General features: G+C 50.3%; 45 protein-coding genes and 1 pseudogene. 29 read left to right on the top strand and 17 right to left on the bottom strand.

Annotated elements, in window-relative coordinates; genetic code table 11:
* On the bottom strand, nt 1-684 hold a 684-nt coding region (locus tag H6F94_RS03645; protein WP_199320190.1), incomplete at its 3' end, for a tetratricopeptide repeat protein.
* A gap of 227 nt (nt 685-911) precedes the next feature.
* On the opposite strand from H6F94_RS03645, the gene mutS reads away from it, so the two are divergent.
* Nucleotides 912-3,536 (top strand): DNA mismatch repair protein MutS, encoded by a 2,625-nt coding sequence (gene mutS / locus H6F94_RS03640; protein ID WP_190800882.1) that lies wholly within the window; start codon nt 912-914, stop codon nt 3,534-3,536.
* A gap of 365 nt (nt 3,537-3,901) precedes the next feature.
* Here mutS and H6F94_RS03635 read toward each other — a convergent pair whose 3' ends face one another.
* Complete coding sequence (locus tag H6F94_RS03635) at nt 3,902-4,351, bottom strand: DUF2267 domain-containing protein (RefSeq protein WP_199320189.1); 450 nt, start codon at nt 4,349-4,351, stop codon at nt 3,902-3,904.
* Nucleotides 4,352-4,825: 474 nt separating this feature from the next.
* On the opposite strand from H6F94_RS03635, the gene H6F94_RS03630 reads away from it, so the two are divergent.
* A complete protein-coding gene (locus H6F94_RS03630; RefSeq protein WP_190800881.1) occupies nt 4,826-5,383 on the top strand; it encodes a phosphate-starvation-inducible PsiE family protein in 558 nt (185 codons plus the stop codon).
* 229 nt (nt 5,384-5,612) lie between these two features.
* Here the strand turns inward: H6F94_RS03630 and H6F94_RS03625 are convergent, their stop codons facing one another.
* From H6F94_RS03625 to H6F94_RS03610, 4 genes are all read right to left on the bottom strand, one after another.
* Nucleotides 5,613-5,975 (bottom strand): hypothetical protein, encoded by a 363-nt coding sequence (locus H6F94_RS03625; RefSeq protein ID WP_190800880.1) that lies wholly within the window; start codon nt 5,973-5,975, stop codon nt 5,613-5,615.
* Between the two features lie 701 nt (nt 5,976-6,676).
* A complete protein-coding gene (locus H6F94_RS03620) occupies nt 6,677-7,507 on the bottom strand; it encodes an oxidoreductase (protein WP_190800879.1) in 831 nt (276 codons plus the stop codon).
* Between the two features lie 215 nt (nt 7,508-7,722).
* Nucleotides 7,723-8,046, bottom strand: coding sequence for a cupin domain-containing protein (locus H6F94_RS03615; protein WP_199320188.1), 324 nt, complete (start codon nt 8,044-8,046; stop codon nt 7,723-7,725).
* A 172-nt stretch (nt 8,047-8,218) separates the two neighbouring features.
* A complete protein-coding gene (locus H6F94_RS03610; RefSeq protein ID WP_190800878.1) occupies nt 8,219-9,697 on the bottom strand; it encodes an FAD-binding oxidoreductase in 1,479 nt (492 codons plus the stop codon).
* 295 nt (nt 9,698-9,992) lie between these two features.
* On the opposite strand from H6F94_RS03610, the gene H6F94_RS03605 reads away from it, so the two are divergent.
* Nucleotides 9,993-10,949 (top strand): AraC family transcriptional regulator, encoded by a 957-nt coding sequence (locus H6F94_RS03605; RefSeq protein WP_242040972.1) that lies wholly within the window; start codon nt 9,993-9,995, stop codon nt 10,947-10,949.
* 802 nt (nt 10,950-11,751) lie between these two features.
* On the opposite strand, the gene H6F94_RS32060 is transcribed toward H6F94_RS03605, so the two are convergent.
* The 6 genes from H6F94_RS32060 to H6F94_RS03585 form a co-directional block, all read right to left on the bottom strand.
* Complete coding sequence (locus tag H6F94_RS32060) at nt 11,752-12,282, bottom strand: extracellular solute-binding protein (RefSeq protein ID WP_277877974.1); 531 nt, start codon at nt 12,280-12,282, stop codon at nt 11,752-11,754.
* Entirely contained in the window at nt 12,210-12,398 is a 189-nt protein-coding gene (locus tag H6F94_RS32810; RefSeq protein WP_313949217.1) for a substrate-binding domain-containing protein, read from the bottom strand. Before H6F94_RS32810 ends, H6F94_RS32060 begins: the two co-directional genes overlap by 73 nt.
* Nucleotides 12,399-12,406: 8 nt before the next feature.
* Entirely contained in the window at nt 12,407-12,604 is a 198-nt protein-coding gene (locus H6F94_RS32055) for a hypothetical protein (RefSeq protein WP_242040977.1), read from the bottom strand.
* Between the two features lie 397 nt (nt 12,605-13,001).
* On the bottom strand, nt 13,002-13,211 hold the full coding sequence (locus H6F94_RS03595; RefSeq protein WP_190800877.1) for a hypothetical protein: 210 nt from the start codon (nt 13,209-13,211) through the stop codon (nt 13,002-13,004).
* Between the two features lie 18 nt (nt 13,212-13,229).
* Nucleotides 13,230-14,039, bottom strand: coding sequence for a phosphate ABC transporter ATP-binding protein PstB (gene pstB, locus H6F94_RS03590; protein WP_190800876.1), 810 nt, complete (start codon nt 14,037-14,039; stop codon nt 13,230-13,232).
* A gap of 132 nt (nt 14,040-14,171) precedes the next feature.
* The gene (locus H6F94_RS03585) at nt 14,172-14,636 is read right to left on the bottom strand and encodes a PstA family ABC transporter permease (protein ID WP_199320187.1); all 465 of its coding nucleotides are present in this window, start codon (nt 14,634-14,636) and stop codon (nt 14,172-14,174) included.
* A 335-nt stretch (nt 14,637-14,971) separates the two neighbouring features.
* On the opposite strand from H6F94_RS03585, the gene H6F94_RS33435 reads away from it, so the two are divergent.
* The 3 genes from H6F94_RS33435 to H6F94_RS03570 all read left to right on the top strand — a co-directional run bounded on the left by H6F94_RS33435 (nt 14,972) and on the right by H6F94_RS03570 (nt 16,878).
* Nucleotides 14,972-15,223, top strand: coding sequence for a GNAT family N-acetyltransferase (locus H6F94_RS33435; protein WP_396426413.1), 252 nt, complete (start codon nt 14,972-14,974; stop codon nt 15,221-15,223).
* 734 nt (nt 15,224-15,957) lie between these two features.
* Entirely contained in the window at nt 15,958-16,386 is a 429-nt protein-coding gene (locus H6F94_RS03575) for a VOC family protein (RefSeq protein ID WP_190800875.1), read from the top strand.
* A 48-nt stretch (nt 16,387-16,434) separates the two neighbouring features.
* Entirely contained in the window at nt 16,435-16,878 is a 444-nt protein-coding gene (locus H6F94_RS03570; protein WP_190800874.1) for a VOC family protein, read from the top strand.
* A 461-nt stretch (nt 16,879-17,339) separates the two neighbouring features.
* Here H6F94_RS03570 and H6F94_RS32805 read toward each other — a convergent pair whose 3' ends face one another.
* The gene (locus H6F94_RS32805; RefSeq protein WP_277877972.1) at nt 17,340-17,468 is read right to left on the bottom strand and encodes a hypothetical protein; all 129 of its coding nucleotides are present in this window, start codon (nt 17,466-17,468) and stop codon (nt 17,340-17,342) included.
* Between the two features lie 8 nt (nt 17,469-17,476).
* Here H6F94_RS32805 and H6F94_RS33430 point away from each other — a divergent pair.
* The 8 genes and pseudogenes from H6F94_RS33430 (at nt 17,477) to H6F94_RS03525 (ending at nt 26,470) form a co-directional block, all read left to right on the top strand.
* Nucleotides 17,477-17,796: pseudogene (locus tag H6F94_RS33430) on the top strand (DUF1697 domain-containing protein).
* Between the two features lie 154 nt (nt 17,797-17,950).
* Nucleotides 17,951-18,712 (top strand): GNAT family N-acetyltransferase, encoded by a 762-nt coding sequence (locus H6F94_RS03555; RefSeq protein ID WP_190800872.1) that lies wholly within the window; start codon nt 17,951-17,953, stop codon nt 18,710-18,712.
* A 328-nt stretch (nt 18,713-19,040) separates the two neighbouring features.
* A complete protein-coding gene (locus tag H6F94_RS03550) occupies nt 19,041-19,238 on the top strand; it encodes a hypothetical protein (protein ID WP_190800871.1) in 198 nt (65 codons plus the stop codon).
* A 316-nt stretch (nt 19,239-19,554) separates the two neighbouring features.
* Entirely contained in the window at nt 19,555-20,088 is a 534-nt protein-coding gene (locus H6F94_RS03545; RefSeq protein ID WP_190800870.1) for a GNAT family N-acetyltransferase, read from the top strand.
* Nucleotides 20,089-20,246: 158 nt separating this feature from the next.
* Entirely contained in the window at nt 20,247-20,624 is a 378-nt protein-coding gene (locus H6F94_RS03540) for a VOC family protein (protein ID WP_190800869.1), read from the top strand.
* Between the two features lie 27 nt (nt 20,625-20,651).
* Nucleotides 20,652-23,264 (top strand): rifamycin-inactivating phosphotransferase, encoded by a 2,613-nt coding sequence (gene rph, locus H6F94_RS03535; protein WP_190800868.1) that lies wholly within the window; start codon nt 20,652-20,654, stop codon nt 23,262-23,264.
* Nucleotides 23,265-23,859: 595 nt separating this feature from the next.
* Nucleotides 23,860-25,869, top strand: coding sequence for a M43 family zinc metalloprotease (locus tag H6F94_RS03530; RefSeq protein WP_199320185.1), 2,010 nt, complete (start codon nt 23,860-23,862; stop codon nt 25,867-25,869).
* A 106-nt stretch (nt 25,870-25,975) separates the two neighbouring features.
* Nucleotides 25,976-26,470, top strand: a complete 495-nt coding sequence (locus H6F94_RS03525) for a hypothetical protein (protein ID WP_190800867.1) — start codon at nt 25,976-25,978, stop codon at nt 26,468-26,470.
* Nucleotides 26,471-26,659: 189 nt separating this feature from the next.
* Here the strand turns inward: H6F94_RS03525 and H6F94_RS03520 are convergent, their stop codons facing one another.
* From H6F94_RS03520 to H6F94_RS32050, 3 genes are all read right to left on the bottom strand, one after another.
* Nucleotides 26,660-26,971 (bottom strand): hypothetical protein, encoded by a 312-nt coding sequence (locus tag H6F94_RS03520; protein WP_190800866.1) that lies wholly within the window; start codon nt 26,969-26,971, stop codon nt 26,660-26,662.
* Nucleotides 26,972-27,353: 382 nt separating this feature from the next.
* Nucleotides 27,354-27,725: a hypothetical protein gene (locus H6F94_RS03515; RefSeq protein WP_190800865.1), complete on the bottom strand. Its 372-nt coding sequence runs from the start codon at nt 27,723-27,725 to the stop codon at nt 27,354-27,356.
* 470 nt (nt 27,726-28,195) lie between these two features.
* Complete coding sequence (locus tag H6F94_RS32050; RefSeq protein WP_313949216.1) at nt 28,196-28,405, bottom strand: site-specific integrase; 210 nt, start codon at nt 28,403-28,405, stop codon at nt 28,196-28,198.
* 353 nt (nt 28,406-28,758) lie between these two features.
* Between H6F94_RS32050 and H6F94_RS03505 the strand changes: the two genes are divergently transcribed.
* The 7 genes from H6F94_RS03505 (at nt 28,759) to H6F94_RS03475 (ending at nt 34,528) form a co-directional block, all read left to right on the top strand.
* On the top strand, nt 28,759-29,280 hold the full coding sequence (locus H6F94_RS03505; RefSeq protein ID WP_190800864.1) for a nucleotidyltransferase domain-containing protein: 522 nt from the start codon (nt 28,759-28,761) through the stop codon (nt 29,278-29,280).
* 221 nt (nt 29,281-29,501) lie between these two features.
* The gene (locus H6F94_RS03500; protein ID WP_190800863.1) at nt 29,502-29,858 is read left to right on the top strand and encodes an antibiotic biosynthesis monooxygenase family protein; all 357 of its coding nucleotides are present in this window, start codon (nt 29,502-29,504) and stop codon (nt 29,856-29,858) included.
* 212 nt (nt 29,859-30,070) lie between these two features.
* The gene (locus H6F94_RS03495) at nt 30,071-31,534 is read left to right on the top strand and encodes a serine hydrolase domain-containing protein (protein ID WP_190800862.1); all 1,464 of its coding nucleotides are present in this window, start codon (nt 30,071-30,073) and stop codon (nt 31,532-31,534) included.
* Nucleotides 31,535-31,688: 154 nt separating this feature from the next.
* The gene (locus H6F94_RS03490) at nt 31,689-32,606 is read left to right on the top strand and encodes a macrolide 2'-phosphotransferase (protein WP_190800861.1); all 918 of its coding nucleotides are present in this window, start codon (nt 31,689-31,691) and stop codon (nt 32,604-32,606) included.
* A gap of 178 nt (nt 32,607-32,784) precedes the next feature.
* The gene (locus H6F94_RS03485; protein WP_190800860.1) at nt 32,785-33,222 is read left to right on the top strand and encodes a GNAT family N-acetyltransferase; all 438 of its coding nucleotides are present in this window, start codon (nt 32,785-32,787) and stop codon (nt 33,220-33,222) included.
* A gap of 314 nt (nt 33,223-33,536) precedes the next feature.
* Complete coding sequence (locus H6F94_RS03480; RefSeq protein WP_199320184.1) at nt 33,537-34,085, top strand: response regulator; 549 nt, start codon at nt 33,537-33,539, stop codon at nt 34,083-34,085.
* A gap of 149 nt (nt 34,086-34,234) precedes the next feature.
* Entirely contained in the window at nt 34,235-34,528 is a 294-nt protein-coding gene (locus tag H6F94_RS03475; RefSeq protein WP_190800859.1) for a GYD domain-containing protein, read from the top strand.
* A gap of 285 nt (nt 34,529-34,813) precedes the next feature.
* On the opposite strand, the gene H6F94_RS32045 is transcribed toward H6F94_RS03475, so the two are convergent.
* A complete protein-coding gene (locus tag H6F94_RS32045) occupies nt 34,814-35,065 on the bottom strand; it encodes a hypothetical protein (RefSeq protein WP_242040971.1) in 252 nt (83 codons plus the stop codon).
* Between H6F94_RS32045 and H6F94_RS33425 the strand changes: the two genes are divergently transcribed.
* The 8 genes from H6F94_RS33425 to H6F94_RS03440 all read left to right on the top strand — a co-directional run bounded on the left by H6F94_RS33425 (nt 34,967) and on the right by H6F94_RS03440 (nt 42,730).
* Nucleotides 34,967-35,194 carry a class I SAM-dependent methyltransferase gene (locus tag H6F94_RS33425; RefSeq protein WP_396426412.1) on the top strand — a complete coding sequence of 76 codons (228 nt, stop codon included), beginning with the start codon at nt 34,967-34,969 and terminating at the stop codon, nt 35,192-35,194. The genes H6F94_RS32045 and H6F94_RS33425 overlap by 99 nt on opposite strands.
* A gap of 178 nt (nt 35,195-35,372) precedes the next feature.
* Nucleotides 35,373-35,516: a hypothetical protein gene (locus H6F94_RS31505; protein WP_199320182.1), complete on the top strand. Its 144-nt coding sequence runs from the start codon at nt 35,373-35,375 to the stop codon at nt 35,514-35,516.
* Nucleotides 35,517-35,645: 129 nt separating this feature from the next.
* Entirely contained in the window at nt 35,646-36,278 is a 633-nt protein-coding gene (locus H6F94_RS03465) for a hypothetical protein (RefSeq protein WP_190800858.1), read from the top strand.
* A gap of 240 nt (nt 36,279-36,518) precedes the next feature.
* Nucleotides 36,519-36,677: a hypothetical protein gene (locus tag H6F94_RS31500; protein ID WP_199320181.1), complete on the top strand. Its 159-nt coding sequence runs from the start codon at nt 36,519-36,521 to the stop codon at nt 36,675-36,677.
* 299 nt (nt 36,678-36,976) lie between these two features.
* The gene (locus H6F94_RS03455) at nt 36,977-37,681 is read left to right on the top strand and encodes a M24 family metallopeptidase (protein WP_190800857.1); all 705 of its coding nucleotides are present in this window, start codon (nt 36,977-36,979) and stop codon (nt 37,679-37,681) included.
* An 85-nt stretch (nt 37,682-37,766) separates the two neighbouring features.
* Nucleotides 37,767-38,807, top strand: a complete 1,041-nt coding sequence (locus tag H6F94_RS03450) for a GlxA family transcriptional regulator (protein WP_199320180.1) — start codon at nt 37,767-37,769, stop codon at nt 38,805-38,807.
* An 823-nt stretch (nt 38,808-39,630) separates the two neighbouring features.
* Entirely contained in the window at nt 39,631-40,413 is a 783-nt protein-coding gene (locus tag H6F94_RS03445) for a class I SAM-dependent methyltransferase (RefSeq protein WP_190800856.1), read from the top strand.
* Nucleotides 40,414-41,098: 685 nt separating this feature from the next.
* Nucleotides 41,099-42,730 (top strand): cyclic peptide export ABC transporter, encoded by a 1,632-nt coding sequence (locus tag H6F94_RS03440; protein ID WP_190800855.1) that lies wholly within the window; start codon nt 41,099-41,101, stop codon nt 42,728-42,730.
* Nucleotides 42,731-43,132: the final 402 nt, after the last annotated feature.

Here is a 43,132-nt window from a genome sequence, read left to right as displayed (position 1 = left end):
CAAGCCAATATTGTTAAGGGTCGTTGCTTCCCCAGAGCGGTCGCCTACTGCTCTCCTTAGTGGCAAAGCTTGGTTGTAGTAGGAGAGGGCTTGCTGCTTGTCGCCGAGAGAGTTGTAGACCAAGCCAATATTGTTGAGGGTCGTTGCTTCCCCAGAGCGGTCGCCTACTGCTCTCCTTAGTGGCAAAGCTTGGTTGTAGTAGGAGAGGGCTTGCTGCTTGTCGCCGAGAGAGTCGTAGACCAAGCCAATATTGTTGAGGGTCGTTGCTTCTCCAGAGCGGTCGCCTACTGCTCTCCTTAGTGGCAAAGCTTGGTTGTAGTAGGAGAGGGCTTGCTGCTTGTCGCCGAGAGAGTCGTAGACCAAGCCAATGCTGTTGAGGGTAGCTGCTTCCCCAGAGCGGTCGCCTACGGCTCGCCACAACAGCAGGGCCTCCTCATATTTGACAATTGCCTGCCGCAAAGCTTCCGCTGTCCCTTGCTGCCGCAGTCGCTGTCCCTCTGCAAACGCTCGTTGGGCGGCAGCGCGTCTCCCGTCTTGTGTCGTTGTTGGCGATTGCTTAAGCCTCGCTACATCCTGACCGTGCACCGCAGTTGTGATTCCCGGCAAAAGCAGAAGACAGGCAGAGAGAAGCAGGCTATGGGAGAGATACCACAAGATTGAGTTCCGACTGATTCTCTGAACCATAGCCATGCCCTCTGGTAAATAACCGCTCTTGGCTATCAGAGTAGAGCAGTGTGTCCGTTGCCTGTACAGACAAACACTTAGAGACGGAGTTTTGGGGAGTTGCGGCGCTTTCAGATAGAACCTCTAACCACCACACAAAACTTGCAAGACTCCCCGCATCAATAGCTCAGCTCCACACTGAGCAAGACTTGCCTCCTAGTGCAGGGACGGTTTGGTAGCCTGTAGAAATGAGCGACTCTACCTCCCCCAGCATCTCCCACGCCCCCCCCTCCAGCGCCCCCAAGAACCACGACTACCGGGCGGTAGAGCGGGCTGACCTCACGCCGATGATGCAGCACTACATCGCCATGAAAGAGCTGCACCCTCAGGCGATCCTGCTCTACCGCATGGGCGACTTCTACGAAACCTTTTTCCAAGACGCGGCTCTCCTCTCCCGTGAACTGGAAATCGTGCTCACCGGGCGGGAGTCGGGCAAGAAGATTGGGCGGGTGCCGATGGCAGGGATTCCGCACCATGCGCTAGACCGCTACTGCACGCAACTGGTAGAGAAGGGCTACGCCGTTGCCATTTGCGACCAGATGGAAGACCCGGCTGCGGCGCAAGGATTGGTGAAACGGGAAGTCACCCGCGTGATCACCCCCGGTACGGTGTTGGAAGAGGGCATGCTCAATGCCCGCAAGAACAACTTCTTGGTGGCAATGGTGCCCTCAGGCAAGCATTGGGGGCTGGCTTATGCCGATGTGTCTACGGGCGAGTTTTACACCACGCAGTTGGAGAGCACCGAGCAGCTCACGCAAGAACTGCTGCGCCTGGGACCGTCTGAAATTCTGTTGCCGGTGGATGAACCGGACCTGGTGGGTTTGCTGCGTCCCGGTGAAGGGGCTGGGCAGTTGCCCGAGGGCTTGCCCCGGCAGTTCTGCTACACCTTGCGCCCTCAACGGCCTTTTGCCCTGACCGAAGCTAGAAGCCGGATTTTAGAAGCCTTTGGTGTGCGCTCATTAGAAGGTTATGGCTGCGAACATTTGCCGCTGGCCGTGCGAGCCAGTGGTGGCTTGCTGGAGTATCTCAGCGATACGCAAAAGAGCACCAAACTGCCGTTGCAGCGGCTCAGCACCTATACCGTCTCGGCCTATCTCAGCCTTGACCCCCAAACCCGCCGCAATCTGGAACTCACCCAGACCGTGCGCGATGGCACCTTCCATGGTTCCTTGCTCTGGGCTCTGGACCGCACCCGCACCTCGATGGGCGGTCGCCTGCTGCGCCGCTGGCTCTTGCAACCGCTGTTAAATGCCGAGGAGATTCGGCAGCGGCAGGCCACGATCCAGGAACTGGTGGATGACGGTCACCTGCGCACTGATTTGCAAACTCTGCTAGACAGCATTTACGACCTGGAGCGTTTGGCGGGTCGGGCCGGATCCGGCACTGCGAATGCGCGTGATCTGATTGCGCTAGCGACCTCTTTAGGCAAACTGCCAGAAGTCACAGCCTGCGTGAGCAAAGCCCATTCGCCCCTGCTCAAACCCTTGCAACAGGTGCCACCGGACCTAGAGCAGTTGGGTCAGAAGCTCAAGCGCACGCTGGTGGCAACGCCGCCGCTCCATCTCACCGAAGGCAACCTGATCCGTGAGGGTGTGGATACGCAGTTGGACTCGCTGCGGGCGGCAGTCGAGGGCGATGTGGAATGGATCAAAAACTTGGAGGAAACCGAGAAAGTTCGCACCGGCATCAACACGCTTAAAGTTGGCTACAACAGCACCTTTGGCTACTACATCAGCATCTCGCGGGCCCGTTCGGCGCAGGCACCTGACGAATACATTCGCAAGCAAACCCTGGTCAATGAAGAGCGCTACATCACGCCAGAACTGAAGGAGCGAGAAACACGCATCCTCACCACCCAGCGCGAACTGCAAACCCTGGAGTACGAGATCTTCAGTAACCTGCGCACTGAGGTGGGCCAGCAGGTGACGGCGATTCGGGAAGTGGCAACGGGCCTGTCTACGGCAGATGTGCTGGCTGGACTGGCGGAACAGGCGGTGTATCGCAGCTACTGCTGCCCTCAAATCAGGGAGGACCGCACCCTGGCCATTGAGGCAGGGCGACACCCGGTAGTTGAGCAGTCGTTGCCTGCAGGCTTCTTCGTGCCTAACTCGGTGCATCTGGGGGTTGAGCACCCGGACCTGATGGTGCTGACCGGTCCCAACATGAGCGGCAAGAGCACGTTTTTGCGTCAGACTGGGCTGATTCAGCTGATGGCGCAAATTGGCAGCTTTGTGCCTGCTGACCAGGCAACTTTGGGCTTGTGCGACCGCATCTTTACTCGGGTTGGCGCCGTTGATGACCTGGCAACGGGGCAATCGACGTTCATGGTCGAGATGAACGAGACAGCGAATATCCTCAACCATGCCACGCCCAGATCGCTGGTGCTGCTGGATGAGATCGGGCGGGGGACGGCGACCTTTGATGGGCTGTCGATTGCCTGGGCGGTAGCTGAACATCTGGCGAGCCAAATCGGCTGTCGCACGGTCTTTGCTACGCACTACCACGAACTCAATGAACTAGCGAGCCTGCTGCCCAATGTGGCCAACTTCCAGGTGACCGTGAAGGAACTGGAGGACGAGATTGTGTTTCTGCATTCGGTGCAACCAGGCGGCGCGGACCGTTCCTATGGCATTGAGGTGGGGCGGCTGGCGGGCTTGCCCGCTTCGGTGATTAATCGTGCCAAGCAAGTGATGGCCCAAATCGATGCCAACAGCACGATTGTGGTGGGCTTGCGCTCCTGCAATGAACGCCCGCGCAAACCGGCTGCTAAGCCTAAGGATCAACTGAGTATTTTTGAAGCTCAACTAGACTAAGGCGAATGGGTTGCCCCCTCCTAACCTCCCCTTGGCAAGGGGAGGTTAGGAGGGGTTTTGATAGATAGCTCTTATTGAGAGAATTGGTATTAGCAGGTTGATAGATCTTGGAAATTTATTGAGAAATTAGCAAAACACTAATTCTGTGCTGACACTGCTAAGTCAAATCGCTTAAGGATAATCATTGAGAATACATACAGCTGCTCTTAGCAGTCAGAAAAGCAACATTTCTGCTATTGCTTTTTGGCTATTAAATAGCAATCTTCTCAATAAAAACTTAAGCTAGACCTTAACTTGGCAATGCCAGCACAGATATTTGCTCTTTTAAGATGCTGTCTTAACCAGATGCGTAATTGGCTGCGCGATTAAGTGCGCACGGCCTCTGGAAATAGTTCTTTGACTTCAGCAGAGAGAATGCCAGTAATATCCTCCATTTCACCGGCTGGAATGTGGTTAGTCATGACTCGAAATACTGCCCGGGCCAACTGTTCGATATCAAGGTCTGGCTCGCTTTTGGGAGAGTAGCTGTGTAGGTGCTCGCGCAGCAGGTTGAGGAATTCCGCTTTGGAGCGAGCGGGGCTGGGGGTGCGCTCAGGTTTCCAACTTTCGTAATAGAATCCCGACAGCAGAATGGGTAGTTCTGCTCCTAAGTTTGCTGCTTCGCCAATCGTCAAACGATCGCGTAAGACATGCAGGGTTGCACGTAGTCCTTGGAAGGCTTTGTGCTTGTCATCCAAGCCCAATTCTTTTGCGACTTCATTAACCCACTGATAAGTCAATTCAGTGGTTCTATCGAACACGTTTAAGCCAGTCATTAATATTGTTACCTTTTGTATCGTGGCACTGATCATGCTAACGAGGTGATAACAGGCTGAAGTCTGTCTAATTACAGAGATCTGTAGCTATGAGGTCAGTCCCTGGAGCTACGCAGTTCATCGGCTCAGTCAGTGAACAGGAAAAACGGCCACAGATCTGGTTTATCTCGATCGACTGAGGCTGTTAGCAATCAAGTGGCTCAAGCGGCAGCGTCTCTCAAGTGCTCAGGCCTTAGGTCAGTTCAGATGAAGTTGAGCTAGGTAGTTCTACCTTGATAGCTAATCACTGTCTTGCAGGAGCTTGGCGTCACTGAGCTAGCGGTGAGTGCGACTCAATACTCGCTTAATAGTGATTTTTGATATAGAGAATTCCTATGAATCGCTTATCTCACTCCAACTAAAAGTGGAGTAGAACCAAATGAAGCGCTTTGTAAATAGCTGCTGAATGCTGATACTCACGGAGAGAATTATTCTATGAGCAGGCAATTAAAAGAGAAAGCAGCCCCTGATCGCAACTGGTTAGGCAGGGTCCAAATTATTGATAGTTTGGAAAATTTTCAGGATCTGATTGTGATTTCTCTCTGTGTTGGTCTATTCAGCACAATGGTGTTGAAATTGTGGGCGGTGTTTGTATCCTTGCTACATCCGGTCAATTTTCAAGCCATTTCTTCAGAGATTCTGTTCATTCTGATTCTGGTAGAGCTATTCCGCCTGCTGATTATCTATTTGCGGGAGCACCGGATCTCAGTGAGTGTGGCTGTGGAAGTTGCGATTGTCTCGGTGCTGCGAGAGGTCATTGTGAAAGGCGTGCTGGAAATTCCCTCAGCCCAAATCACCTCAACTTGTCTTTTTCTGCTGGTACTTGGGAGCCTATTACTCATTCGAGCTGGAATGGCTCGGCTCATGCATGTATCCGGTCCCGAACCTCAAAAGCAACTCCATTCTGGGGAACATAAGGATGGCCTAGCTTCAACCCTAAGCCTTGCTCACATAGAGGATTATGGCAGCCTTGCGGCTTTAAAGGACCCGTAATTGGCAGTGCAGAAATTGGCGTAGCTCGTCCCGCTTCGCCATTGGGAATGATACCCACTCACTTTTGAACTTCTACAGATTGACCCCTTTCAACCTCCTCTTGCCAAGGGGAAGTTGGGAGGGGTTTTGATTGGTAGTGCTCATTTAGAGAATTGGTATAAGGGGTCCAGGAGTGAAATGAAGTGGTCCGCGACCGCAATGCAGAGGTTCAGGAGCGGAACGCAACAGTTCAAGCTGTCTCTTGCCCATACCGCCGCAGTTGGTAATGTTGCAATCGCCAGAGTTGGCGCCAGTAGTCGAGCACGGTTTCCGGGTATTTGAAGCGCTGAGTCTCGGCCTTGATCACTTCGCCGAGCCATTCGAGCAAATGCAAGTCGGTACAGGCGGCACGGATGGTTAGAGCGCAAGCTTCTACCCAGGCTGCAAACTTGCGATAGCTGAGGAAGATGCCCCCTCGGTCAAGGCGGTGAACGAAGAGGATTTGCGCCCAGTGTTCAATGCGGCAGATGAGCGAGGGAGGAATGCCAAGGAACTGCGCGACTTGAGCGAGAGAAATGCAAAGCTGCGGCTGTAACACCTGGGTAAGGTGCATGGTAAGAACTCCAAAAATTTGAGGGCAATAGAGCCTTTGACCCTATTCAGGGTCGAGAAAGGCAGGTGCTAAACTGCCCCCTAGCCGCCAGGTCGTGAGTGACGACCTGAGCGGTTAGTTCCCCAGAGTTTGTCTAAGACCCTGGGGGACGCCTAGGGGTCCAGTTGCCTGTGTGGAAGTTAGCAGGGACTGGATTCCGGAGTCAAGGGGGTAACCCAAAAAAGATCTGCGTGTTGCAGTTAACCAAGCATTGTGAGCACTGAAACTTAAGCGACGGCCCCCTTCCAACCCACTGTCTTTTCTTCCTACTCAGCTAGAAAAACGATGGCTATGCTAAATGGACATCTCAGACTAGTTTGGAACCTGGAACGAGATTTGTTTATTAAGTAATTAAGAGCACCGCACCCAGGAGTCTTTCACCTGAAGAAAAAGGAGTTTCTGTGCATATTAGACGTCTACGTTCCCATGTTTCTAATTGAGCCACCTCGTACTGGCGAATATATAGCAAAGGTGCTGTTGATCCACCTGAATTTGAGATGGATCAACAGCAGAGTAGCCGTTGATCCATCTCAAATCCGAAGCTCTACAGCTAAACTCCGTAGAACAAGTGTTATGTGCCTCAAGTCCTCGGTAGGATGTAACGCCGCTATGAGAACTTAAAAGCATTCATTCGCTATTTTTCCTTCACTCTCCTGCACCGACTATCTGTAATCAGTAGATTCAGCCAGAGCGCGCCATTGTGCCGTTTCTTGCTCGACGTAAGCGTTCTTCTGGGCAATGGCTTTAAGGGTGTCTGTACCGAGAGGCAACCGGAGAGGTGGAGTATCAGCATTCGCGAGTTGAAGCATCGCTTGGGCAAGCTTGGTGGGGTCTCCCGGCTGTTGATAGCTCAAGTCAGAGGCGATTTTACGAACTTTGCCGACCGTCTCCGCGTAATCCTCAATTTCCATTGCAGTGCGCTGGAGCGAGCTGCCATCGAGAAAACCAGTCCGGAAGTAGCCCGGCTCAACCACAGTCGCATGGATGCCCAAAGGAGCTACTTCATCATGCAAAGCTTCGGTAATACCTTCAACCGCAAACTTGGTTGAGGAGTAGACGCCCCAGCCTGGAGTAGAGCGATAGCCCCCGATTGACGATAGGTTAATAATGTGTCCAGAGCGGCGCTGGCGCATGCTGGGCAATACGGCACGGATCACATTCAACAGCCCAAAGACATTCGTGCGATAGACCCGCTCAACCTCTTCTGCACTGGTTTCTTCGATGCCGCCCAGTACACCAAATCCCGCGTTGTTAACTAATACATCGATCTGCCCAAAGCGTTCCAGCCCTGCTGCAACTGCCGCTTGCACCTGAGTCTCGTCGGTAATATCTAGGCTAAGCGTCAATACATTGGGGTTCGACTCAAATTGATCCAGATCGGTCTTTTTGCGGGCGGTCGCAATTAATTGGTCTCCTGCTGCCAAAACGGCTTTCGCGATTTCGGCTCCAATTCCACGGGAAGCACCTGTAATGAACCATGTTTTCTGAGTCATTGGTCTATCTCCTCTATTGCCTTATCCTTTCATTGCTTTTCTGGCATGGGTTCATCATAGGTTTTCGACGCAAGGTTCTAAATACATAAACTTTGCAGGTTCTTGCCTAATTTTCTCAAGCAGCCGCTCGATGATCCTGCTCAATCCCGTTATTCAAATACTTGCTCTGCCGTAAGAAGAGTGCAGGATCATTGAGCGGCGTTAGAAGATAGAGCTTAAACGGAAAGGGGCGCTCCAACAATCCAAGTGTCGTGCTGACGGGCAAGATCTGTCCAACCTTCGGGCGGTGTTTGACCGATTTGGGGGAAGAATTCGTCGATTCCACCAGGGACAAAGGTGCCGAGCAATCGAGCCCTTCCGGGTCCAAGATTCACCCATCCATGCACGGTGTTACGGGGTACCACAACCGATGTTCCGGGCGCGACCTCAAACTCTTCGCCCGCGCAGTGAAAGCGAAATCTGCCTTCAAGGACTTCAAAGATTTCTTCCCTATCTTCGTGATAGTGGAGTGGCGGTCCGATGAACGGTGGAACATCCACCTCAATAATTGTGAAAGCTCCACCGACATCTTTAGTTATGGACGCGGATAGCCATCTGCTCACCAGGCACTGTATCGAACCAGTCGAGATCCTCGCTTCGTCCGACGATTGCAACTTTGCTTTGACTGAATTGATTACTCATTGTTTTAGAGGTAAAGGTAACGCTGTGCATTCACTGGGCAGCAAGCGTCGCAGGAGCAACGGTGGGTTTGATATTCTGGTTGCGATGAAACAGATTGGTCGGGTCATACTGGTTCTTGAGCGCCACGAGTCGTGCATAGGTAGCAGGTGGGTAGACCTCACGAATCCGCTCTCCCTCGTCTGCCAGAAAACCGACATAAGCACCGTTAGCGTAGGGTAAGAGTGTCCGAAAGACTTGCTGGGTGCGGGCATCGAGACTGGCAGCATCAGCCGATAGCGGTGCGAAATGAGTGACCAACACCATGCCCTGTTTATCGCGGTGAGCAAAGGCTGTTGCATCAGGTGCGATCCGACTCATCGCGCCACCCAGTACCCGCAGGGTGATCAGCGTTTCAGGAGACAGGATGGATTGAGCGGATTCAACTAATGCGTGGATCATCTCGTCTGAGAAAGTCTCGAAAAACTGCGATCGAGAATGATGCTGAAAGCCAGGGATTTCACCAACTGCTGTGAATGCAAAAATAGCCGAATAGGGCATAGGCGCAATCAGGTCGGCAATCGGGGTGGCAAGCTGACGCAGAGGAGCCACAACCCGCTCACCCTCGTTGATGTCACCGGTGTAGCAGACCATAATCACGATGACTGGGGTTCCCTGCTTATCGGGTGGAATGAAAGGAGCGGGAGGTGCCAGCATGAACAAAACTTCAGTGGAGAGTTCATCCGGTGCTGCCGCTGCCAGACGGGTGTACTCTCGCAGGATACGCTCGGACTCCGTTGCCTCATAAAAGACGGCACCCCCCAGAACAGTTCCGCCTGGATGAAGGTTTACCTCGAAAGCGGTCGCCACGCCGAAGTTGCCACCGCCACCGCGCAGTCCCCAAAACAGTTCGGGATTTTCGTCAGCACTGGCACGCAGCAGTTGTCCATCCGCTGTAACCAGCTCCACTGCTTGCAAGCGATCAATCGTTAAACCGTAGGTGCGAACCATCCAACCGATGCCGCCGCTGAGCAGCAAACCACCTACACCCACAGAGGCAACGTCGCCTGCTGTCAATGCCAATCCAAAGGGCTGAAGCTTTTCGGCGACTTCACCCCAGGTAAGACCAGGTTCGAGACGGGCTGTGTGGCATATCGGGTCAATCGTAATCGTCTTCATCTGGGAAAGATCGATCACCAGTCCATCGGTATTGGTGCCATGTCCGGCTGCACTATGCCCCCCGCTGCGCACAGAGAGCGTCATTGCCTGCTCACGCGCAAAATTGACGGCGACTTTAACATCTTCCGCATCAGCACAGCGTACGATCGCAGCCGGGTAGCCATCAAAGCTACCGTTCCAGACTTTTCGTTCTGCTTCATAAGCAGGGTTATCAGGCAGGATCAGTTCACCTTGGATCTTTGAGGCGAGTATCTCGATTGCTTCTTCGTAGTTATGCTGCTCTTGGGAAGAAGTTATTTGAACATGAGTTTGCCCATTTCTCTCGTATTGAGCAGTTCCTTGATTTTGTGACATTAGTTACTTCCTTTCATTGTTTGAAGACATGAGAATACTTCTGTTCATCAATGCGCTGTCTCATGAACAGTAATTGATGAACACCAACACACTCCGCCATTCACCATCTCTTGCTAGGACGCAGTTAACTTTATTGCCTTATCCTTTCATTGCTCTTCCGGCATGGGTTCATCATAGGCTTTGGACACAAGGTTCTAAATACATAAACTTCTCAGGTTATTGCCTAAAGTTATCAAGCAGGAGTATAGTGCTCAAAAGAACCCTCTATAATAGGCGCAGTAAAACGATAAGAGGGATGTCTAACGATACGCCGCTAAGCAGAGAACCCGGTATGGCAGATGAATCCTTAAAGCGCGAGACCACAATTGATGCTTGTCAAGAACTGGCGGAATTAGTGGCCCGCCACACGGATGGCATGGGGAACGGTATCCATGCAACAGCGATCGCTCAGTTGGAATTGATGCGAGAATCTGTGGCTCCTACGGCACTCCGCGCTGTGTATGAACCGACGCTTTGCATTATTCTTCAGGGTAAAAAAGAAACCTTACTGGGACAGGAAACCTATCACTATGGTGCAGCTCAATATATTGTTGTCACTGTAGATTTGCCACTCAGTGGCAATATTGTCGAAGCGACACTGGATAAACCATATCTATGCTTTAAGTTAAGCCTGGACGCGACTCAGCTTTGGCATATTATCGACCAACTCCAGCGCACTCCAGCTCAAAAAGAAAGTTCAGTGAGAGGCTTGTTCGTAAGCGATGCCAATACCCAATTGATTGATTGTGCCACCCGGCTCACACGGCTTCTGGAGACGCCCGAGGATATTCCATTCCTAGCACCGATGATAATTCGCGAAATCTATTACCGTCTATTAATGGGCGACCAGAACGAGGCGGTTTGGCAGATTGCGACCTCCGGCAGCTATATGCAGCGCATTGCAGAGGTGATTAAACAGATCAAAGCTGAGTTTACAAAACCATTGAGCATGGATGATTTAGCAAAGCAAGCGAGTATGTCTTCTGCATCATTTCATCGGCACTTTAAGGCAGTGACCTCAATGAGCCCGCTGCAATATCAAAAGCAGTTGAGGTTATTGGAAGCCCGTCGCCTAATGCTGGCTGAAAATGCGGATGCAACCTATGCGGCGTATCGGGTTGGTTATGAGAGTCCTTCTCAGTTCAGTCGCGAATATTCCCGCATGTTTGGCACCCCGCCCAAGAAGGATGTTGGGCGTTTACGAATTGCCTGAGTATTGGCTGTTCAGTTATCGTTGGAGATTAACGTTAAACTGAGTGACTCGGCACATAACAACCTTGCTGCACCAGGATGGATCTAAGCTCTCGTTGAGATGCAACATTTGCTGCGTCCGGTGAGCAGGAACGTTAGCCTGCTTAGGTTTCGGGGTGTAGCAGTAGTCCGAAGCTCCGTTGGTTTGTGACACAGTATAGTGGGCTGTGTCAAGATAGTCTATCTGGTGTTGACAGTTCAAGAGCTGAAATAAAAGTGTTAACATCCAGCATTCTGCAATATTTAGGACATCTTCAAGATGTTGATTACTTGGCTGCGATCGTTACTTCAGTACCCTCACCAGAACTCTGCAATACTATCAACACACTTCTTCAATCTGAAAGATTTCAACATTCATGTTCGCTCAGAAGCAGAGTACGAGTATCAGTTACTGAAATTTTGGAGTGAGGAGAATGAACTACCAAGGACAGAACGTAAAAAGAAGCGGAAAGATTTGGAACGTCGATATAAGCCAAGATTCTGCTTTGCTTATGTTTCGGGTGCATTTGTTAACTATTTGTACAATAGAGAAGTGAAGCAATATTCTATCAGTGAGCTTGAAGCATTCATTGCAGACATAGGTCAAACGTGTTGATTATCGTGAGGGCGGTGCAGGCTAACAACCGCCATGCCCTTGCATCATCTTCTCTACTCAAGACAAAACACTCAGTATGGGGCAAACATTGCGCTTTGCCTCACACGATCGGTAGGATCAAGTAGCTTGGCTTAATTAAATAAACATGTTGCAGCAATGTTAGGGCTTCTTATGTTTTACTGGCAGCCTGAACTTTGTCAAACGTTGCCCCGTCTCCGAAGAACTGCTTCTGTACAATATCCCAACCTCCTAAATCCTGAACAGTGAACAAGGTTTTGACTGGAGGATACTTTGATGCTACCTCTGCAACCACACTAGGGTTAACGGGACGGTAGCCTAGCTTAGCAAATTCTTGTTGGGCTTCTGTTGAGTAAAGAAAATCGACAAACGCTTTTGCCACTTCTTCAGTTCTGTGCTGCTCAACGTTTTTGTCTACTACGGCAACAGTACTGTCGATAGAAATGTTAACTTCAGGAATTGTGTAAGGCAACTTCTGCCCATTCGTTGCAGACAGAATGATCTCGTTTTCATAGTTGATCAAGACATCTCCCTGCCTTTGTTGGAAAAATAGATCACTAGCCTCACGCGCATCTTTTGTTAAAGTGGGAGCGTTTTTATAGACTTTAGTTACATACTCCAGCGCTTGCTGTTCATCCCCCCAGTTTGGGTTGTAGAACCCCACAAAGCCAAAAACTCCCAAATCGCGATACCAGACGTTTTGGGGTTAGCTGCAATCAACCTAATATCGTCTTTTGCCAGGTCTGCCCAAGTCTTAATGCCTTTAGGATTGCCAGGACGTGTGACAATAGCAGCCACCGATTGAGTCACAACTCCATTTTTGGGAGCTTTTTTTCCCAACCCGGTTTAATCAACCCGGCTTGCTGAATTTTATTGATATCTAGAGCGAGTGCCAGGTGTACTATATCTGCTTCTTGCGAGTTTTCGATGACAGCCTGAGCTTGAGAACCAGACCCCCATAGCTCTGCACGAAGCTGACATTTTGGTGATGTTCGTTCTTCCACTTTTCAACAAATTTTGGAATAATCCGATCGTGAGCGGCTTTCGTCACTGAGTAGGAGACTAACTTTAGCTCGACATCTAGTTTGGTAGCAGAGCTGCTTTCGCAGGCAGCGATCGTTACGCTTAAGCTAATTCCTATCAGAAATAGACAGACAGAACTCCACAGTGAACGTTGGTTGAACCAAGTTCCCGTGAGCTGTTTACCCCACCGTCTAATCGTCTGTAAAGCTTTGAAAATATAAGTTTGAACTTGCGTAATCCAATACATCGTCCTATGCACTAAGTTGATAAGGTATGAGGGTCTTAATCTGGAACCACAATATTTTCTAAGCCTACTTCTGCTGGTGGATATTGCGGATGCATTGCCTCAGTCTTCGGAAGCATTTGGATCAAGATGAGCTAAGGAATGGGCTGCCCAGGATGGACTCGGTAGCGAGGATAGTCTGGTTTAGGGGGCGACTTCTCTACTACGATTTTTTCAGGTGCCATCTCCTCGGCAGATTCAGTTGTTGCCTTCGCTGCCGCTTGTTGAGTCTTGGAAGATTCTGCTGGCGCTACATGATTAGTGACAGCAGGACTACTATTGGTTGAATGGTTTGGCTGGCTCATTTTGTTTCCTTATCTGCCTTAACCAAAACGCCCGCTGATATACTCCTGAGCTTCCTCAGTCTTTGGAGAATTAAAGATCTGTTCGGTAGGACTGAACTCAACCAATCTTCCCCGCCGCTTGCCGCTAGAATCTGTCTCCGTATTAAAAAATGCGGTCAAATTTGAGATTCGCGATGCTTGCTGCATATTGTGGGTCACGATGATGATGGTGTATTGCCCCTTCAGTTCCATACAAAGCTCTTCAACCTGCTTTGTTGAAATTGGATCGAGAGCCGATGCAGGTTCATCCATCAAGATCACATCTGGCTTCATAGCAATTGCTTGGGCGATGCAAAGCCGTTGTTGCTGCCCTCCCGATAAATCTGTCCCTTTTGCTTTCAGCTTGTCTTTCACCTCATCCCAAAGTGCAGCCCGCCGCAGCGATTGCTCCACCAATTCGTCCATATTCCCTTTGTAACCGTTGGCTCGTGGACCAAAGGCAATATTTTCGTAGATTGACTTAGGAAAAGGATTGGGTCGTTGGAATACCATCCCAACTTGCCGTCGGACTTTTACTGGATTGATTTTGGGGTCATAGATGTTTTTGCCCTGGTAGTTGATCTTACCCTCAACCCTGGCTCTAGGAATGAGATCATTCATCCGGTTAAAGCAGCGCAGTAGGGTGCTTTTACCACAGCCCGAAGGTCCAATAAAAGCAATGATCTTTCGTTCAGGAATTTCCACATTGACTTCCTGAAGTGCCATAAAGTCACCGTAGTAAACCTTGACACCTCTAACTGCAAAAGTTGTTGTGTTGAGCGTGTCCACAGCTGCATTGTTCGATCGCATACGTATAGTTCCTAGTGTTGCGTTACAGTTGGATGAATAGTTAGAGGTCGTAGAGGCACGTGTAAGCAAACTATTTGTGCAATACAAGTTCTACCAACGAACTCGCTTAAGTAGAGGTAAAAAGCAGATGTTTTATTTCAGCAGTGAGAAGCGATTTCGCAGGTAGATTGCTATCCCATTGAGAACCAGAATGACAAACAATAAGACAATGATGGTTGCGGCAGCAGCGTTGGCAAAACCAGGCTCAGGACGAGTAATGTAACTGTGAACATGATTCCATACCGTTTGCCATTTAGTTGTTCCCAAGCCGTAGGATGCTTCACGCAGGGCATCAGGAACAGCTCGAATTGCCTCTCTCGAAGTCACAATAATGACGGGTAAAGACAGCAGAGATAAGGTTAATGCGCCGGTAATCAATGATGGACCAAAACCTAAAAGATAATAGAAAACGCCTAACCCTAGTAGCCCATAGACGATCGAAGGGATTCCAGCCAAGTTGGCAATATTAACTTCAATAATATCGGTCCACCAAGCTTTGGGTGCGTATTCTTCAAGATATAAAGCCGCCCCTACTCCGATCGGCACGAAAATTAGCATGACTAATAGCCCTAGAAGAATGCTGCCAAAGATAGCAGGGCGTATCCCTCCTTCGTCACTAATAGCCCTAGAAGAATGCTGCCAAAGATAGCAGGGCGTATCCCTCCTTCGTCTGAAAAACGAGAAGGCATCTCAGTTAAGAAACCAGGCGTCAGCAGCCAAAGTAGCAATATAGAAGAGGCAGAAAAGCTGTTTGAACGGTGGGTTAGTATTTTTGCAAATCGCAACGATGGCAGCGGACAGTGGGCAATCACGCTCAAAAAACTCAAGAAGTGATTGGGATGATTGCGCTGATGCAATTAAGAGAAGGAGAGGAGCTGACGTAGGACTATGAGATTGGATGGCATTTGAAACAGACAGCATGGGGACAGGGATACGCAACAGAAGCAGCAAGGGCAGTTCTTGAATATGGCTTCGATCGCCTGAAACTACCAGTGGTTTACTCAATCATGCATCCAGAAGATATTTCCTCAGCGCGTGTCGTAAAGAGGCTGGGAATGAACTGGGCTGGTCACACTAATCAACATTACAAAACGGAGCTTGAAATGTATCAGCTGGAAGCACATGCTTGGAGGCAATCAGTATAAGGAATTGAAGCGTGAGAGGTGCTGGCTAACAATTCCTCTGTACTGGAATGAAGCCAAATTATGGCTGAGAAGCGGAGGTTATTATCCGCTGTGATTTGCATTCTAGGCAGCTACCTTGTTTGCGGCCGTGCCAATTGTCGTTCTCACGGTGCAAGTTCTGTTTGAAGAACAATTCTTGAGACAGGAATTAAATGACTACGCTGCTTATGCCGAGAGAGTTTGATATAAGCTCTTGGCCTATCTCTGGCAAAACGGGCAATCGAGATGAGTGCCCCTGTCGTAAACCGTAGTCCTGTTTCGTCTAATGAGTGAATACTTACTAATAGACAGTAGATCGATCTATGAAAGGCCGAATGGATATTTGTAAACAAATGTTTAAGACACTCGTTGCTGAGGTGAGTTCAAAATCACCCAGTCAGGTGATTAAGTGTATAGTACTTCTGTACTATTATTGCTTCGATCATTTCAGGTGCAACCCCTATGGCAACAGCAATACTGAGTGAACTTTCCTTCACAACCCATTTTGTTGATGTGCATGGGCATCAGATCCGCTACATTGACAAGGGGCAGAGCAACCCAATTCTGTTTTGACGAATCAGGGACGTTGCATTGCTCCCGATCTAAAGAACTAGCAGCCTGGTACGCCTCATTAGGCTAATTTGGCTGACAAGGTTAGATAGTTGTTGCGGATATCAAAGTAGAACTTTCAATCCAAATAAATAGGGGCTTTGGACATGGACAATAATCCCAGCGTTCTCTCACATGTCTCGATTGGCACCAATGATTTTGAACGGGCTGTTGCTTTTTACGACGCTGTATTAGCTCCTTTGGGCTGCAAGCGATTGATGGAACATCCAGGCGCGATTGCCTATGGCAAACAGTACCCTGAATTTTGGGTGGGAACCCCATTTGATGGACAGCTCGCGACTGTTGGCAATGGTTCGCATATCGGCTTTATCGCTCCTACGAAAGCAGCCGTTCATGCTTTCTACGAAGCAGCACTAGCAGCAGGTGGTAGAGACGAAGGTGCGCCCGGTGGCAGACCTGACTACAGTGAGCTGTATTACGGTTGCTTTGTACGTGATTTAGACGGACACAAGGTAGAAGCTGCTTTTTGGGATGAGCAGCTTGAGCAAGAACTCAATCAGGGTAAGCCTACGTAAGCTGAACGATCGAAACGTTTTATCGATTTCGTAAGAGAGGAATCAGCCATGCACACTAAATTCATTCCGGCTGGATTTCATAGCGTGACTCCTTATCTCATTGTTCAAGGAGTAAATCAACTGCTTGAGTTTGTCAAAACAGCATTTGATGCTGAGGAAGTTCTCTTCGTGAAACAACCCGATGGTTTTATCAGACGTGCAGCCGTGAGAATTGGTGACTCGATGGTGGAGATGTCTGAGGCGAAGGGAGAGTGGACACCGATGCCGGGAGCAATTCATCTATATGTAGGTGACACTGATGTTGTTTATGAGCGCTCGCTCCAGGCAGGTGCAACCTCCCTCCAGAAGCCAACGGACATGTATTACGGAGAGTGTAGCGCTGCTGTAAAAGATCCAGTTGGCAATCACTGGTATATCGCCACCCATACCGAAGACTTACCATCAGAGGAATTAGTGAAGCGGGAAGCAGACTTTTTAGCACAACAGCACTAAAGGGTGATCAGCCACTATCGTTAACCGGCTGTCGATCGAGTTATCCATTCCCAACTCATGAAGAGGCTATATGTCTGACATTCTTAACATTGTCAACCTGAACGAATTGGACTGACAGGAGGAGCATTATTCTGAACATCACACGGGTTGGTCGAGGAGTTTTAGCATCATTAGATGTTCGTCATAGAAACGCCTAGATGCGTGAGAATGTCTCTTGCTCAGTTTCATAGATGCGGAAGCCAAGCGATTGGTAAAGATCAGTCCCTACGGAGTTGCGCTCTGCGCTAATCGCCGCTTTTTGCTGGGTCACGACCGTTAAGTTAGCGAGAATGCCATTATTGTGTCACAATTCTGTGTTGCAAATCGTTCATCATTTCCTCTAAGTGAAGCGATATGGTAGGAATGAATGGATGCTCAAATTCTATAGGCAACTGGTGCCAAGTACACCTCAAAGGAAACGTTCATTTTGCCAAGGGCGATACCAAGCGATCGCCCTCTATCTTCCCGATAATTTGTTCTAGAAACTCTAAAAAGACTTTGACCTTCTGAGGGACATATTTACGACTGGGATAGATTGCGTTGGTTGGCACTGGAAGCGATGACCACTGAGGTAATGCTTGAGGAATTAGGTTTGAGCAAAATTAGAACCTACATCCAAAGTGGCAACGTTGTTTTTCAAAGCAAAAAATAAACAATGTAGAACTTTCACAAAAAATAGGCGCTGCTATCGAGAAACGTTATGGTTTTGCGATTCAAGTCTTGATCCTCGATGTAGATGAGCTACAGAGCGCGATCGCAGCGAACCCTTTCGTAGAGATTGAAGCCGAACCGAACGCACTACATTGCTTTTTCCTATCATCGTTGCCAGAGAATCCTGATTTGAAAGCTCTGGACAGGGTGAAGAAAGATAGTGAGTAGTTTAGGCTGATTGACAAGGTGTTTTATCTCTATGCATCTGAAGGAGTTGGTCGATCCACACTTGCAATGAAAGTTGAGAAGACGCTTGGAGTTGCTGTAACCACTCGCAACTGGCGAACTGTTCGTAAAATTAGGGAACTAGTGAAATAATTGAATGCTGATCGAAACTATTCAGTCATATTTGCGTGTCGCAACCAGCCATCAACGCGATACAGAACAAATTGGTTCATTTCTCGCTACCTTCTCTCGTTCCAACGATACTCCTTTCCTCAACTATGCTATTCCCGATGACAATGCCACACCATCACGCGCCGATGTGGCTGCTCTCATCGCTGCCTACGAAAAGCGATCGCGGAAGCCGCGTTTAGAATATATCCCGCAGTTAGCGCCTGCTGTTAAACCAGTGTTGATTGATGCAGGCTTTTGCGTTGAAGGACATCTGCCGCTCATGACCTGCACTCCTGAATCGGCGCAAAGTCTTCCAGTTCCCCCAGGGATCGAATTGATTTTGCCAGTTTCTGATGCCGATCTGCTTGCCACAGTCTCGGTTCAGAACGAAGCTTACGGCGCTCCTCCGCCCGACTCTGCCTCGATGGCCCGACTCCGAAACAGCCTCGAAGCAGGTGGAATCGCTGTTTTAGCCCGAATTATGGCAACGGGTGAACCTGTAGGCGCGGGCGTGTGTACTGTACCCAGTCACCAAACGACAGAGATTGCAGCGATCGGGGTACGTGCTGCTTTCCGTCGTCGGGGTGTGGCAGGGTCGCTGACAACCCGATTGGTGCAGGAAGCTTTTGCTGCGGGTGTCTCTTTACCTTTTCTGATGGCTGCACAGGAAGCAGAGAAAAGGATTTACGCTCGTGCAGGCTTTGCTGAAGTCGGTGAGATTCTACACATATCGCGTCCCACAAAATAGACTATGGGGACTAAGTTCGTGCGCGATCGCTGCATGACCATCGCGAGGCAACGAACGGAATCAAGCTGCTGCTGAGTTCAAGATTACTTACTGACGCGGATTTAAGCCGTTAGACCGACAGCAGCCAAAAACCACCAGATAGAGAGAACTTCATGCATGACCAGCAAGTGGTGGTGCCAGACAACACAGCCGTGCGGGTTGCTTTTGGCGGGCGTTGCATGTAGAAATCGATTTGCGCCGCACGTGTTCGAAGACGAAGTCGGCTTGAAGCTAGCAGCTCTAGACGCCGGACGGCTGCGAGGTCCGTCCCGGCGTCAAGCAAGCGGCAATGGAGGCACAAGCCAACGGTGCGCGCTTCATCAGCTTCTTCACGCCGTCAGAGATGCTGGCGCTGACCGGAGATCCCGGCTTTCGAGAAGTCCAGCCTATATCGGCTGCTACGCTTGCTCAACGCTACTTCACGGGCTGGGCAGATGGCCTTCGTCCGCCCAATAATTCAGAGGAACTGCTATTGGCGACTACCTGAGATCGAACGGTCTAACGCTCCGGTTGCGGCGGACAGCGCTGCAACCGGAGCGTTAGCTGGACGCATTGATGTACTACTACCCAGCACTGGAGGACGCATCGTGGCCGAGATAACCGCGGATGTTTTCGTAAGCTGACGCGCGCGTTGCCCTGCTGACGTATACGCTGCCTCAATCCGACCGCATCAGCTAATGAATCGTTTAATGAATCGTTGCAGCTGACGAAGGTGTGCAGCATCCCTGACCGGTGGCATAGATCACGCTCGCGCCTTCGCAGCTAAACTCCGGCGTTAGAGCGCATCAAATGCACCGGTCGCCATGTCTCAAATCATCTTCGAAACCGAGCGTCTAGTTGGTCGACGCCTTGAACCTGACGACCTGACACCCATGCTCGCCATATACGGCGACGCGGAGGCTATGCGATGGGTCGGTGATGGCCAACCTATCACGGAGGAACAGTGCGTGAAATGGCTCGAGGTTACCGAGAACAACTATCGTGTGCGCGGCTACGGAATGTTCGCGCTCGTGGAGCGCAGTTCTCAGGGCGTCATAGGGTTTTGCGGGCTGGTACACCCCGGTGGTCAGAACGAGGCCGAGATCAAGTACGCGCTCGCACGTCGCTACTGGGGTTTGGGTCTAGCTACCGAAGCTGCTACTGCCATGCTTACGTTTGCAGCTACGGTTGTGGGCCTACACCGCGTCATAGCAACTACTGCTCCAGAAAACATCGCCTCGCACAAAGTCCTGCTCAAGGCAGGCATGGCCCGCGAGGAGCTTCGCCTGAACGATGATGGCAGCTACACACAAGTCTTCGGCTGGCGCTACTGCGCGGATAGAAATTCTTGCCGATGAGTGTGAATGTGATGCGCCGGTCGCGATCGTTAGTGCGCGATCGCTGCATAACCATCGTAAGGCAACGGACGGAATCAAGCTGCTGAGTTCAAGATTACTGACTGCCGCTGATTTGAGCCGTTAGGCCGCCCGCAGGCCCAGACACTTCAGGAGAACCAATGTTTGACCACGTCAAATTCGGAGTCAGTGACTATGCAGTGAGCAAAGCGTTCTTCCTCAAGGCGCTCGAACCGCTTGGCGTGGCTGTTGTCTCGGAGGGGCCTCCGACGTACGGGGTCGAGCTTAGCTCACCTGAGGGTAAGGCTTCATTGTGCCTGTACCAAACCGAGGAGAAGCCGGCGCATCTTCACCTGGCGTTCAGGGCCGAAAATCGCCAGCAAGTCGAAGCTTTCTATCGCGCGGCTCTGGAGTCGGGTGGCAAAGACAATGGTGCGCCTGGTCTGCGCCCGCACTATCATGCGAACTACTATGCAGCTTTCGTCATTGGTCCGGACGGGCACAACATCGAAGTGGTTTGCCAAAAATCCGAGGCCTAATGTTCGCTCATATTAAGGGAGGAGCGGATGGACTGCTACGTGTTGGGCTTCCAGGAGATCGACCAGACGCAGGTCGCAGTCGTTGGCGGCAAGGGCGCGCACCTGGGGGAGCTTTCGCGGATCGAGGGCATTCGCGTGCCGGCTGGCTTTTGCGTGCCGGCTGGCTTTTGCGTGACCACGGACGCCTTCCGGCGGATCATGGCGGCAACGCCGACGATCGACGCTCGGCTCGATCGGCTGTCGCGCTTGAAGCCGGACGATCGGGAGGCGATCCGCACGCTTAGCGCAGAGATCCGCCAGACCATTGAAGCGATCGCCATCCCCGACGATCTAGCGGCAGCGATTACTCGCCCGCTTGCCAGGCTCGGCGAGCAAGCTGCTTACGCCATCCGATCCAGTGCAACGGCGGAGGACTTGCCAACGGCCTCCTTCGCAGGCCAGCAAGATACGTACCTAAACGTGATGGGGTCGGCGGCGATTCTCCAGCACGTCAGCCGCTGCTGGGCCTCGCTGTTTACCGAGCGGGCTGTGACCTACCGCTTGCGGAACGACGTGGACCACCGGAAGGTCCACATGGCCGTGGTCGTGCAGCAGATGGTCTTCCCGGAGGCGGCTGGCATCCTGTTCACCGCTGACCCCGTTACAGGCAACCGGAAGGTCTCCTCCGTGGAGGCCAGCTTTGGTCTCGGCGAGGCCCTGGTCTCCGGCTTAGTGAATGCCGATGTCTACAAGGTGCGAGATGGCGAGGTCATCGCCAAGGCGGTGGCTGCCAAGCGGCTTGCCATCCAGGCCTCGTCGGCTGGCGGGACGCAGGAACAAGCGATTGAGCCCGAGCGGCAGGAGCAGCCAGCGCTGACGGATGTGCAGGTCGTGCGGCTCGCGCAGCTGGGCCGGCGGATCGAAGCGCACTTTGGCCGCCCCCAGGACATCGAATGGTGCCTAGTCGACGATGGCTTCCAGATTGTCCAGAGCCGGCCGATCACCACGCTGTTCCCCATCCCCGAGGGTGCCGATGGAGAGAACCACGTTTACATCTCCGTTGGCCATCAGCAGATGATGACCGATCCGATGAAGCCGCTGGGCCTCTCCTTCTGGCAGTTGACGACCCGCGCGCCGATGTCCGAGGCCGGCGGTAGGCTGTTCGTGGACGTCACCCGGAGGTTGGCTTCGCCAGCGGGCCGCGCTGGCCTCTTCAATGTCCTGGGGAAATCCGACCCGCTGATCAAGGACGGTCTGCAGCGCGTCCTTGATCGCGGCGACTTCATCCGTCCGCTCCCGGACGAGGGACCCGGTGGGCCGCCGCCCGTCGTCCCCTCCGCCCCGAGCGAGATCGACCCGGCCATCGTCGGCGAGCTGATCGGGCGTAGCCAGGCGTCCATCGCCACAGCCAAGCGCGACATCCGGACGAAGTCCGGTCTGGCGCTCCTCGACTTCATCCTGGCGGACGTCCAGGAGCTGAAGCGCATCTTGCACGATCCGCAGAGTCTCCAGGCGATCATGGCGGGGATGGAGGCCACCTGGTGGCTCAACGACCAGCTCCAGGCGTGGCTGGGCGAGAAGAGCGCGGCCGACACGCTCGCGCAGTCCGTCCCCAACAACGTCACATCGGAGATGGGGCTGGCGCTTCTGGAGGTTGCGGACGTGATCCGCCCGTACCCGGACGTAGTGGCGTTCCTGCAGCACGTTGAGGACGAAAGCTTCTTAGAGGAGCTGCCCAGACTCGTGGGCGGTCAGAAAGCACGCGACGCCATCCAGTCCTGGCTCGACAAATACGGTATGCGCTGCGTCGGCGAGATTGACATCACGAGGCCGCGTTGGAGCGAACACCCCACTACGCTCGTGCCCTTGATCCTCGGCAACATTAAGAACTTCGAGCCCGGCGCTGGCAATCGGCGCTTTGAGCAAGGGCGGCAGGAGGCGCTGAAGAAGGAGCAGGAGCTGCTGGAGCGCTTGCGGACCTTGCCGGACGGAGAGCAGAAGGCCGAAGAGACGAAGCGGATGATCGACCGGGTCCGGACCTTCGCGGGGTACCGGGAGTATCCGAAGTACGGCATGGTCAGCCGCTACTTTGTTTACAAGCAGGCCTTGATGGAAGAAGCCGAGCGCCTCGTGCAGGCCCGGGTGCTTGGTGAGAAGGAAGACATCTTCTATCTCACCGTCCAGGAACTCCACGACGTCGTGCGCACGAACCTGGTGGATGACGGGCTCATCCGCCAGCGCAAGGATGCGCTCAGGTCGTACAGAGCGCTCACGCCGCCCCGAGTGATCACATCGGATGGTGAGGCCATCACCGGGGCCTACCGACGCGACGATGTGCCAGCCGGTGCGCTGGTCGGCCTGCCGGTGTCCGCCGGGACCGTTGAGGGGCGGGCTCGCGTCATCCTGGACATGGCGGAGGCCGACCTCGAACCGGGCGACATCTTAGTCACCGCCTTCACGGACCCAAGCTGGACGCCCCTGTTCATTGCGATCAAGGGCCTGGTGACGGAGGTGGGGGGCCTGATGACGCATGGCGCGGTGATCGCACGGGAGTATGGCCTGCCAGCCGTCGTAGGGGTGGAGCAGGCCACCCGGCTGATCCGGGATGGGCAGCGAATCCGCGTGCACGGAACGGACGGTTACGTCGAGAGCCTGCCCTAACGGGCCAGCCCACGGAGCTGATCGTGTGCTTTGAGGGGGTGGCCGGGGATTACAGCGGCTCCTCGCGGCTCCGGTACATCCGACACCTGGGATGGGGCCTACTCGGCGACACCCTCGGCAGCCATGTCTGTTGGAATTTGAGAAGGTGTTGCAGGTTCAATTGGGTAAGTTTTGTTGAGCTGCTTGTTTACTCATTACCTTCGCGTATTTAAAAGCTGTTTCAGCGGCCTCAGATGTTATTTCCGATTCTAGTTACGCCAAAGCAATAAACTGCAACACCCGCAGCGGTGGGAACACAGATAACCCTCCAATTACTCCGCCCAACCGTCTATATAAATTCACAGAATCAGTTAACCCAAACAAAAGCGCAGTTCACTTCCATTGCCGCTCCCTCTGAGGCCATCTGATTGCCTGATAAGCGTAATTGTTCTGGCTGTGAATTGCTTCCCGGCTTATTTCTTTACGTCCCCACCGACGCGAGGTTCAAATAGTACCCTGAGCGGGTACTACTCAAAGTCATTTGTGTCTCTAACAATGAAGGTAGAGCCATTGTTCTCGTTGGCTTTAACCACTACTATCAAAGGGATTTGGACAAATGACTGTTGGCTTACCCCAGCGGCGCAGTTGTGGCACGATGAGTGTTCACTACAGATTGTTAACGACTGACCTGACTTACGCGAGAACTAGACAGGAAATTGAGAACCGTGCGCTTGACTTTGCTAGGCGAGAAGATGTTGCTAGAAGCGGCGTCACGACAATTCCAGTTGTAGTTCATGTTGTTTATAACTCGGGTCAGCTGGAACAGAATATTTCTGAGGCTCAAATTAAAAGTCAGATTGATGTTTTAAATCGTGATTTTCGTAAACAGAATCCAGATATCGCTTCGATTCCTGATGCCTTTAAATCCTTAGCTGGCGATGCTCGCATCGAATTTGAATTAGCCAGCACCGACCCTAACGGCAACCCGACCAATGGGATTACCAGAACTGCAACCGCCGCAACCGCATTTACCCAGGATGACCAGGTGAAATCGGCAGCCACTGGCGGTGCTGATCCTTGGTCAACCGACCGCTACCTGAACATTTGGGTCTGCCAGTTGGGAGGCGGTCTGCTGGGCTACGCTCAGTTTCCGGGTGGCCCTGCGGCAACCGATGGCGTGGTGATTACCCATACCGGCTTTGGCACCACGGGTACGGCAGCGGCCCCTTTTAACTTAGGCAGAACCACAACCCACGAAGTTGGACACTGGCTCAACCTGCGCCACATCTGGGGGGACGACCAAGACGAGGCCAACCAATGCAGCGGCAGCGACCTTGTCGGTGACACGCCTAACCAGGCTGGACCCAACTATGGCAAGCCAGCTTTCCCGAGCGTTACCTGTGGCAATGGCCCTAACGGCGACATGTTCATGAACTACATGGACTACACCGATGACGCCGCCATGTTCATGTTCACCAATGAACAAATCACCCGCATGCAGGCGACGCTGGACTCCGAGCGGAAGTCGCTTGGCAGTAGCCGTCCTGCGCTCAAGAGTCCCCGCGTTCCTGCTAAGGCTCAGATTACGCCGATTTCTCGCAGCCAAGACAAGCTTGATATTTTTGTCACCGACAACAACGGCGTGATCTGGACTGCTGCTTGGGAACCCAAGTTCACCGATTGGTGGCATGGCTGGTGGGAACTCAATGGGGGTCGGGCAGCGCCAGGTGCGCCGGTGCATGGCGTATCGCGCAGCAAGGACAAGTTGGATGTGTTCGTGACTGGCACCGACAACCATGTCTACACCGCTGCCTGGGAACCGGAGTTCACCGACTGGTGGCATGGCTGGTGGAAACTCAATGGTGGGGCCGCGGCACCGGGGGCACATGTCACGGCTGTCTCGCGTGCGCCTGACAAGCTAGATGTCTTTGTTGTGGGTACTGATGGCCGGGTGTGGACGGCAGCCTGGGAACCGGGCTTCACCGATTGGTGGCATGGCTGGTGGCCGATTGGGGATATCCGTGTGCCTGCTGGTGCCGCCATTCATGCCGTGTCGCGTAGCAAAGACAAGCTGGATATCTTCGTCACCGATGTTAATGGCGTGGTTCAGACGGCAGCTTGGGAACCCAGTTTCAATGGTTGGAAAGGCTGGTGGGAACTCAAGGGAGGCCGATCTGCGCCAGGTGCGCCAGTGACGGCTGTCTCTCGCAGCGAGGATAAGCTGGATGTCTTTGTGACGGGCGTGGATGGTCGGGTGTGGACGGCAGCGTGGGAACCGGGCTTCACCGATTGGTGGCATGGCTGGTGGCCGATTGGCGATGTTGTTGCGCCTGCCGGAGCGCCTGTACATGCGGTGTCGCGCAGCAAAGACAAGCTGGATATCTTTGTCACTGATGTTAATGGCGTGGTTCAGACGGCAGCTTGGGAACCCAGTTTCAATGGTTGGAAAGGCTGGTGGGAACTCAAGGGAGGCCGATCTGCGCCAGGTGCGCCAGTAACGGCGGTTTCACGCAGCAAAGATAAGCTGGATGTCTTTGTGGCGGGGGTCGATGGTCGGGTGTGGACAGCAGCGTGGGAACCGGGCTTCACCGATTGGTGGCATGGCTGGTGGCCGATCGGAGAATAGAAGCGGGTTGAACCAGTGGTTCTGGCGCGTTGGTGGCACAGCAGTGAGAATCAAACGAGCAGGGTTAGAGCTTCCTCATGTCTATTCAAGTGAGAGGCACAAACAGATGGAGCGTTTGAGGTTAGGAAGGGTTCTTCTGTCACTGCTGTGCTTTGCTGGGTTGTCTGTTTTGCATTGCGATCTTGCTTTTGCCCAGGCGATTAACCCCTATGTGTTGCCCTATATGTTGCCTACCAATCAGGCGATGATTTCAGAACTCTATTTCAGTCAGGCATTCAATATGACTTTGCCAAAACCAATTTTTAAACAATGGCTGCATTCTCGGGAGGAAGATGAGGGAGGGGTGATGGTCTACCGGCCTATCGATTTTGCCTTTCCGCCAGCCCGAGGTAGAGAGGGCTTTGAGTTTCGTGAGAATGGCGAGTTTATTAACCTTGGAATTGGCCCAACTGACCGCAGGCAAGCGTCTTCTGGACGATGGACGCTTAAGCAGCCAGGGGTAGTTGAGATTGATCTACCGGGTCAGCAAGCTAGCTATCAGTTGATTATTGTCGAGTGCAATGAACAGGTTTTGAAAGTTAGAAAAGCAAGTGGCGGTTGAATTGCATCGGTCTGAAGCTAATCCCAAAGCTGTTATACCAACTCACTTTTCAATCGCTACATATCGACCTCTCCCAATCTCCCCTTGATAAGGGGAGGAGCCGTAGGCGGTGGGGTTTTGATTTGTAGCTCTCATTTAGAGAATTGGTATTATTTGAGGCGATGGAATTTCTGATCTTAGGAACTGGCTTCATTTGGGCTTTTGCACAGTTCGCAGCAGGCTAGGCGAAAGACTGTAGAGCGAAACAGTGGGACCGCCACCTTCGGGGTGGACAGTGACTTTGCGAACTAAATCGCGGGCTTCGAGGCTGAGCAGTAAGAGGTGGAGTTCTGAGGTTTCCAGATTGCTGTCTCGGCTGAGCAGGTTGAGGGGAATACGGGACAAGTCCCCATTCGGTTCGATGTAATTAGCGATCACGAGCAGAATCAGCTTGAGCGGTGCAGCCAAATTGAGACTGCGGACAATGTGGTCCCAGAGAGCGAGTCGAAGCGTGGGGCTCATGAGTTTGAGAGTAGAAGGATCGTGTAAACTGCGGCATTCTGACTCTGGGGCTGGTAAATCGGGCCGACGCGGAGCGTTGATGGGGTCAACCAGTCCATTGATGGAGTGAATGGGTCCGTTGACGGAGTCTAGAGGTCGATTAACGGGGTCAGCGAGTCCGTTAACGGAGTGAATCAGTCGGTCGATGGAGTGAATGGGTCCGTTATCGGAGTGAAACGGTTGGTTGATGGAGTGAATGGGTCCGTTGATGGACTGAATGGGTCCGTTAACGGAGTCAACCAGTCCGTTAATGGGGTCTTTGGGTCCATCAATGCGGTTTGGAAGGTGGATTTACGGATGGCATCGAGCAATGGGGCCCTGCATGCAGTCGATGGGCAAGGCATCAACGGGTGCCTTGGGTAACAGCGTTCTTGGCATTGCGCAGTTGGGTATGTCGCTGTCGCCATAGCTGCCGCCAATAGCTCAGCACGTCTTCGGGGTAGGCATAGCGCTGGATTTCGGTTTTGATCACTTCGCCAACCCAGTCGAGCAGGTGCAGGTCGTTGCAGGCTTGGATGGTCAGGGCACAGGCGGCAAGCCACTGGTTGAATTTGCGATAGCTGAGGAACTGCCCACCCCGATCAGCACGATGGACAAACAGCACATGCAGCCAATGCTCCATGCGGCAAATGAGCGATTCAGGGATGCCCAAAAAACGGGCGACTTGAGATAAGGGAATGCAAAGCTGCGGCTGCAACACCTGGGTCAGGTGCATGACAAGAACTCCAAAAATTTGAGGGCAATAGAGCCTTTGACCCCGTTTAGGGCCGAGAAAGGTAGGTGATAAACTGCCCCCTAGCCGCCAGGTTGTTCATATCAACCTGGCGGTTAGTTCCCCAGAGTTTGTCTAAGACCCTGGGGGACGCCTAGGGGTCCAGTTGCCTGAGTTGGAAAGTAGCAGGGTCTCCCTATTGAAGTCAAGTAGGCAGCGCAAAAAAGATCTCTGTGTTGCAGCGAACCCAGCGAAGTAAGCACCGAAGCTTAAGCAATAGCCCCATTCCAATCCACTGATTTTCTTCCTACTCAGTCAGAAAAACGACGGCTATGCTGGATGGACATCTCAACCCAGTTTGAAAGCTGGAACGAGACTTATTCATTAGGTCATTAAGAGCACCGTGCCCTAGAGCCTTTCACTTGAGAGAATAGCAGGGGATTTCTGTGCCTGATAGTTACCAAATCTCGTTATTACCTGGAGCTTAATTTGACTTCAGCCAAGCTTGTCAGATTGTCAGTGGATGCGGAAACATTTCGCTCAAGCGCGAGATGAGATAAATAACTCCTGATTTCATCTGCTCCCACATCCTTAGGATGGCGCTTATTCTGAAACAGAATGAAATCTCGAATGTAATAAATGTAAGATTTTTCAGTTCTGAGACTGAAATGTCTAAGCCGGATGGACTACCTAGCCTGGTCAAGCAACCGAGGTGGTTGAAGATCTGACATGGATAAATGCTGGGTAATTCCAGTATTAAGGGTGTTATCCAGCAAAACTGACGGATAACACCCTGTACTCCAGCATTAACCATCCGTTCTGATGGTTAACACCCCGAAAGCACGAACTTAAACGGCAAAGTTTCTGTTTAATTCCTTAAGAAGCAGGTATTATCCCGCAAATGTAATGAATAATCCTGAGAGAAATGGGTGCTTATCCTTTAGATCTGACGTTGAATACATAGTTATCTCGCTTCGTTCAGTCGCGTTGAAGTTTATGTAGACTTGGATCACGGTTTCAAATCTCTCACGCCTGTATGAAATCAGAAGATGTTTTGCAGGTTGTGGCCTGGTTAGAGCGGGCAGAGATTCCTGTATGGTTAGATGGCGGTTGGGGTGTCGATGCCCTGTTAAGTCAACAAACACGATCGCACAGTGATCTCGATCTCGTAGTTAGGTTGGAGGATGCTAGTCAGATTGAACAGACCCTCGCTATCTATCAGTTCGCTATCATACTGAATGAGTTACCAACGCGGTTTGTGATGAAAGATGCTAACTGTCGTAGTGTTGACTTTCACACTGTCCAACAGGATAGTAGCGGACAATTGATTCAAGTCCTACAAGACGGCATGCCTTTTCATTATCCACAGGATAGTTTAGCTGGACAGGGCATGATCGACGGCAATGTGATTTCTTGCATCACACCTGAAGCGCAGATACTATTTCACACAGGATACAAGCCCCAAGCAAAAGACATTCATGACGTTCGACTATTGCAGCAATACTTTAATCTTCCACTTCCAGAAGAGTATGTTGGTATTGTGACAGACTTAGAGTAGTCATGAAAGTGAAGCAACAGCGAGATAACAATTCAATTGCAGCGGACAAGCAAAGTTTTTTCGTCTATCGTTCTAGTTTTATCGTCGCCGCTGATCGAACCGTTAGACTGCTTAAGTTATCAGCGAGGATATGGAAGGTTTGTCTGGAGAGTGCGAGCGTGAATTAACGGAAGAGGCTAGTACACGCTAAAACAAAGTTTAATATAGGAAGAGAAATAAAGATGCCTACAATTGAAGAAAATCGATTTTTCACGCCGATCATTGAATTTGAAGTCGCCCCGGAAAACCAGCAGGCATTCATTGACGCAATTGCCGATGAAGTCGAACGTTACTTTAAGAGCTATGTCGGATTCATTTCAGCGAGTTTCCATGCCAGCGATGACGGGCAGCGAGTGATTAACTACGCTCAATGGCGTTCAAAAGAAGACTGGACTGCATCTGGTCGTGTTCCTCACAACGATGAAGCATCGGCGGCTATTCTTGAAGTTATCAAACGCTACGGAGCTGAGCCGTTGCGAGGGAAAGTCGGTTTCTTTCGTGTCGCGCGAGTAATCGTCAAAGAAGACGACAAATCATGATTGAAATGTTGCCAGCAGTCTAACACTGCGCTGCAATAGACAAGTTAGAGATCTTGGTGGTGATGCAAAGGTTATCTGCCGCTGTTGAGCTTCGCCGTTGGGCTGCTTAGATTTCTGGTAGGAGCAGAATTTAGGGATTGTCAGTTAAGTTTTAAGTTTCAGTAAAATTGAATAGCACTGACAGATCCAGAACAGGAAAGAGGGGTAAGCCAATGCTGCAATCTGTTGAGCAACGTATTGAGCGTGTTATCAATAATCTTTTGCCAGCAACAGCCTTGGAGGGAAAATTCGGTTCGCCAAAAAATCTGTACAAGCGATTGGCGCATTACCGCACACCAGGCATAAGCATTGCGGTCATTAATGATTTTGAAATTGAATGGGCGCGCGGATTTGGGGTGTGCGAGGCTGGAACAACCCGTGAAGTTATACCATCCACATTGTTTCAAGCTGCCTCAATCAGCAAGCCTGTTTTCGCTTTAGCGGTAATGCGTCTTGTGCAAGAGGGGCGGCTTAATCTTGATGAGGATGTTAACACTTATCTCACCTCATGGTCTGTGCCTCCCCTTGCAGACTGGCAACCTCAGATAACGCTGCGCCAACTGTTGAGCCATACTGCTGGCTTAACGGTACATGGCTTTCCTGGCTATCGAAACTCAGAGCCATTACCAACTACGGTTCAAGTTCTCAATGGCGAACCTCCTGCTAATACAGATAAGGTGGAGGTCAATATCATTCCTGGCTTACATCATCGCTATTCGGGCGGCGGCACAACCGTTGCTCAACAGGTATTGGTTGATGTATTAGGCAAACCGTTTCCAGAAGTCATGCGCGAATTGGTGCTCGACCCCTTGGGCATGACCAATAGCACTTATCAACAGCCGCTCCCGAACGATTGGTTAGCAAGGGCAGCAACGGCTCACTTGTTCTCTTCTAGGGTCCCACTTGAAGGAAAGCATCACGTTTATCCTGAGATGGCAGCAGCAGGTTTGTGGACAACTCCATCAGATTTAGCCAAAGTCGGAGTGGAACTGATGCGAGTATTGCGTGGCTCAACTCCCGCCGTTTGGAGTAAAAAAACGCTAGAAGAAATGCTGCGACCCCAACAGCCAGAGCAAACCCAAGGAACAGATGAATCATTTATAGGATTAGGGAATGGATTATTTGTAGGATTAGGATTTTTCGCAGGTGGTGGAATTGGCGATGGTTTCTACTTTTTTCATAGTGGTAAAAATAAAGGATTTGTATCATTGATGCGTGTTTACGCGCATATTGGAAAAGGTGCTGTTGTCATGCTCAACTCGGAAGAATTTGAGCTGATGCAGGAAGTCATGCGATCGCTCGCACTTGAGTATGACTGGCCTGATGTATTTCCACCAGAAAAAATAACTATTACCCTGCCAGAGACTGACCTCTACTCAGGTCTTTACTCAACAGAAACTGGATTGCAATTTAACGTCACAAGCCGTGATGGAAACTTATTCCTACAATATGGGCAGCAACCGCCATTACAGTTCTTCCCCACATCAGAGCTAGAGTTCTTTTCCAAAGCTACAAACACAAACATTTTCTTTGAAAAGAACGATGCAGGTAATGTTAGTGCAATGATATTATCCCAAACAGGTATAACGAGTTTGAGACCACAAGCAGATCAACGAATAAGAGCACAGAGGCAGTAGAAAAAAGGACATGCATAGGCAGGGATCGCAGCCCAACACTGCGGTGGAGCGGACAATTGAGAAATTTAGGTGCTAAGTTCAAAGCTATGCTGCCACTCACCTCTGGCGTTGTGCGGCAGCCCCTAGCATTCTTGATGCACAGTGGTAAAAAGACATGATCAAAGAGACAAAATCGAAGCAAGAAGTGCTTGAGCTAGCCCACAAGCATGATTTAACTATTCAAGAAAATTCACTGCAATTTAATGAATCGGGGCTTGACTTCCAAGTTGTGTTAGCAACGGATGCTGACGGAGAACGCTGGATTTTGCGTCTTCCCCGGCGGGAGGACGTTCTACCATCAGTGGATAAGGAAAAGCGCACGCTGAAACTAATTGCCCCTCTTCTGAGTGTGGAAGTGCCACGATGGACTGTTTGCACAGATGAACTCATTGCTTATCGGGCATTAAACGGTGTGCCAACAGGCACAATCGACTCAGAGGCAAAAGCTTATGTGTGGGAAATTGATGCAGCGAATCCACCCGACCAGTTTCATGAATCGCTGGCTAAGGGGATTGCCTCTCTTCATCAAGTTAGCATTGTAGAAGCACAAGCAATTGGTCTTCCTGTCGAAACCCCTGAACAAGCACGTGCGGCGATGAAGCAGAAGGTAGATGCAGTGAAAAACGAGTTTGGTGTTGGTGAGCAGTTGTGGAACCGTTGGCAATCCTGGCTCCAAAAAGATGAGGTTTGGCCAAAAGAAACAGTGTTAACTCATGGGGATTTACACGCTGGGCATATTTTGATTGATGCCCAAGTACGGGTAACTGGCTTCATTGACTGGACTGAGGCAGCCGTCACTGACCCAGCCTGTGATTTTGTTGCCCACTACCGCACTTCTGGCGAAAACGCTCTGAACAAGCTGATATCAGCATACGCCAAGGCTGGTGGATGCGTTTGGCCGAAGATGGCAGAACACGTCATTGAACTAGCTGCTTCTTATCCCATCGCCATTGCAGAATTTGCACTGAAGTCAGGCTTGGATGAATATAAACAGATGGCTAGACAATTGCTTGGCGTGAGTGACTCGGAGTGATTTGATTGACCAACAATCGCTCGAAGTATCAAGCCTCTGAGCCTCTATTAGCCACACAACAACCCTGATGCAGCGGACTGGTTAAAGCGACCTGCGTTGACTACAAAATTCTAGCAGCCGCTGACAAGAACCGTTGTGCTGCTTGCGCGTGGCGGTGCTGAAGGCGAGACTAAAGCGTATGGAAGATGTAATCAAACTTCGCGTTGCTACACCAGAAGATTACGGCTTCTTGTATGCCTTACATTGCACAACTATGCATGATTATATCGAAGCGACTTGGGGCTGGGATGAGGTGTGGCAGCAAAGCTATTTTAAGCAGCATCTCCGGCCTGAAGCCAACCAGATTATCGTGCTGAACGGTCACGAGATTGGGCGTGTTGAGGTGGATTACAAGGAAGATGGAGTGCATATTGGCAACATCCAAATACTGCCTGAATACCAAAGCAAGGGCATTGGCAGTCTCATTATTTTGAAGATTATCCGACAAGCTCAACGGCAGGAGCATCCTGTGACTCTGCAAGTGCTGAAAGTGAATCCCGCACGGCGACTTTATGAGCGGCTGGATTTCGTTGTCGAAGGCGAAGATGACGCGCACTTCAAGATGAAACGCACCTAAACTCACCAACAAGCAGCACAACAAGGTGCTGCACCTGCCGCCGGAGCGGAGGAAGCGAAGTAACGAAGACTGGAGCGTAGGCGGCAGGTGAGCTGTGCGTTAGGCTTTCTAAGTTAACTGTAGGGATATTACTTTTAGATTGTCTGTGGGTGTTAAACTGTCATTTGAGTTGTCGGTGAAGACGTTGGGACATTTGATGAAGTTGTTAAGCTCCTTGACGCAATTGCAAAGCTAATTAGTGCTCTCATCTATCTAGCAATCCTGCTGTTTGTTTTGATCCGCTTTGGTTCAGTTCTACAGGAGTTCTTTACAAATTGGGAGAGTTAACTCTTGAAGGGGCTGGTTCTGAGGCTTCTATCAAAAGCCAGCAAGCTGAAACAGCAGCAACAGTTTATAGAAATGATGGCAATGTGATTTCCGGCAGCTTAGTAAGAGGTGCTAAAGTCACAGCCAATGTAGTTGCTGAAGCAGTTACTCCTAGAGTAATTAAGCAGGCAGGCAGGACAACGATTCTTTGGGTTGATGACAATCCTAATAACAATATCTATGAACGGCAATCAATGGAGGCATTAGGGATTAGTTTTGTATTGGCAACATCAACAGAAGAAGCATTAGACAGATTAAATCGACAACAGTTTGACGCAATTATTTCAGATATGAGACGACCTCCTGACCCACAAGCAGGGTACATGCTACTTGAGAAGTTACGGTCAACGGGTGATCACACACCATTTATTATTTATGCAGGTTCAAGAGATTCAGAACACGTTGCAGAATCGCGGAGACGAGGAGCTATTGGCTGCATCAATAATCCAAGCGCCTTGTTTGAGATGCTTCTGTCTTCGCTAGGCCGGAGAGTCTAACATGTCGAGACAACGGACGGACGAAAATCGTTGTTTTCACCAGTTCAAACCCAAAAAGAGACAGTTAGTTCATTCACCTTTTAAGGCTCAAGTTTTTCTGATATAACTAAGCCAGTAAACAGCAAATCACATTTGAAAGGAGGACTTCTATGGCAACTTATATTGTGTTAGGTCAGTGGACACAACAGGGTATGAGAGATATCAAGGAGAGTGCCTCTCGACTCGCTGCCAATAAAGAACTCTTTGCTACTTTTGGGGTTGAATTGAAAGGAGCTTACTTAGTGCTAGGACAGTATGATTTTGTTATGATTGTTGACGCAGCGGACGATGAGACAATCGCTAAATTGCTCCTTATCGTAGGTTCGAAAGGTAGCGTCCGTACTGAAACTCTTCGAGCTTTTGCAGAGAATGAGTATCAGGAAATTATAGAATCGTTGCCCTAAAGATTCTTTTATCTGAATACGGCTACTCGATTCAGTGCTTTAAGCGAATCACCTGTCGCCCTGGGGCAAGAAGTTTTTTTGCCTCTTGATGCAGGTTTGCTGAATCTGAAAATAAGCGGAGAAATTTTGCCTATCTACCTGATTCGAAGCGTTATACGGAAATCATTCGCCTAATGATCACTATAGAGGTGTTATACGGAAACTTTCAGTTCAATAATAGTTAGGTACCAAGGGCGAAAGACTCTCAAAAGGGAGTTGACTGAGCTTATGGACAGAAAGCAAAAGCTAGTGACAGCGATCCGGTCTCAGTTCATGTGGCCTCGTGGGTTTGCGGGCTGGCTCGTCGGGTGGGAGATGGCATTGAGGTCGTCGAACCGCAAGCGCAACGTATGGGCAGTCAGCCTCCTCGGAGTGGAGCCAACCGACCGCGTCCTTGAGATTGGCTTTGGACCAGGGATCGCGATCCGGGAGCTGAGCCGTCGGGCGACGCACGGTCTTGTGTGTGGCGTCGATCACTCGGAAGTCATGGTCCGGCAAGCGGCTAGGCGTAACGCAGACGCCGTACGCGCAGGCCGTGTAGATCTGCGCTGCGGTTCAGCCGAGCACCTTCCGGCGTTCAAGGAGCCGTTTGACAAGGTCTTGGCCGTGAACAACATGGGCATGTAGGACGATCCAGTCGAGCGGCTGAAAGAACTCCATAGCCTCATGCGGCCCGGAGGACGGATCGCGATCGTCTCTCAGCCGCGATGTCCCGGTGCCACGGCGGAGATGACAGTGGCTGCAGGCCACGAGATCGCAGCACGTCTCACAGAGGCGGGCTTCACGGGCGTCCGGTCGGACACGCTTGCGCTCAACCCCCCGTCGTTTGCGTGATCGGCGAGGTTTCATGAAGATTGCTGTGGCGGACAAGGTCGCCCAGGGGATTGACACGCCCTGGGCACTGCCCCCTCACACTGTGGCGATTTCTACGACAGTCAGGCCCCGTTAACGGAGGGTCTGGGCGCGCGAAGGAACTCACTGGTCAAGATGGACAATAAATCTTTTTGGTACTCGTCAACAGGCATTATTTCAAGATGATAATTAATTCGTGTTATTGGCCTAGAATTTCAGCCGGTAAATGACTGCATATCCTTTTGCGTCTTCTTTATTATCCGTAAATCATCTTCAGTTTGCGCAAAATGGAGCCTGGGAGAAAGTTCAGACTGTTTATCCAGGTAGTTTTGAAGATCTTTATGATCTGTCCAACTGGTTAGATAATGCAGCTCGTGATGTTGCCGTAGAGACATTGTTTATGGATGAAACATCAGAACTTTCTGGATTCTTCGGGGTACGCACCAAAGACTTTCCAAGCGCTGGCCGTACCCTGATGTGGATGCGTCTAGCTACATTAGCGGCAACGAGGAATAAGAAGCCTTTCAGTGAGCTGATCAGCCTGTGTCTCAGAACACTTAATCTGCCTCCTACGTTACCTGATACAAAACCTGTTTTTGAAATGGGAATCTTCAACTTCTGGAATACATCTGACCCATTAATATTGGGCAATTCTCCTCTTGAGAAACTCACAGAGTTGATGGCGACACAAGCTGGCCCCTCGTGGCTCCGAGATGGCCATGAAGCACCTATATGTTTAGAGTATGTTTGGCATGATCCGGCACATATCTGGATTTCTCGGAATATCAGTGTTAAATTGAATGGCCGTTATTTCGTAGATATAGAAAAGATTAAGAGAACTTACCATAACGAGAACTAATAACATTCTCCTATGGAGTTAAGCTTGATTGTGAGATCAATTAAGTCGGTCAAAATCGAATAATGTGGAGACTGATGAGGTTATTAAATCCTCTTTAATGTCCAGCTTTCTGACTGGACTGTTTATTGCATCGGGCGCTCAAAAAACAACACTTGTTTTATTTTTGGCTTTTTCCCAGCTTTTCTTGATATCTCTGAAATATCTTATTTTGATGCTGGTATTATTATAGCAATCACTATAATGGCTGTAGGCGGCTTAAAACTAGGTTATGCATTTATGGCAGATAGAGCTAAATTGTTTGTTGGTTCTAAAATAAGAAAAGGAATAAATATTGCCGCTGGCTGTGTAATGGTTGCTATTAGGGTATTTTTATCGACAAAAACTCAAACACATGACTAACTTGAGTATGCCTAACAAGCTGCTGTACCAGAACACTGCAATATGGTCAGCTGAGAAAAGGTCATCTGTATCCAGTGAGCTTGGTTGTTAACGAGCGCTCGAAAGCAGACTAGAGAAATAATGGCTAGATCCGTCCGCTTTTAAACCTCTGTAGCCCTAGAGAAAGAAGATTCAACAACTTAACATATCGGTATGAATGGTTTGATAAACCTACATTTCATCAAGAGAACCTACAATAGCCCCTGATCCTTCCCTCTGGCTGTGATTCGTGGGTGTCAACGTAGAAAGGAGCCAAAGCCATGCTGAGCAACGAGAAAATTTGCATTGAGAAGCAGAAAGATAACTTCTTAACTGAGGAGTTATTTAGAAGTAGAAGACAAACCTGGGAAGCGATCAGGAGAATATCAGAACAGATTCAGGTAGGGATGTGGGAAGAAGAAGCAAATGAAATTGCTAAATCTACCTTGCAAGAGATGGGTACTCGCCAAGGGTGGCATAAGGCATATGTGCACTTTGGTTCTAACACAGTGAAAACTTTGTTCGAAACGCCGGAACCGGAAGTTCAACTAGGAGAAGACGACATTTACTTCATTGACATTGCCCCAGTTTGGCAAGGCTATGAAGGTGATGCAGGACATACATTTGTCACTGGATCTGACCCAGAGATGAAGCGTTGCGCTCTTGACACCAAGCAGATTTTTGAGATTGTATCCGGCAAGTGGAGAACGGATGCTCTCAGTGGTGAAGGTTTGTACCAGTTTGCAAGACAGACTGCAAGTGATTTAGGCTGGGTGCTGAATCTCAATATGGGAGGTCATCGTCTGTCAGACTTCCCGCACACTGCCTACCATTCGGGCAATCTAGCGGGAATTCCATTTCATCCCTCACCAAACCTGTGGGTGCTGGAGATTCAGATCAGGCATCCGGAGAGACCTTTTGGAGGGTTTTATGAGGATATTTTGACTGAGTTCATCGACGAGCACGAAAGCAAACAAAATAATTAAACACAAGCAGTGGGTTGGAACAACGGCGGGACTTGATAGCTCTTGCTAAGAAATCTGAAATTGAAATAATAGCCAATGAAACAGGGTGACTGACCTGACTTTTCCACAATCCATTGACCGTACTAGGAAGCACCGCGTCATTTTTCTGATTTTGGAAAGGGTGGAGCTATTAGATCTTGCGGGACCTGCCCAGGTCTTTGATACGGCAGTAACAATGGGAGTACCTTACTCATTGCATTTCTGTGCAGCTAATCCGGAGATACAGTCAGCTCAAGGACTTCTACTCGCAAAGCTTGAGCCATTGCCCCCGGTGAAAGCTGGTGACTTGGTGATGGTAGCAGGGGTTAAGTCGGCATACTACTGCTCAGACAGACCGTTACTAAATTTAGATGTCTGTCGCTGGTTGGCAAATGCTTATGCTGCTGGAGCAGAAATTGCTTCCATCTGCTCTGGAGCAATCGCTTTAGGTGAGGCAGGATTGCTCAATGGTCGGCGCTGCACCACGCATTGGTCACTGGTTGAGGTGCTCCAGCAAAGCTTTCCAGCTGCACATGTCCTTGATATGGTCTTGTATGTGAGTGACCGCAACATTACGACCAGTGCGGGAATTGCATCGGGCATTGACATGGCGCTCTCGCTAGTGGAGCAGCATCATGGATCAAAATTGGCTGCAGAGGTTGCCCGATGGATGGTTATCTATCTACGGCGCGACGGCTCTCAGCACCAACAGAGCGCCTACTTAGAATATCGTGGTCATTTGCATTCAGCAGTCCATCGGGTGCAAGACTGGTTGGCTGAACATGCAGTGGAGTCTGCTTCGCTAGCGGAACTTGCAGTGGTGGCAAAAATGAGCGTCCGGAGTTTTAGCCGTGCATTTAAGGAGGCTACTGGGCTTACACCGGTACAGTATCAGCAACGCTTACGGTTGGAAGTGGCTGCTACTCTATTGAACAACGCTGATCTGTCGATCGAGACCGTTGCTGCTCGTTGTGGCTTTGAGGACACACGGCATTTCCGCCGTTTGTGGCAGCGTCATTTCGGTACCACTCCTTCGATGGTGCGTAAACAGCAAAATCAGCACAGCATCTCGAAGCCCGCCCTTGACACGAATTCATCCTTGAATTGATGTCTGGAGCGCATCCTATGGTGGTGCAAGAATCAGGGGTGCCGCAGCAGGCCCCCTCAACTGAAAGCACTGGCCTCAGTGTTGATGCAGCACAAGGCGAGTTTCTAACACAGATCTGATTTAGATACTAGTGTGCTAAAGATGTCTAGAGACAGCGCCGAGCCCCTTCAAGTTGGCGGAAGGCATATGAAAGACTTCTAGAACATTTATTATTCTTTGAGGTAGAGCATCAAAGACTCAATCTCATTAGGAATGCTATGCGGGCGAATCTCGTATAATCAGTAGGTCTGTTGGAGCTTGGCACCAATGACAGAATCACGAATCAATACTCGATTTCTTATTCCATTCTTGTTGGGAATAATATTGAGTTCTATCGGAATGTTTTGGTGCCTCAATACTTTCAAAACACAGCCAGAAGTCCGTTTCTATGGAACGGCCATACTGGATACGGCATCATACGAAAATCCTTATTTCAACAACGCAATCTATCTTGGAAACCCAAATACTGTTGTAGACAAGATATATTTACGCTTCCGCAATGACACTGTAACGAACGCTACTATCGGCCAAAGGGCCATAGTCAGCGGCCATCTCAAAACTGTTGACATTGGTGACGGGGAGCGCGTGACCGAGCTAGACGTTCTGAGTGTAGAACATGTCAAGCCATGATCTACAGATTTGAACTCCACAGAGGGGAGAACCCAAACACGACACTGGATTTGGAAGTCTCTTACATTAGTCACTAACCATCTTCCTAACCCGACAGTTAAGTCCAGCGTGCTTCCCTAGCCAACTGGTTCATTTATTCTCTTAGTCCATCCCTATGAACTCGTCCTCATCCCAACGCTTCGACGCTTTAGCCGTCAACTACGCCGTCAGTGAGGTCCACACTAGCAGCCCAACCCTCGCCCGCTTGCATGCACTCTTACCTCGCGTCGAATCCGTCTGTGACGTGGCCAGTGGTGCTGGGCACACGGGGCTGGGATTTGCAAGAATTGCCTCTCGAATCGTCGCGGTCGATCCTGCGCCGAGTATGCTCGCGCAGGTCCGGCAGTTGGCAGCAGAACGAGCTGTTGCCGTTGAGACAGTAGAGGCGTTTGCGGAGTCAATTCCGCTAGCGTCAGCATCATTCGATCTGGTCGTTTGCCGGTTGGCAGCACATCATTTCTCCGACCTTCCCAAAGCGATGAGCGAAATGACCCGTCTGGCGAAGCCGGGCGGCTACGTGGCAGTCATTGACATGGAAGGTGACGAGAACCCTGCGCTCGATGCGCTCAATCATGAGATTGAGTTACTCCACGACCCAACGCATGTGCGTTCTTACACGGCGAAGCACTGGCGAGAGCTATTCGCGGCGAGTGGCCTGGAGGTGGAAGCGTGCGAAAACCGCTGCTGGGAGATTCCCGACGGTCTGACGGTTGAGCGATGGTGTGAGCTGGGCGGTTCTGGTACTGAAGCTTTGCAAGCCATCCACGCTCGATTAGCCGCCGTCCCACCGGAATGGCTATCGGAACTCGAAATTACGCTGGACGCCAACGGAGGATTTCGCATCCCAGTGCGCACGCTGCTCATTCTTGGGCGCAAGCTTTCTGATTCCCGTATCTAATGTATTGATGTAGAAAATGTTTCTTGTCTGGTGGACACCTTGAAACGCTGATTCAGGGTGCAGATGCTTTTCAGGCTACTTATGGGTTTCAGGTAGCTGATGAGTACTTACCCCTCAAAAGGGCACTTCAGCACAGTCTCAACAAGGTGCAAGCTTCACAAATTTGGCATCCGTAGTTGTAAAAAGACCCTATCAATGGAATTAAACAACGGCTAATTTTGCAGTGTATAGAGGGCTTGAAGGCACAGCATAACAATGTGCTGTACCGGAAGTTAACAAATAGGGTGCTATATCTCACTATGTGACGAGTGCAGTCATGAATAGTCCAATTTAGAGCGTTTTCTGAAGGCTGCTACCTGTCAAGGGCAGTTGATCGAAGAAAAACACTTCCCGCTGGTTTGCCAAGAAATTTAGCCTAGAAATACTTACCAATTTTAGGCAGAGCTCGCAACCCCAGAGCTTTTCATCTTTTACCTGAATGCTGGCTTCAAATAGCAGCTGTAGGGACCTCGTCATCGTTGCGAAGGTGATGAACCAAACACCAAAAACCACCGAGTTCAGCCACAATCACCTGACCGGTTGATTCTGGTATTTGAGCAATCTTGGTATAACAAGTCAGGCTTGAACCAGTATCCCCAGGTTTGAGCCAATTAGCTCTGAACAGAACGTTTCAAGGATTCTCATAATGAACCTAATTCGGTTGCTGCTGAGTACTTCTGGGAGCAGTGTTCTTCTCGCTACTTTCACAGGTCTGCTCAGCGGTGCTAGCAGCGCTGGAATCATTGCCTTAATTAACACAGCTTTACAGGGAACGAGCTTGCCACGAGCAGTTTTGGCCCTGAGCTTTTTGGGACTTTGTCTCTTGATGCTGATTTCAACAGCGATTTCCCAAATGTGCATTGGCCGTGTGGCCGAAAAGATCATTTCTGATCTGCGCTTGCTTTTAACATCTCGCATTCTGGCTTGTCCATTACGCCATATAGAAGAAATTGGCATTCCTCGACTTCTTGCTGCCCTAACCCAGGATATTGAGGTGATTGCCAATGCCTCCATTCCTATTTCCTTGCTGTGTGTTTTTGTGGCTTTGCTGTTGGGATCTTTTGTCTATCTAAGTTGGCTATCCCTTCCCCTATTTGTTTTAACCCTGGTTCTCATGCCACTGGGTATCGTTAGCAATCAGTATCTAATTTATCGAGGTAGACATTCTCTAAAGTCTGCTCGCGAAGAGCAAGACAATCTATTTAAGCATTTCCGTACAGCAACAGAAGGCATTAAAGAACTGAAGCTCAATCAACAGAGACGGCAAGCCTTCTTGACAGAAGACTTGCGAACAACCGCAGAAAAAGCGCGAGAGTATCGCATAACTGCGACAGATTTGTTTGCCGTTGGTGGAAGTTGGGGACTGGTTGCACTTTTTGTTTTGATTGGGGTAATTCTGTTCGTCTCGCCGCTTCTGTTTACGGTTCCCAGTTCAGTTCTCTCTGGGTATGTCTTCACCCTGCTCTTCATGCTCACGCCAATACGTGGCTTATTGAACACCATACCTGAGCTACTACGAGCCAACATTGCTCTAGAAAAAATCAATTCTTTAGGGCTGTCCTTAGCCGCCCAAACCAACGAGCTAGAGCAAGTAGCAAAAATCAGTAATCAGTCAAGTTGGCAGTCATTGCAATGTAGAGGAATCTCTCATGCCTACAGAGGCGAACGAGAAGATAGCAATTTTACTTTGGGTCCGCTCGATCTAACTTTATGTCCTGGAGAGATAGTATTTATTGTCGGAGGCAATGGCAGTGGTAAGTCAACCCTGGTGAAACTCCTGACTGGGCTGTACGTCCCTGAAGCTGGAACAATCGAGTTTGATGGTCAACGAATTACCAATGACAATCGTGACTGGTATCGCCAACAATTCTCTGTGGTGTTCTCAGATTTTTATTTGTTCAATCGACTTTTAGGATTCGAAGATTTCAACTGTGATCGCCAAGCTCAAGTCTATCTGGAGCAACTGCACTTAGACCATAAAGTTAAGGTCAGTAACGGCACATTTTCTACGACGGCGCTTTCTCAAGGACAACGAAAGCGTCTAGCGCTGCTAACAGCCTACTTGGAGGGGCGAGAGATTTTCGTTTTTGATGAATGGGCTTCCGATCAAGATCCAGCGTTCAAAAAAGTCTTTTACACTCAGCTGCTACCCGATTTGAAACAGCAAGGTAAAGCAGTCGTAGTGATTAGCCATGACGATCATTACTTTGATCAAGCAGATCGTATCCTAAAGCTGGATTACGGCAAGGTCGAATATGACAGGCGTTTACACCCCTGAATAACCGCAGCACATTACCTATCTCGACATCAGAACTCACGCCCAGGATCGACTGAGATGCCAGACTCTTTGGCGTCTGGTTGGCCAGAATGCTATGGGAATGCTAGCTGGCCAAGTCATCAAACCGCCACGAATAAGCCATAACAGTAATGCGAAATACAATCGTGGTCAATTGTAATCAACTGCATCAATGAGACACTAAGGTTAAATACTTTGCCTTGCGTGTTTATTTGTGGTTGGTCTAAACCAGTTGTTATGGCGGCGGCTGTATCAGTTAGTGGAAACAAAATATAGCCCTACGCACGCACGTTAGGACGCTATTCTAGAGAGAGAAGCATTGAGATACACCCATGCCTGCGCCTTACAGTTATGACCTACGCACCAAAGCGATCGAAGCCGTTA

Origin of the sequence: Leptolyngbya sp. FACHB-261 (assembly GCF_014696065.1) — a bacterium.
Classification (GTDB): domain Bacteria; phylum Cyanobacteriota; class Cyanobacteriia; order FACHB-261; family FACHB-261; genus FACHB-261.
This window is presented reverse-complemented; position numbering and strand designations above follow the sequence as displayed.

Excerpts from the sequence above, each read along its gene's own strand:
- mutS (WP_190800882.1), top strand. The coding sequence starts at position 912 with ATGAGCGACTCTACCTCCCCCAGCATCTCCCACGCCCCCCCCTCCAGC.
- H6F94_RS03635 (WP_199320189.1), bottom strand. The coding sequence starts at position 4,351 with ATGACTGGCTTAAACGTGTTCGATAGAACCACTGAATTGACTTATCAG.
- H6F94_RS03630 (WP_190800881.1), top strand. The coding sequence starts at position 4,826 with ATGAGCAGGCAATTAAAAGAGAAAGCAGCCCCTGATCGCAACTGGTTA.
- H6F94_RS03625 (WP_190800880.1), bottom strand. The coding sequence starts at position 5,975 with ATGCACCTTACCCAGGTGTTACAGCCGCAGCTTTGCATTTCTCTCGCT.
- H6F94_RS03620 (WP_190800879.1), bottom strand. The coding sequence starts at position 7,507 with ATGACTCAGAAAACATGGTTCATTACAGGTGCTTCCCGTGGAATTGGA.
- H6F94_RS03610 (WP_190800878.1), bottom strand. The coding sequence starts at position 9,697 with ATGTCACAAAATCAAGGAACTGCTCAATACGAGAGAAATGGGCAAACT.
- H6F94_RS03605 (WP_242040972.1), top strand. The coding sequence starts at position 9,993 with ATGTCTAACGATACGCCGCTAAGCAGAGAACCCGGTATGGCAGATGAA.
- H6F94_RS03595 (WP_190800877.1), bottom strand. The coding sequence starts at position 13,211 with ATGAGCCAGCCAAACCATTCAACCAATAGTAGTCCTGCTGTCACTAAT.
- pstB (WP_190800876.1), bottom strand. The coding sequence starts at position 14,039 with ATGCGATCGAACAATGCAGCTGTGGACACGCTCAACACAACAACTTTT.
- H6F94_RS03585 (WP_199320187.1), bottom strand. The coding sequence starts at position 14,636 with ATGCTAATTTTCGTGCCGATCGGAGTAGGGGCGGCTTTATATCTTGAA.
- H6F94_RS03575 (WP_190800875.1), top strand. The coding sequence starts at position 15,958 with ATGGACAATAATCCCAGCGTTCTCTCACATGTCTCGATTGGCACCAAT.
- H6F94_RS03570 (WP_190800874.1), top strand. The coding sequence starts at position 16,435 with ATGCACACTAAATTCATTCCGGCTGGATTTCATAGCGTGACTCCTTAT.
- H6F94_RS03555 (WP_190800872.1), top strand. The coding sequence starts at position 17,951 with ATGCTGATCGAAACTATTCAGTCATATTTGCGTGTCGCAACCAGCCAT.
- H6F94_RS03550 (WP_190800871.1), top strand. The coding sequence starts at position 19,041 with ATGGAGGCACAAGCCAACGGTGCGCGCTTCATCAGCTTCTTCACGCCG.
- H6F94_RS03545 (WP_190800870.1), top strand. The coding sequence starts at position 19,555 with ATGTCTCAAATCATCTTCGAAACCGAGCGTCTAGTTGGTCGACGCCTT.
- H6F94_RS03540 (WP_190800869.1), top strand. The coding sequence starts at position 20,247 with ATGTTTGACCACGTCAAATTCGGAGTCAGTGACTATGCAGTGAGCAAA.
- rph (WP_190800868.1), top strand. The coding sequence starts at position 20,652 with ATGGACTGCTACGTGTTGGGCTTCCAGGAGATCGACCAGACGCAGGTC.
- H6F94_RS03530 (WP_199320185.1), top strand. The coding sequence starts at position 23,860 with ATGACTGTTGGCTTACCCCAGCGGCGCAGTTGTGGCACGATGAGTGTT.
- H6F94_RS03525 (WP_190800867.1), top strand. The coding sequence starts at position 25,976 with ATGGAGCGTTTGAGGTTAGGAAGGGTTCTTCTGTCACTGCTGTGCTTT.
- H6F94_RS03520 (WP_190800866.1), bottom strand. The coding sequence starts at position 26,971 with ATGAGCCCCACGCTTCGACTCGCTCTCTGGGACCACATTGTCCGCAGT.
- H6F94_RS03515 (WP_190800865.1), bottom strand. The coding sequence starts at position 27,725 with ATGCACCTGACCCAGGTGTTGCAGCCGCAGCTTTGCATTCCCTTATCT.
- H6F94_RS03505 (WP_190800864.1), top strand. The coding sequence starts at position 28,759 with ATGAAATCAGAAGATGTTTTGCAGGTTGTGGCCTGGTTAGAGCGGGCA.
- H6F94_RS03500 (WP_190800863.1), top strand. The coding sequence starts at position 29,502 with ATGCCTACAATTGAAGAAAATCGATTTTTCACGCCGATCATTGAATTT.
- H6F94_RS03495 (WP_190800862.1), top strand. The coding sequence starts at position 30,071 with ATGCTGCAATCTGTTGAGCAACGTATTGAGCGTGTTATCAATAATCTT.
- H6F94_RS03490 (WP_190800861.1), top strand. The coding sequence starts at position 31,689 with ATGATCAAAGAGACAAAATCGAAGCAAGAAGTGCTTGAGCTAGCCCAC.
- H6F94_RS03485 (WP_190800860.1), top strand. The coding sequence starts at position 32,785 with ATGGAAGATGTAATCAAACTTCGCGTTGCTACACCAGAAGATTACGGC.
- H6F94_RS03475 (WP_190800859.1), top strand. The coding sequence starts at position 34,235 with ATGGCAACTTATATTGTGTTAGGTCAGTGGACACAACAGGGTATGAGA.
- H6F94_RS03465 (WP_190800858.1), top strand. The coding sequence starts at position 35,646 with ATGACTGCATATCCTTTTGCGTCTTCTTTATTATCCGTAAATCATCTT.
- H6F94_RS31500 (WP_199320181.1), top strand. The coding sequence starts at position 36,519 with ATGGCTGTAGGCGGCTTAAAACTAGGTTATGCATTTATGGCAGATAGA.
- H6F94_RS03455 (WP_190800857.1), top strand. The coding sequence starts at position 36,977 with ATGCTGAGCAACGAGAAAATTTGCATTGAGAAGCAGAAAGATAACTTC.
- H6F94_RS03445 (WP_190800856.1), top strand. The coding sequence starts at position 39,631 with ATGAACTCGTCCTCATCCCAACGCTTCGACGCTTTAGCCGTCAACTAC.
- H6F94_RS03440 (WP_190800855.1), top strand. The coding sequence starts at position 41,099 with ATGAACCTAATTCGGTTGCTGCTGAGTACTTCTGGGAGCAGTGTTCTT.